The organism is Dehalococcoidia bacterium, assembly GCA_041653995.1.
GTDB lineage: Bacteria > Chloroflexota > Dehalococcoidia > GIF9 > UBA5629 > CAIMUM01.
This window is the reverse complement of sequence record JBAZEK010000005.1, coordinates 57,672-103,956: the sequence shown is the minus strand read 5'-3', so window position 1 is coordinate 103,956 and position 46,285 is coordinate 57,672. Positions and strand designations below refer to the sequence as shown.

37 protein-coding genes (1 of these 37 running past the window's edge) are annotated in these 46,285 nt (G+C 54.5%); 9 read left to right on the top strand and 28 right to left on the bottom strand.

The genetic code is table 11. From position 1 onward, the window contains the following. The 8 genes from WC359_12255 to WC359_12220 all read right to left on the bottom strand — a co-directional run. On the bottom strand, nt 1-1,799 hold a 1,799-nt coding region (locus WC359_12255), incomplete at its 3' end, for a C1 family peptidase (protein MFA5401210.1). Between the two features lie 50 nt (nt 1,800-1,849). Further along, a complete protein-coding gene (locus tag WC359_12250; GenBank protein ID MFA5401209.1) occupies nt 1,850-2,140 on the bottom strand; it encodes a hypothetical protein in 291 nt (96 codons plus the stop codon). Between the two features lie 339 nt (nt 2,141-2,479). Then, nucleotides 2,480-8,368, bottom strand: a complete 5,889-nt coding sequence (locus WC359_12245) for a right-handed parallel beta-helix repeat-containing protein (GenBank protein MFA5401208.1) — start codon at nt 8,366-8,368, stop codon at nt 2,480-2,482. A gap of 181 nt (nt 8,369-8,549) precedes the next feature. Then, entirely contained in the window at nt 8,550-9,239 is a 690-nt protein-coding gene (locus WC359_12240) for a response regulator transcription factor (GenBank protein ID MFA5401207.1), read from the bottom strand. A 690-nt stretch (nt 9,240-9,929) separates the two neighbouring features. After that, nucleotides 9,930-10,622 carry a response regulator transcription factor gene (locus WC359_12235; protein MFA5401206.1) on the bottom strand — a complete coding sequence of 231 codons (693 nt, stop codon included), beginning with the start codon at nt 10,620-10,622 and terminating at the stop codon, nt 9,930-9,932. Between the two features lie 60 nt (nt 10,623-10,682). Continuing rightward, complete coding sequence (locus WC359_12230) at nt 10,683-13,613, bottom strand: PAS domain S-box protein (protein ID MFA5401205.1); 2,931 nt, start codon at nt 13,611-13,613, stop codon at nt 10,683-10,685. Nucleotides 13,614-13,954: 341 nt separating this feature from the next. Continuing rightward, nucleotides 13,955-14,239: a hypothetical protein gene (locus WC359_12225; GenBank protein ID MFA5401204.1), complete on the bottom strand. Its 285-nt coding sequence runs from the start codon at nt 14,237-14,239 to the stop codon at nt 13,955-13,957. 50 nt (nt 14,240-14,289) lie between these two features. Next, complete coding sequence (locus tag WC359_12220) at nt 14,290-14,580, bottom strand: hypothetical protein (protein ID MFA5401203.1); 291 nt, start codon at nt 14,578-14,580, stop codon at nt 14,290-14,292. A 341-nt stretch (nt 14,581-14,921) separates the two neighbouring features. On the opposite strand from WC359_12220, the gene WC359_12215 reads away from it, so the two are divergent. The 6 genes from WC359_12215 (at nt 14,922) to WC359_12190 (ending at nt 19,713) form a co-directional block, all read left to right on the top strand. Then, a complete protein-coding gene (locus WC359_12215; protein MFA5401202.1) occupies nt 14,922-15,206 on the top strand; it encodes a helix-turn-helix domain-containing protein in 285 nt (94 codons plus the stop codon). Between the two features lie 6 nt (nt 15,207-15,212). Beyond that, nucleotides 15,213-16,640 (top strand): phage portal protein, encoded by a 1,428-nt coding sequence (locus WC359_12210; GenBank protein MFA5401201.1) that lies wholly within the window; start codon nt 15,213-15,215, stop codon nt 16,638-16,640. Between the two features lie 115 nt (nt 16,641-16,755). After that, nucleotides 16,756-17,163, top strand: coding sequence for a hypothetical protein (locus tag WC359_12205; GenBank protein MFA5401200.1), 408 nt, complete (start codon nt 16,756-16,758; stop codon nt 17,161-17,163). 9 nt (nt 17,164-17,172) lie between these two features. Next, entirely contained in the window at nt 17,173-18,096 is a 924-nt protein-coding gene (locus WC359_12200; protein MFA5401199.1) for a major capsid protein, read from the top strand. A gap of 19 nt (nt 18,097-18,115) precedes the next feature. Then, the gene (locus WC359_12195; GenBank protein MFA5401198.1) at nt 18,116-18,721 is read left to right on the top strand and encodes a hypothetical protein; all 606 of its coding nucleotides are present in this window, start codon (nt 18,116-18,118) and stop codon (nt 18,719-18,721) included. Nucleotides 18,722-18,864: 143 nt separating this feature from the next. Then, nucleotides 18,865-19,713 carry a hypothetical protein gene (locus tag WC359_12190; GenBank protein MFA5401197.1) on the top strand — a complete coding sequence of 283 codons (849 nt, stop codon included), beginning with the start codon at nt 18,865-18,867 and terminating at the stop codon, nt 19,711-19,713. Nucleotides 19,714-19,789: 76 nt separating this feature from the next. Here the strand turns inward: WC359_12190 and WC359_12185 are convergent, their stop codons facing one another. The 8 genes from WC359_12185 to WC359_12150 form a co-directional block, all read right to left on the bottom strand. After that, nucleotides 19,790-21,661, bottom strand: coding sequence for a hypothetical protein (locus tag WC359_12185; GenBank protein ID MFA5401196.1), 1,872 nt, complete (start codon nt 21,659-21,661; stop codon nt 19,790-19,792). A 43-nt stretch (nt 21,662-21,704) separates the two neighbouring features. After that, a complete protein-coding gene (locus tag WC359_12180) occupies nt 21,705-22,094 on the bottom strand; it encodes a hypothetical protein (GenBank protein MFA5401195.1) in 390 nt (129 codons plus the stop codon). Then, a complete protein-coding gene (locus WC359_12175; GenBank protein ID MFA5401194.1) occupies nt 22,091-23,218 on the bottom strand; it encodes a DegT/DnrJ/EryC1/StrS family aminotransferase in 1,128 nt (375 codons plus the stop codon). The genes WC359_12180 and WC359_12175 overlap by 4 nt, the downstream gene beginning before the upstream one ends. 136 nt (nt 23,219-23,354) lie before the next feature. After that, nucleotides 23,355-24,545, bottom strand: coding sequence for a hypothetical protein (locus WC359_12170; GenBank protein MFA5401193.1), 1,191 nt, complete (start codon nt 24,543-24,545; stop codon nt 23,355-23,357). A gap of 30 nt (nt 24,546-24,575) precedes the next feature. Continuing rightward, nucleotides 24,576-25,466: a class I SAM-dependent methyltransferase gene (locus WC359_12165; GenBank protein ID MFA5401192.1), complete on the bottom strand. Its 891-nt coding sequence runs from the start codon at nt 25,464-25,466 to the stop codon at nt 24,576-24,578. Between the two features lie 11 nt (nt 25,467-25,477). Next, nucleotides 25,478-26,491 (bottom strand): GDP-mannose 4,6-dehydratase, encoded by a 1,014-nt coding sequence (locus WC359_12160; GenBank protein ID MFA5401191.1) that lies wholly within the window; start codon nt 26,489-26,491, stop codon nt 25,478-25,480. A gap of 80 nt (nt 26,492-26,571) precedes the next feature. Further along, nucleotides 26,572-27,294 (bottom strand): GNAT family N-acetyltransferase, encoded by a 723-nt coding sequence (locus tag WC359_12155; GenBank protein MFA5401190.1) that lies wholly within the window; start codon nt 27,292-27,294, stop codon nt 26,572-26,574. A gap of 41 nt (nt 27,295-27,335) precedes the next feature. Continuing rightward, the gene (locus tag WC359_12150) at nt 27,336-28,298 is read right to left on the bottom strand and encodes a glycosyltransferase family 2 protein (protein MFA5401189.1); all 963 of its coding nucleotides are present in this window, start codon (nt 28,296-28,298) and stop codon (nt 27,336-27,338) included. A gap of 251 nt (nt 28,299-28,549) precedes the next feature. On the opposite strand from WC359_12150, the gene WC359_12145 reads away from it, so the two are divergent. From WC359_12145 to WC359_12135, 3 genes are all read left to right on the top strand, one after another. Next, the gene (locus WC359_12145) at nt 28,550-30,319 is read left to right on the top strand and encodes a hypothetical protein (GenBank protein MFA5401188.1); all 1,770 of its coding nucleotides are present in this window, start codon (nt 28,550-28,552) and stop codon (nt 30,317-30,319) included. Nucleotides 30,320-30,461: 142 nt separating this feature from the next. Continuing rightward, nucleotides 30,462-31,817, top strand: coding sequence for a DUF2341 domain-containing protein (locus WC359_12140; protein ID MFA5401187.1), 1,356 nt, complete (start codon nt 30,462-30,464; stop codon nt 31,815-31,817). A gap of 122 nt (nt 31,818-31,939) precedes the next feature. After that, the gene (locus WC359_12135; GenBank protein MFA5401186.1) at nt 31,940-32,407 is read left to right on the top strand and encodes a protealysin inhibitor emfourin; all 468 of its coding nucleotides are present in this window, start codon (nt 31,940-31,942) and stop codon (nt 32,405-32,407) included. On the opposite strand, the gene wecB is transcribed toward WC359_12135, so the two are convergent. From wecB to WC359_12075, 12 genes are all read right to left on the bottom strand, one after another. Further along, entirely contained in the window at nt 32,391-33,542 is a 1,152-nt protein-coding gene (gene wecB / locus WC359_12130; protein MFA5401185.1) for a UDP-N-acetylglucosamine 2-epimerase (non-hydrolyzing), read from the bottom strand. The two genes, WC359_12135 and wecB, sit on opposite strands and share 17 nt — an antisense overlap. Next, nucleotides 33,539-33,760 (bottom strand): type II toxin-antitoxin system HicA family toxin, encoded by a 222-nt coding sequence (locus WC359_12125; protein ID MFA5401184.1) that lies wholly within the window; start codon nt 33,758-33,760, stop codon nt 33,539-33,541. Before WC359_12125 ends, wecB begins: the two co-directional genes overlap by 4 nt. Next, complete coding sequence (locus WC359_12120; protein ID MFA5401183.1) at nt 33,757-33,981, bottom strand: type II toxin-antitoxin system HicB family antitoxin; 225 nt, start codon at nt 33,979-33,981, stop codon at nt 33,757-33,759. Before WC359_12120 ends, WC359_12125 begins: the two co-directional genes overlap by 4 nt. Before the next feature lie 7 nt (nt 33,982-33,988). Continuing rightward, complete coding sequence (locus tag WC359_12115; GenBank protein ID MFA5401182.1) at nt 33,989-34,171, bottom strand: hypothetical protein; 183 nt, start codon at nt 34,169-34,171, stop codon at nt 33,989-33,991. 79 nt (nt 34,172-34,250) lie between these two features. Next, nucleotides 34,251-35,360, bottom strand: a complete 1,110-nt coding sequence (locus WC359_12110; GenBank protein MFA5401181.1) for a DegT/DnrJ/EryC1/StrS family aminotransferase — start codon at nt 35,358-35,360, stop codon at nt 34,251-34,253. Then, nucleotides 35,357-36,955, bottom strand: coding sequence for a Gfo/Idh/MocA family oxidoreductase (locus WC359_12105; protein ID MFA5401180.1), 1,599 nt, complete (start codon nt 36,953-36,955; stop codon nt 35,357-35,359). The genes WC359_12110 and WC359_12105 overlap by 4 nt, the downstream gene beginning before the upstream one ends. Next, a complete protein-coding gene (locus tag WC359_12100) occupies nt 36,956-38,260 on the bottom strand; it encodes a nucleotide sugar dehydrogenase (GenBank protein ID MFA5401179.1) in 1,305 nt (434 codons plus the stop codon). 462 nt (nt 38,261-38,722) lie between these two features. Then, the gene (locus tag WC359_12095) at nt 38,723-40,723 is read right to left on the bottom strand and encodes a hypothetical protein (protein MFA5401178.1); all 2,001 of its coding nucleotides are present in this window, start codon (nt 40,721-40,723) and stop codon (nt 38,723-38,725) included. 174 nt (nt 40,724-40,897) lie between these two features. Beyond that, nucleotides 40,898-41,863: a CARDB domain-containing protein gene (locus tag WC359_12090; GenBank protein MFA5401177.1), complete on the bottom strand. Its 966-nt coding sequence runs from the start codon at nt 41,861-41,863 to the stop codon at nt 40,898-40,900. Nucleotides 41,864-42,053: 190 nt separating this feature from the next. Further along, the gene (locus WC359_12085) at nt 42,054-43,655 is read right to left on the bottom strand and encodes a CARDB domain-containing protein (GenBank protein MFA5401176.1); all 1,602 of its coding nucleotides are present in this window, start codon (nt 43,653-43,655) and stop codon (nt 42,054-42,056) included. A 64-nt stretch (nt 43,656-43,719) separates the two neighbouring features. Beyond that, complete coding sequence (locus WC359_12080; GenBank protein MFA5401175.1) at nt 43,720-44,736, bottom strand: CARDB domain-containing protein; 1,017 nt, start codon at nt 44,734-44,736, stop codon at nt 43,720-43,722. Nucleotides 44,737-45,013: 277 nt separating this feature from the next. Then, nucleotides 45,014-46,285, bottom strand: the final stretch of a protein-coding gene (locus WC359_12075; GenBank protein MFA5401174.1) for a hypothetical protein. It continues 2,511 nt past the right edge of the window; 1,272 of the gene's 3,783 nt are visible here — the last part of the coding sequence; its start codon lies beyond the right edge, outside the window; its stop codon occupies nt 45,014-45,016.

Genomic DNA, 46,285 nt, shown 5'->3' with positions numbered 1-46,285 from the left:
CAGGAGAAGGTGATGGAGGTGCTGGAAACAGTGGCGCCGTTGGCCGGGGAGGACATGGCGGGGGATATGGAGATCACTGTGCCTGTGCCGTTAGTGAAGCTCCAGGGAGTGATGTTCCAGGGTCCCCAGCCGATGGCGTTGCCGGCCCTGGTCCTCCAGTAGTAGACGGTGCCGTCGTTGGGGAAGTTGTTCATAGTGAATGAGGTGGCGGTGGTTCCATTGTATCTATATAGGGTGGAGAAATCGGGCTGTGTGCTGACCTGCACCTGGTATTTGGTGGCGCCGGATACCGTACTCCAGGAGAAGTTGACGGTGGTGCTGTAAACACCGGCGCCGTTGGATGGGGAAGTCATGGCGGGAGGTGTTGTGGGAGCTGAAGGGGAGGCTGAGGATATTCCGTTAGTGAAGCTCCATGGAGTGATGTTCCAGGGTCCCCAGCCGATGGCGTTGCCGGCCCTGGTCCTCCAGTAATAGACGGTGCCGTCATTGGGGAAGTTGTTCATAGTGAATGAGGTGGCGGTGGTTCCATTGTATCTGTATAGGGTGGAGAAATCGGGCAGTGTGCTGACCTGCAACTGGTATTTGGTGGCGCCGGATACCGTACTCCAGAAGAAGTTGACGGTGGAGCTGTAAACACCGGCGCCGTTGGTGGGGGAAGTCATGGTGGGTGCTGTGGTGATAGGGCTGAGTATGAAGGTCGGTTCGATCGTCCACCACCTTGTACTGTAGCCGTAGTTGGTTATTGAGCAATCGTAGTCGTAATACATGGGCACCCTGAACAGTCCGTTGGGCCGTCCCGCGGCCGTGCCCCAGCTATTTAGCATTACCCAGTAGTCGTTGGCGGTGCCCTCCGGTGTATCGTCATAGCCCACGCAGAGCACGGCATGGCCGAGTGTGTGTTGATAAAAGTAAGAACCAGTGCATGAATAGCCGTTACGCCAGAGGTATGATTCGGGCTCGTCATACCAGAAGTCGAAAAACTGGTCCCAGTCGTCGTCGTTGGCCAGTGTGAAGCCGAAGTAGATGGCCTTGTTCTGGTCCAGCACGTTCTTGATGTTCGCTATGGCGGTAGCCTGGTTTACGCCATCCTCCACAGAATATGTTTTTATACGATACGCAGTAACCGAGGAGATGGGATAGTTGGGACTTGTGGAGATCGAGCCGGCCGGCATGGCCGTGCTGCCGTAGCACGTACTGCTGCCGTCCACATAATCCGCATTGTTGTTCGACCACGGGATAGCCTTCTTCAATGTGTCGTTGTAATGAGAGGCGAAATAAGAGGCATTGCCGCCGCAGCAGGCCCAGGGATAGCTCCCTCCATTGTATGTCGAGGTGAAATATTGCACGGAGAGCTTATTATTTTCGATACCGAGTTGGTTCCTCAGTGCTACCTCCAGGCATCCCGTTCCTGCCCAGACCCAGCAGCTCCCGCAGCCTAAGCCCTGGTCGCGCTGAGTGGGATCGTATGATAATAACGGCAATAAATTTCGGGTGGCGCCCTCTGTATATCCGTCCGACAGCGATTTCACACCGGCTATCGGCACGGTTTTAGCCAGGGGCGCCGTCTCAATCAGCCGGTTCTCCGCCTCTATCTGCTCCGGTGTATAGCGGATCAGGCCATGGCGGCGGAGGGAGTTACTGGGGTGGTCAAAAATCTGGCCGCCGGTGCCGCAGGTTTCACACTTTGCCGTATCCGCGCTTGCCTGCTTGACCGTGATGTCTGGCGAAAAGACCGTCAGCATACAGACAAGAAAAACGAGCAGGCAGTGACCGAAGATAATTCCGGCCCGTGGTTTCATCGTATGACTCCCGCATGGATCATAAAAATCATCCTGTACAGTGAACTGCGCTAATTTAGCTTTGTGTAGCTCTCCTCCGATATCTGACCGTTCTTGCTGTCGCCGATCCACACGATCTTGCCGTTATCGTAGTCGGCCTTTATACCCCATGCGTAGTTGGGCACTATCGCGTGCCCGATGCTGATGACCCATCCTCCTCCTGAATAAGTGACTCCGGTGTAGCCTTCGATATCCTTGCCCGTGCTACCGGTCAGGGCGAATTTAATGTCATCAGATAAAAATGCAGATGCGTCGGGATGGTTGGCTTTGATATAAGAGATGGTACTGTCAAGAATTTCCATGGTTACCTGATCTCCTTGGGTCGCAGGTGCGGCTGCAGTGCAGGATATGCCTACTGTAATTAATAACAGGACAGCTAAAGATAACAGCTTTTTCAATCAGGCACCACCTTGCAGTTACTGCGTAAATTGATTTTACATCCATGTAGCGGTGATGTCTAATGACGTCAGATAGCGGCATACAGGTACTTTAGTACCGGTGATAAGGGTGGGATTATATTGTAAGAAGCGTAGCCACGAAGCAATCGCAATAAATAGCATCATCGAAGGTGCGCCAGTAAGCTTACTGGCGCACCTTCGGCTCCCGTCTTTGGCTGACAGCTATGACAGGGTACGTCGATATCAAAGCCCGTTGATAAAGCTGCGGGAGGCGCTCCAATCTCCCCACCCCGAGTTATTATAGGATGCGGCCCTCCAGTAGTAGGTCGTGCCGTTAGCGGGGAAGTCTTTATAATCAATGGTTGTAGCTGCACGGGTGTAGTTGTAATGGAACAGCGTAGAAAAAGTCGGGCTGGTACTGACCTGGATGGCATAGTTAGTGACACTAGGATCAGGGGAGGCATTCCACCGGAAAGTGACGGATGATCCGGATACTGTGGCGCCATCGACTGGAGCTTGGAGAACAGGGGCAATCGGCCCGGAGTTGTTGATAAAGCTGCGGGAGGCACTCCAATCTCCCCATCCCGCGTCATTATAGGATGCGGCCCTCCAGTAGTAGGTTGTGCCGTTAGCGGGGAAGTCTTTGTACTTAATGGTTGTAGCTCCGCGGGTGTAGTTGTAACGGAACAGCGTAGAAAAAGTGGGGTTCGTGCTGATCTGGATGGCGTAGTTAGTGACACCAGCGACGGCATTCCACTGGAAAGTGACGGATGAACCGGATACTATGGCGCCATCGGCTGGGGCTTGGAGAGCAGGGGCAACCGGCGTAATGCCGCCGGGGTTGTTGATAAAGCTGCGGGAGGCGCTCCAATCTCCCCACCCCGAGTCATTATAGGATGCGGCCCTCCAGTAGTAGGTCGTGCCGTTAGCGGGGAAGTCTTTGTACTTAATGGTTGTCGCTCCACGGGTATAGTTGTAATGGAACAGCGTAGAGAAAGTGGGGCTCGTGCTGACCTGTATGGCATTGTTAGTGACACCAGGGGTGGCATTCCACTGGAAAGTGACGGATGAACCGGATACTGTGGCGCCATCGGTCGGGGCAGTCAACACTGGCGCCGGCGGGCCGGCGGGACTATTGGTAAAGCTGCGGATAGTACTCCATGGGGCATCGCCGCAGGTAAGTTTTGCCTGTACTTTCCAGTAATAGGTGCTGCCGGTGTTGGGGAAATCATTGAATGACTGTGAAGCAGGTCCTCCTGTGAGTTGGTCGTGGACGATACCAGATTCCACGTTAGGATCTGTGGCGACCACGATTTGGTAATCGGTGGCCCCGGGTACGGGATTCCACAGGAAGTTCACCGTGTTTCCTCCGACATTATCGCCATCGGCAGGTGAGACGAGGGTGGTCCTGCCGCTGGAGACGAAGATTGAAAGACGTTGTATTGCGATCTGCCCGGCTGATTCTACCTGGACGGTGAAGTTGTAGGTGCCGGCCATGGAAGGCGCGCCGGAGATCAGGCCGTCGGCATCAAGGTTAAGCCCACCTGGAAGGATTCCGGAATTGCGTGTCCAGGCGTATGTCCCGTCGCCGCCGGTGGCTTCCAGTTGTTGCAAGTAGTCGACGCAAAAATTTCCGTCAGGCAGCGTGGTGGTAACTATGTTCAGGCCGCTGGTCCATACCTTGATGGACAGTGGTTGGGTAGCAGTCCGCGAGCTATCTGCTGCCTGAGCGGTGAAACCAAAGTCACCGCCGACAGTCGGCGTGCCGGATATTTCACCGGTATTTGCATTGAGATTAAGACCGTCCGGCAGTGCCCCGGCAGTCACAGACCATGTAACTGGCCCTTCGTTGCCGGCCGCTGCCAGGGTTTGCGAGTAGGCGTCGCCGGTATCAACGTCCGGCAGTGAAGTTGTGGTTATGACGAGCTGTGGGGTGATAGTCAAATTGTAGTCTCTTGTTTTTTGCTGGCTGCCGTCATTGACCCGCGCGCGGAAATTGAATTCACCGTCGGCAGTCGGATTTCCTGAGACGAGGCCGTTGCCATCGAGAGTTAGGCCGCTCGGCAGGTCTCCGCTGATCTTTTGCCAGGTGTATGTGCCGGTACCGCCGGCTGCTTCAAGTTGCTTGTTATAGGCGACACCCGCTTCGCCCGGATCCAGCGGCGAGACGGTTACGATGGAAAGCGCTCCCGACTTGACGTTCATAGTGAATTCTTTTCTTATTCCCTGGTCAACATCACGCGCCTGGACTTCAAAGGTGTAGAGGCCGGCGGCCGCCGGCGTGCCGGAAACGACGCCGCCCGTGCTGACGGTAAGCCAGGCAGGCAAGTTGTAGTAGTTGTACCATGAATAGGGTGCGGTTCCCCCTGTGGCTGCCAGCGTCTGCGAGTAAGGTATGCCGGTGCCGCCGTTCGGCAGTGGTGACGTGGTATCGATATTCAACCCGGGTACGGGGATCTGACCGGTGTATGTGGCCGCTAACCATGGCATGGCGGTTGCGGGATTGCCGTTATCGTTGATAGATGAGCCGCTGCCGTGATAACCGGCTCCGTCGGGTCCACTGGCATCACCCCACCAGTTATATGTCAGGTCATGTGGCCCGGCATGGTGCAGGATAACCGAACCGTAATCATGAGCGAGTAAATTGTTATTGTGTGCAGTGATCGGGTTAGATGTCTCGATGCCCCGCATGTTATTGAGTAGTGTATTTCCAGTGATATTATTAATGGCTTCAAACAGCTCGATTCCACTGTAGGCATTGTCATGAATATTGTTATTTATTATCTGGAGCCCCGCACTACCGGTCTCCACTACGATACCTTTATTCATGCCGTATATTTCATTGCCCTCAAGGACGGCATCCGTGTTGCCACCGCGAACAATGATCGCGTTTGAACCCGGTCCGTTATAAATTGTGTTGTTCTTGATCAGCTTGGCGCCTGAGACACTGCCCAGGTTAACGGCATCGAATGTCGCGCCGTTGATAGTGTTACCCTCGATATTGACACTTGTGGGCCCCCAGAATTCGAGTGGCCGGACCGAATTAGTCAGTGTGTTGTTATTTATGACAAGGTCTCCATTGTTATAGGCGCATATGCCTCCGAAGTCCTGGCCGGATATTGTGTTGTTTAATATGTTGGTGGTGCCGGTGCAGCCCGGAGGCCCGTCAAACTGTACGCCGCGCTTGCCGCCGGTGATGCTGTTGTATTGGATTGTATTGCTGCCGGCGTTGACATCAGCCTGAACGTATATTACGTATCCGTTGCCTGTGCCGCTGGTAGCCATGTTGATTGTATTGCCGTCAGCGGGTGCTGCTCCGCCAACCGTATTTCCAGTGCTGTTGTTTACGAGACTGATGGCCGTGTCCTCTGTCCCTGCGGCTGTTCCGTTGATGGTATTGCCGGATATCAGGCAGTTGTTGGAACTGTCTATGGTCATGTGCCTCGCTATGGTATGTGTCAACGTGTTACTGCTGACTGTAGTCCCGGTTGATTCATGTACGTCTATGCCGTAGAAGCAGTTTTCTACCAGATTGTTATTGATAACGGCATCATTGGAAGTATATACGAGTATTCCGACCGCGGCCCAGGGGCCGGAGCGCGTGTGGCCGGTCACTGTATTACCTGTCACCGTGCCGGTTGCGCCATCTCTGAGGGAGATGCCGTTCAAAGGAATTGCAGAGCCGGTCAGGACGTTGTTGCTTATAGTTACCAGGGGGTCGTCCAGCGCGCCGGCATCGCCGTTTGCACTGATGGCATCGCGGGTATAGTCGGTCAGGGTATTGCTATCTATCGTCAGTTGGGAATCGCCATATACCTTGATGCCGAAGCACTCGTAATCCGGCGTCGACGGGAATCCCTCTATAGCGCACGAGTAAAGGCCGGCTGTGCCGGGGCTGCCCTTGACGTCCCTGAAAAATACTCCCGCAAAGGCAGTGGTGCCTGCGGTCTTGTTCTGATTATTGGCGTCGATGGTGAAGCCTTCGATATGCGCATCTATGGTGCCGCTGCCCGGGTACGCTGCCACGACGTAGTCCCAGGTCCAGGTTCCCTGTACGACCGATCCGGCCCTTGGCGCCGCGGGCGCCTTGATTACCGTTGTTGCACTGCCCGCGCCGATGATGCTGAGTGACTTCTGTATCAACACCTGTTCGGTATACGTCCCCGCTGCGGCGTTGAGGGTGCCGCCTTCAGTTGTCCCGGCTATGGCGTCGGCAAAGTTGGAGTAGTAATTTGTGCCGTTGGATATCGGGCCGGTGAATGTTGCGCCCCCGGCGCTGCTCAGCCACGGGACGAAACCAACATAGTCGCTGACGGGATTGCCTTGGGAGCCGATATTAAACACATTTTTAGCATGTGCCGGACCGTTGATGGTGCCCCACCAGTTATTGACGGCATCAATTGAGATATTATCATCGTCTGTATAGTCGGCATTATCCTGATAAACAACACCGTATGAGGTATTTCCGCTTATATTGTTATGGTTAATGCTATTGCCGCTCGATATCAGAGGTGCAGGATATGCATATTCTACATGTCCGCTCCTTATCAGCACCCCGTTATTGCTGCCGGTAATGGTATTGCCAGTTATGGTATTATCCGGGCTGGCCATAAGTTGGATACCTTCTGCTGTATTGCCGGTGATAGTATTTCCGGTAACGGTATTTGTTCCTGATTTCCACAGGTAAATACCGTCATTACCGTTATTATTAATAGCATTACTGGTAATGGTATTGGTATGACAATTCCACCCAAGATAAACACCATCTTGAGCATTTCCTGAGCAAGTATTTCCGCTTATCGTATTCCCGGTAGAGAATATACTGCCGGTTGGGGGGGTAGCTCCCCTGACGGCGTCCAGTACGATACCGTAACCATAGTCAGTACCTGTGAACAACTTCGTATTACTGGAATTATTATCTTGAATGGTATTGTCGGAAGATCCGAGCAACGCTATCCCCGCAACGAAGTTATTATCCAGTGTATTGTTGGTTACCATATTATTATTCGCCGTTTGTAGACCGATACCGGCGCTGGCATTATTACTTATGATATTGTTGTCTATGGTGCATCCGGTAACACCTTGAAGAATCATGCCGGCATTCTCAAGAGGATTATTGCCTGAACCCTGAACTGTAAATCCGGAAAAATTTACATTATTTGCGACTATAGTTACAACAATCCCTGAACCGTCACCATTGATGACAGTTGTGGCCTTATTAGCGCCAAATAGTGAGATTGATTTATTTATCGATATGTTTTCATTATATGTCCCCGCCGCCACGTTCACCGTACCGCCGGCGTCCACCCCGTTGACACCCGTTTGAATGGTGGCGAACGCGTTATGTCCGATAATGCCCGTGCCGCCTCCGGGAAGCTCCACGTATTCGCCGGCGGACTTGCCTGCCCAGGTGCTGTCCACATATACCGTAGCTTTGGTCAGGCAGGTTAGTGAAACCTCTTTATAAGCCGCCTGCACAACATTCCAGGCGAAGGTGGGATAGGTGGCTATCAGGACACCGCCGACTCCTGTGCTGTAGGAGGCGTCCGCCTTGATGATCTGCCAGTGGTCGGGTTCCGGAGTGCCGGTTGTCCAAACCTTGCCGTAAAGGTTATTCCCCGCCACGACAAATTTAAGCTGAAAATCGGCCGGATCGAAGGTCGTTGCCTCTATATAATCTTGTACCAGTTCATTATATGTGCCGTTGACCAGCTTACCGAACCAGAAATGCGAGCCATCCGAGCTGGCGCCCAGCACGTAACCGCTCATGGTGACTGTATTTGCGCGAGCCATCAGGTAAGCCAGGAAGTTGTCCCCAGCCTCCATGCGTTGTATGCGGGCTTGCATTACGTAATCGGTGCCACTGGCACTTACATAGCTTGCAAGGAATTTTGCCGAACCGTCGTTGCTTTCAGTATGAAGTTCGTAGCGATTATTCTGAAATAAATAGGTGCTGCTGTCGCCGCCGTCTACAGGCGTCCAGGTCTGTTGCGCACCACCGGTAAAATCGTCGCTCCAACCGGCGCATCCGTTTGCCGAGGCCACCGAGCCTGGCGGTATTACGAAGCCCAGTATCGGTAAGACCAGCGCCAACAATAATACTACTGAGAAATATTTGCTCTGAACATTCATGTGAACCTCCTTAATATGGCAACCTCCGCATGCATCGTGTTACGAGCACGCTAACCTCGCAATCATAGACGATGGGTGCTAAAAAAGAGCTTAAAGGCTATGCGAATTATCTAAAATAATTCTAAAAAGCAATGCGGATATGATGGAATGTAACCAAAAGGAAAGAGGATATGTTACTCATTCAGTTGGCGCAAAACCGGTAACCTACGCCCGGCACTGTTTGAATGAATACAGGGTTGGATATATCCTGCTCTATTTTCTTGCGCAGCCGATTGATGATGACGTGCGTGTACTGATTGTTATCCTGATATGCACTTCCCCAGACATCACTGAGGATCATGTTGTGAGTAAGTACCTTACCCGCGTTTATGGTCAGTAGTTTGAGGGTTCTGTATTCGATTTCTGTTAGTTTTATCGATTTTCCGTTCCTTTGCAGTTGCATAGAATTGAAATCCAGTTCGAGTTCACGGCATTTGAACCTGGAAGAATTCATCTGTATATGATTGGTCTCAGTTCGTCGTAACAATGCTCTCACCCTCGCAAGCAGTTCATTCAAACCAAAAGGCTTTAAGATATAGTCGTCGGCGCCGTTGTCAAGGCAGAGCACTTTATCGCTTTCGTCACAGCGGGCGCTGATAACAAGTATCGGTACACTGCACCAATCCCTGATCCTGCCCAGTACCTCGAAGCCGTTTATTCCGGGGAGGTTAAGGTCAAGCAGAATGAGATTGGGAACTCTTAATTCCGCCTGTTTGAGCGCTCCCGGCCCGTCGACCGCGGTGCGAACCTCGTATCCCCTTGCAGCGAGGTTTATCCGCAGGAATTTAAGCATGGCAACGTCATCTTCGACAATCAGAATATATTTACGCATGCTTCTCCTGCCTGATAAAATGGGGCTAACACCACTTTCTATCTGCCAGGATATAAGCTATGCGATACCGGCTAAAAAAAGGATAAAAATAAGGCCTAAATAGCTAAAATTTTACTAAAATATGTGGTATCGCTATGCGTCAGCGCAGGATGTGTGTGCACTCGACGCTAAAATTATTCATGTAGCTAACTTGGTTGACCATGTTATGCATGACCAATCCCGCATTTTACAATAGTATGTGCGCCATTTTCTATTGAGTTAAATACAATTTGTATGTTTGAATAAAACTGAGGATTTTATGTTAGATTCATATAGATTCAAATGCCCCAAAGATAATTGGTACATGTTCTGTGACGGGTTTATATGTGATTTGATTTCAAAAGAATGGAGAGAATACAGCGATTATCTACAAAGGATAGAGAATGAGAAATTATACTCCACCCCTGACCATATCCCGCTCTATTCAGGGCATCTGGTATGTAATCAGTGGTTGGCCTGAGTGCGAAGTCTAATTTATACCCCATATCTGAACTCGTTCCGGTCAATACATCATCTTCTAAGTCTGTACATAAAGTTAGGGTTATATATTTACGTTTCACCAGACCATCCTCCCAAACGATGATTTTTAGTATAGCAGTTGTGTCAAGGGCGATGGTCTTAAGGGAATGTGGTAAAAGACCTGTGTGTTAGTTAGTAGCTTTGAAAGCGGTAGCCAACGCCCGGCACTGTTTGAATGAATGTGGGGTTGGCCATATCAGGCTCTATTTTTTTTCGCAGGCGGTTGATGATTACATGGAGGTACTCTCTGGAGCCAATATACTCGGGGCCCCAGACTTTTCCCAGCAGCATATTCTGGGTCAGCACCCTGTCGGCATTTTTCACCAATTCACGAAGCGTATTATATTCTGTGGGTGTCAAATCGATCTCATTGCCTGATACGATTACCCTGTGATAGGCGAAATTAAATATAAAACTGCCGCTGACGAACGTTGGATGGTCGATACCGTTATCGGTCGTTTTACTACGGCGGAATATAGCCCTTATCCTTGCCAGCAGTTCTTCGATGCCGAATGGCTTGGTCAGGTAATCATCAGCGCCCAGATCCAGACAGGTCACCTTGTCGCTTTCATCACCTCGAGCGCTGATCACGAGTATGGGAACATTTGTCCATTCGCGGAGCTTTTTACAGACTTCCAATCCGTTCATGCGGGGAAGGTTTATATCCAGCAATACCAGTTCCGGTAAATCTTTTTCTATTTCCTCCAGTGCTTTTACGCCGTCCATTGCGGTATTAGTATTATAGCCGCGGGCAACCAGGTTGGCGCGCAGGAATTTGAGCAGGGCAGGATCATCTTCAACTATGAGTATCTTTGGCTCGCCCATTCTCAATTTACCAGATGATTTATAATGTTTCTCTCTCCGTTATAGAGATAGTCAAAGCAGTCATACTATACTTATCAGTGGAATGCTGAAACTGAATTTTGATCCTTTCCTGTGTTGGCTCTCAATCCAGATTTTACCTCCATGCTCTTCGACAATGCCTTTGCAGATAGCCAAACCCAGCCCCATCCCGCTCTTTTTTTCAGTTAAGGCAGATTTTTCCCGGAAGAAATTATCGAACAATAATGGCTGTGAGTTGGTTGATATGCCGGGGCCTTTATCGGTAACCGAAATGATAAGGTTGTTATCAACGATGGAGGCGCTGATTACTATAGGGCTGCCCTGTGGGGAATATTTGGTCGCGTTGTCCACCAGGTTGGTAATAACCTGGCCGAGGCGCAAACAGTCAGCGAAGATTACGGGAAGGTCTGAGGGGATTATTAGTTTAAGGCTGTGATCATGGGTAAGGGTCAGCAGCGCGGTTTTTATTTCACTTACAATGTCTTCAATATGGCAGTATTGCCTGTTAAGCTTGAAAATTCCCATTTCCAGTTGTGATAAGTCCATCAACGCGTTGATAAAACGTGTGAGCCTGTCGATCTCCCGGTCCATAGTCTGCAGAAAATCCTGCTTCTCCTCCTCGGTCCATGTTACGTCCGATGCCAGCATCGTGGAGGAAAAGCCCTTGAGGGTAGCCAGCGGTGTGCGCATTTCATGAGAAACATGCGATAGGAAAAGCATGCGCAGGCGCTCAAGTTTTTTTCTCTGCGTGATATCGCGGCTTATGCCGAGGTATCCTTTGAACCGATTTTGACTGTCATAGAGGGGGATGGCGCGAGTCCCTATAAAAACCAGGTGTCCATCCTTAGCCTTCACGCTTTCTTCAGAAGAGCCGAAAGGCGGATAATCAGTACCAGGCTTATCGATTAAGTCCTTACTTTTTCTCGCAGGTTCTTCAGCTATGAATTCAGACGGACGCCTGCCCAGCATCTCCTGTACACTGTACCCCAACAACTCGTTTACTCTGGGATTTACGTAGGAAAATCTTGCCCTTTCGTCTGTTTCCCATATCCAATCGGGCGACATCTCAGCCATATCCCTGAATTTCATCTCTGATTCTAGCAGTTTTCTCTCCAGCATCTTCCGCTCCGTGATATCGCGGGCTGTGGTCATCGTAGCCGGTTGTCCATGGTAATCAATTAGAGATGCGGATAGCTCGACGTCTTTAATCGAACCGTCCTTGCACTGTATTTGTACTTCGTAGATATTCGGCAATTTCTGGCCGGATAGCCGTTGGTAGTAGCGACTTGTTACAATGTCTTGGTATTGCGGCGTTAACAGTCGGCGGAATGGCATTCCCAGCAAATCTGCAGCCGGGTAGCCGCTGGTATTCGCAAAGGAACGGTTGACGAATTGGAATACAGTATTTTGCACGATGGCTACTCCGTCGTTAGCTTCGTTTACCACAGTTGCGTACTTAGCTTCTGATTCCCGCAGCTGTTTCTCCAGCGCTTTCCTCTGCGTCATATCGCGGGCAACCGTCATAGTAGCCGGACGGCCACCGTAATTAATAAGAGCCGCGGAGATCTCGATTTCTTTAATCGTGCCGTCCTTGCACAGTATTTGTACTTCGTAGATATTCGGCAGTTTCTGGCCGGATAGCCGTTGGTAGTAGCGACTTGTTGCAATGTCCTGGTATTGCGGCGTTAATAACTGGCGGAACGGCATTCCCATCGCCTCCGCAGCCGAATAGCCCGTAATATCTTCAAAGGCCCGGTTGACAAGCTGGAACACGGAATCCTGCACGATACCTACCCCATCATTAGCTTCATGGACCAGGGTTGCATATTTCTCTTCCGACTCCCGCAGCTTTTGCTCCATAGCCTTCCGCTCCGTGATATCGCGGCCTATCGCCATGACGGCGGGCTTGCCGTGCAGATGAACAAGTGATGTGGATATCTCCGTATCTTTAATCGTGCCGTCTTTGCACTGAATTTGCACTTCATAAGTGGGCGGTGGTTCCTTGCCGGCCATCCGTTCCCGGTAACGTTCTCCCACAACGTCCCTGTATTCCGGAGCTATAAAATTGAGGAGCGGCATTCCGATAGCCTCTGCAGGAGCGTAACCTGAGATTTTCTCAAATATCTTATTTGCAAACTGGAATACACCGTCCTGCACGATGGCTACGCCATCGGATGCCTCGTTCACCAGTGTGCCATATTTCTCTTCCGATTCCAGCAATCGCTCGATCTCTTTGACATGGGTAACTGCGCCTCCTATGCTGTTGGCTACCGTTTCCAGGATAGGGCGTATGGCTGCGGGTATCTCGATCACATTATGAAATCCCAGATTCAGGCAGGCAACGACCTGGTTTCTGTGCATAGCGGGTATTGCAGCCCCTGCCCTGATGTTTTGCCCAAGCAGTTTCCAGTCCATGACAGGGTATCGATCTTCATGCAGCGAATAGACGGGTACTCCGCTCATCACAATTTTGGCATACCGCGATTGTTTACTATAGCAAGAAATGGCTGCAGCAGATTCGGCGCCGAATTCCTTGTGAATTGCCAGGTTGAGATGACCTGATACCGGGTCTAACAGGTATATGCCGCCGCAATCTGCTTCGGAAATGCTCAGGGCGGCTTCGAGGATTAAATTAAGGATATCATGCAGGTTGTAATTACTGGCACAAGTTTTAAAAAGGTCGCGTACGATGATTGCTGCTTTCTCTGCTCGTTTTCGCTCAGTTATATCTTCGAACAAAGCAATGAACTGCCCTTGCGCGGGGATAAAAGCATTGATTTTGAGATATTTACTGGTCAGGCTGTGGTAGAACTCGAATTGCAAGGGTTTTCCTGCCTGAGCAACCTTGCCGCAAATGTCGATCCATCGGCCTTCAGTGTCGGGGAATATCTGTTCGATAATTTTCCTGGTTATCTTTGCCCGTGGTTGTATGCCGAGTAAGCTGTGGATGGCCCCGTTTGTTTCCAGAGGCAAGAAATCTGCAGGTTTTCCCTTATCGTCACAGATGATCCGGCCAAGCACATAGCCTGTTGTCAGTTGTTCAATAACATTTGAATATAATCCGGAATTTTGCTTGACGGGCTTCCTTCTGGGGATTCGAATTTTGCCGTCCTGTTTCTTTTGAGAGATACTCTTCGTCCTCATGAGCCGGCCGAGCTAAATGGCTATCCCAAACACATGGCATAAAACGTATCGATTGCGAATATGTTAACACGGGGAGTTACATAATTCAATAAATGCGCATAATATGAACAACTGATCAACTAGTGGCTGATATCGCTGTGTATTGACAGTCGCCTGCCCACTATAAATCCTCAGGGCCCGTTGACAAAGCTGCGCACAGCTGAAGATGTGCCCCAGCCGCAGGCATTGCCCGGCACTGCCTTCCAGTAGATGGTGGAGCCGTCATTGGGGAATCCGCCAACACCCTTGGCGGTTATATTGCCAACGATGCCGTTATAGTAACTGGTGCCGGTCTCGCATTTCAGTGTGTCCGCGTTGGCCTGCTTTGCCGGTAAGCCTGTTGAAAGGGCGATTAAAAGAATGGCCGGCAATATGAGAAGGCAGTGACCGAAGATAATTCCGGCCCGTGGTTTCATCGTATGACTCCCGCATGGATCATAAAAATCATCCTGTACAGTGAACTACGCTAATTTAACTTTGTGTAGCTCTCCTCAGATATCTGACCGTTCTTGCTGTCGCCGATCCACACGATCTTGCCGTTATCGTAGTCTGCCTTTATGCCCCAGGCATAGTTGGGCACTATCGCGTGCCCGATGCTGATGGTCCATCCTCCTCCTGAATAAATGACTCCGGTGTAGCCTTCGATATCTTTACCAGTGCTGCTGCTGAGGGTAAAGGAGATATCGGCAGGCATAAATACGGCCGCATCGGGATGGTTGGCTTTGATGAAAGTAATGGCATTGTTCAAGATTTCCATAGTCACCTCATCTCCCGGGGTTGCCGGTGCTGGCTCAGCGCACGCTAAGCCCGACAGGCCGGCGCCCACAATGCCTGTCACCGTTACTAAAAGGATGCACGAATATTTTATCCTGTTCAACCGGTTGCGCTCCTTTTTGCAGTTACGAGTTGATTTTACAGCCGCAGCATCGACTTGTCTAATGATGCCGGATATGGCGGAGGTGGGACTTTAGTACGGTTTTATTCGGGCGCAGCTAAAGCAAAGCCCCTGCAGGGGAAAAACGAAATATGTGGCGCACACCGAAAGCGACAATATTCGGTTGCGAGTGATCGTATGCATACAATACTATCTATTTCAATATGCGCGATGTACCTGTACTACCGGGCGAGTATTCAAACTGGAAGGATACCGGTTGCGAACTTCATTCTCTCTGCCTGGAATGCCCCTTTCCGCGGTGTCTGGAGGAGAAGCCGCGGGGGAAGCAGCGGGCTCGCCTTAAGCTGAGGGCTCTGGCGATGAGGAAGATGCGGCGCAACGGCAACGGCGTGCGTGATGTGGCAAGGGCCTTCGGCGTCAGTGTGCGCACCGTGCAGCGCGAAATGAAGAGACGGAGGGCGCTGTTCAAGCTGGCCCTTATGCGATAGCGATCAATGACAACGGAACTGGATATCAAAAGCCTGGACCAGATGGACCGCGCGCGGCTGGCCGCCTACAGGTCCAACCTCGATTTCTATAACGGCACGCAATGGTCGGAGCGCTCACGCTTCCGCCAGCTCGTCTTCAACTATGCAAGGATAGCAGTGGACAAGATCACCAGCTATATGATGAACGAGTTGAATTTCGCCTGCGAACCTGCTGCGGGCGGGTTTGAAAACCCGCCCCTACAGAAAAATGTAGGGGCGGACCTTCATCTCCGCCCGAAAGAAGCGGATATCGCCAAACGTGCCGAGGAGCTCATCTACTCGGTCTACGACCGCAACAACTGCGCCGAGCTGGACTATACCACCGAGATCGACGCGGCCATACTGGGCGACGGCTGCTACAAGGTCACCTGGGACGCCGCCGAGAAACGCATCCGCATCACCGCGCCGGACGTTAACGGCGTCTTCGCCTGGTGGCAGGGGGACGATATCACTCGCCTCTACCGCGCCGCCTCACGCTACCAGCTTTCCTCCGACGAGGCTGCCATGCTTTATAAACAGAATATCAATAAGAAAACTGTTTCTATCACCGAGGTCTGGGACGTTAAGTCGTTCACACTCTACCTGGACGACCGCGTCATCGAACGCAAGCCCAATCCTTATGGTTTTATCCCGTTTATCATCTTCCCCAACCTGCGCCAACCCAAGCAGTTCTGGGGCATCTCCGATATACCCGCCCTGCGCGAGCCCCAGCGCGAGCTTAACCGCGCCCTCACGCAGCTTTCCCGCATCCTCGAGGTCTCGGGCAACCCCATTGCCGTCCTGGAAGGAGTCGATCAGTCCGAGAATATACAGGTGGCGCCCGGCGCCGTGTGGAACGTCCCGCCGGACGCGCGCGCCTATTTGCTCGACCTGCTGCAGGGTGGCGGCATAAGGCTGCATATCGACTATATCGACCTGGTCTACCGCACCATGCACGACCTGTCGGAGTCGCCGCGCGCTTCGTACGGCGGAATCGAACGCGATCTTTCAGGCATCGCGCTGGAAGTCGAGCTGCAGTCTCTGCTGCAGAAGGTGCGGCGCAAACGGCTCATCCGCACCAACGTCTACCGCAGGCGCAACGAGATGGTTCTGGCGCTGCATAAAAAGTTCGCGCGACAGGACCTTACCGGCGTCAGCCAGCGCATCCTGTGGGGACAGGTGCTGCCGCAGGACCGCGAACGCGAGGCCCGGAACGAGCAGATCATGGTGCAGTCGGGCATCCACTCCAGGCGCACCGCCATGGATAACCTGTCCGTACGCGACCCCGAGGCCGAGTTCGAAAAATGGATGGCCGAACGCAGACGTATTCTGGAAATGAACAGCGAGTTCAAGGCGCAGACCACCTACGGCAGAGCGAGAGAGAGAAGCACAGCCGCAGAGTCGGATGCACTTTAATAAAACACGTCACAAATAGCTTGTCATTGCGAGGCCGAAGGCCGTGGCAATCTTGTGCAGGTGCAATCACACAAGATAGCTGCGCTGATGCTCGCAATGATCACGGAGGAGTAAATTGAAAGAAGAGATCAATGCACAACCTATCGATACCGATACACCCGAAGACACAGCTAAGCTGGCAGGCATGGAGACCGCCCTGGGCGAAGCGACGAAATCGCTGGAAGCTAAGACGGGGGAGTGCGAGCAGCTCAAGGCCGCGCTGGACGACGCCGTGAGAGCCTATCGCAAGCTGGCGGTCGGCGCCAGCCCGCTCTATTCGGACGACATCATCAGCGGAAGTTCGATCGATGAGATCGATTCTTCCATCAAAAAGGTCAACGGCCTGGTCAAAAAGATGAGGTCGTCCCTCGAGGCCGAATTGAAGGAACTGACCATACCGGCCGGCGCTCCCGAAAGGTCCGCCCCCGATACGTCCGGCCTGTCACCCAGGGAGAAAATCAAACAGGGCCTGGACAGGAAATAAAGGAGAATTATGGCAACGTTACTAACCGAAGCCGCAAAACTTTCCAACGACGTCCTCTACCAGGGCGTCATCGAGACCATCGTCAAGGACAGCCCCCTGCTGCAGCTTCTGCCCTGGATCGAGATACAGGGCAATGCCCTGACCTATAACCGCGAGCTGACCCTGCCCTCGGCCGAGTGGCACGCCGTCAACGACGACTGGATCACCAGCCCCGCCGTTACCTTCACCCAGAAGACGGCCACCCTGGCCATACTGGGCCAGAACGCCGATGTGGACAACTATATCCGCCAGACCCGCTCCAATATACAGGATGTCGAGTCCGCCATCATCGAGCTCACCGCCAAGGCCATACGCCACGAGCTGGAGGACAAGCTCATCTATGGAGACAATACGGGCAGCCCCAACCAGTTCGACGGACTGGTCAAACTGATCAATACCGGCTCTGCCGGCGAACAGCTCATCGCCGCCGGCGCCACGGGCGCCACGCTCACCCTCTCCATGATCGACCAGCTCATCGACGCCGTCAAGGGCGGCAAACCCGACCTGTTGATGATGAGCCGTCGCTCCCGCCGCAAGATCATGGCCCTGGCCAGGGCGGCGGGCAACAACCTCGAGGTGGGCAAAGGCGCGCTGGGCGAATTCGTGCAGTACTACAACGGAATACCCATCGCCATTAACGACTTCATCAAAGATACGCATACCCTCGCCGGCAGCCTCGAGACCGCCTTCACCGGCGATACCTGCTCCACCATCTATTCGCTCTCCTTCGGCGAGGACGGACTCTGCGGGCTGACCGACCGCGGCGGATTGCAGGTCGTAAGGATAGGCGAGATGGAGACCAAGGACGCCTCACGCACGCGCATCAAGTGGTACGTCAGCCTGGCCCTCTTCTCAAATATCAAGGCCGCCGCCCTGATCGGGGTGAAAGACTGAGATTGAGATTGGGGGATAGATGACCACGTTGACTGAAATGCGGGCGGACGTACGCCGTGATCTCAAGGACGAGGTTGCCGCCGGCTATCGTTGGAGCGACGACGAGATCGACCGCGCCATCGAAAAGGCCGTGCTGGTCTACTCCAGCTATTGCCCTCTCATGCAGCTCGACGCCACCATCCATACCGTGGACCAGGGCAACACGGTCAGCCTGGCCACGCTCACGGAGCGCATCGACGTCGTCAAAGTCGAGCATCCCATCGATAATCAGCCTTATCCGTCCCGGCGCTTCAAAGTATGGGGCGACCTGCTCACTTTTCAGGACGGCTATACGGGCGACGGCGGGGTATGCAATATCTACTGGTTGAAAAAGCATACCCTGGGCGCCTTTTCTACCATACCGGCTGCGCATGACCACATCATCGCCGTGGGCGCTGTGGCTTTCGCCGTCAGCTCGCAGGCCCAGTACCAGGTCAACCTGGCCAATACCGGAGGCCGGACTGTGAACAAAGACTACGGCGCCTGGGCCAGGGCAGCCTTCGAAGCTTTTTACCGGCTGCTTCAAAATGCCCGGTCCTATTCGCCCGGGAAACTGGTCACAGGCGAACTCACTGTAGAAGCGTAATTAAAGGTCATTGCGAGGAGCACAGCGACGAAGCAATCCTGTACGTGATTGCGAGATCACAAGATTGCCGCGCCCTTCGGGCTCGCAATGACATGGGAAAAAAGGCCCGCAATGACGGGATAAAGAAAATTAAGGAGGAAAAAATGGAAACAACTCCGTTGGACGGTTACAAGAAGATCATCGTGGCTATTCTTTCGCTGGCGGCCGGGTCTCTCGGCCTTTTCATCACCGACCCGGCCAAAGCTCAGACGGTCGGCCAGTTCCTGATCGATGTGCTCAGCCCGGTCGCCATCACCCTGGTCGGCGTCATTTATACCATCGTGCAGGGCCAGATCGACAAGGAAAAGGTCAGGACTGCGGCTACTACCACCGGCGCCTCCACCTCCGGCGAAGCGAATCAATCCCCAAAAGCATGTAGGGACGGGTCTTCAGACCCGTCCGCTTCAACACCACCGGCTATCCCGGCCGCTGCGCCCTGTATTCCGGCTGCGCCTGCGGATAACTACATTCCGCTCGACCTGGATTCAGCCGTGGGGTCCGCCGAGGAATCCTGCCGCATGGACGGTGTGGAAGTGACCCCCATCAGCCGCGCTTTCTACTTCTATCCCATCGTCACCCGCTTCGACCTGCGCGAGGTGCCCCGCGAGAAGCGCGTGGACGAGGCCAAACGCCTGGTCGATAGGGCTCTTGAATTATTTAGCGAGGCCTTCAAATTCCAGACGAAGCTCGCCAGGCCCCCCACACCGGCCGAGGCCGTCAATTACCACGCATTCATGCTCAAGCTGAAAAAGGACTATGAGAAGGCCAATAACCTCACCTGCTCCGATAAGACCTTCGAGGAGCTGCGCAACCTCATATCCTATTTCAACGACCTTTACACCGCCCGGGACGGCCTGGCCCAGCTCAGCGGCAAAACCGTGGACTGGTCCATCTACGGCAGCGGCGCCTTCACCCCCACCCAGGTCGGCTGGGACTACGTCAAACTCTCGTAAATGTAGGGGCGGGCTTTTAAGCCCGCCCGCAAAACCCGTATCAATGTATGGGCGGAACTGAAGGTCCGCCCATACATTAATCTATCGGCGCCATAATCTGGAAGCCGTCGATTGTATCGATGACCTGATAATGCTCCCTGATGAAGGCGTCAATGGGATCTGAGTCATCCCGCTTTAACGGTTTTTGAACCACCGGCCAGAGCAGCTCGTGCGTTGAATATTGCGCCCGGACCACCAGTTCGGGCAAACGCTCTCGCCCGATCATGTCGGCAAGGATGGAAGACTTTACCGTTCCAGGCAGAAAATCGGAAATCCAGGTTGTATTTGTCGAAGGCGGGCGGTCGGTCAGAAAATACAGCATCGGCAGGTTTTCATATGCCAGTATCCTGTCGCCGGGTGAGGAGTTGTGCTCAACGGCGGCAACCAGCCCGTCTAAAATCCGGGCACGTTCCGCTGTTGTGCGTATACCCTGCAATTTGGCCGAAGACGCCTGGCTGTCAAGGCGTCCGATATAATCATCCCTGTAAGGGAAACACGCCGCCGCAATCCCGCAGTAAACATAGACCAGGGCCACGATGATAAATAACGCCCTTATCAGCCATCTGCAACCTTTCCCCGGCTTATGTGTCCGAGTGCCGATCCAGGACCATGACAGGCAGAAGGCCATGGACACGGGAAGCCATGCTATGGCTCTCACCGATCCTGAGGCGGGGTAATTGGCCGTTCCCAGTATCATCAGGACGGTAATGAACAGTGCCGCTGCGGCAAGCCTGTAAACCGGCTGCCCTCCGTTGTTTTTTTCATTGCCTCTTGCATCGATGAAGCGCCGGACAGCCGCCGCGAATACGATGCTGAACGCCAGGGCAATCAGAATATAGGAGTATCGCCACGTTCTGCGGCTGAAAGGATTCGTAAGCAGCCCGTATATATCGCCGCGCAGCCATAACACTTCCTGGCGCAGTGTATCGAAATAAAATATTAGGGATACAAGACAAAGAGCAGCAACTACAATCAGTACGCCGGCGCCGGTCACGGGATACTTCCGCAGCGCCGCCAACGCCGTCCGGTAATTAATAAATAATATCACGACCGACAGCAGTAAAGCGGGCAGCAGCAGGTAAAGCAAAGAGTAGGCGAGATATCTGGCCATTTCTCTTAACGAGTGGCCCGCGATGCCCGTTGTCTGCGTCAGCGAAGATAAAAAATAACCGCAGAGATCGAAGGCATATAGTGACAGGAAGAAGCAGAGCAGGCCTGCGAGGAAGGCTGCCATGAAGGCGATTGCGGCCTTTATCCCGCCGGGGGGTCTCGCCCCGCACAGGGCGTCATAGCACAACGTTACCAGCGGGAAAAGGAGAACAGGCAGCAAAGAAATCCGGCACAACGCGGACAGGAGCGCCGCTATCCCCGCTCCTGCGGCGAGCAGCACCTGCTTCTTGCCGCCCGATTCGCAGGCCGCCAGCCATAGCCAGACGGCTATCAGCAGCCCCAGCACGGGCATCTGGTTGTAACCGAGTACCTTGATGGCGCCACCCGACACGAAAATCAGGCTCACGCCCGCGGCTGCAAAGCTGGGTATTGGCTTGAAATAGCGCAGCAATATGCCGGCCGTGGCCAGCGCGCACAGGAGCATGAAAACGGCCCATACCACGCGCAGACCGAGCAGTCCGCAACCAGGGAAAATATAAAAAACCAGCGACGCAAACCAGAAAGAGAGGCCGAATGCAGCGTTGGAATCCATGAATGGAAGGTCTCCCTGCGAAAAGCGCCATGCTTCAGAGCAGTAGAGGCCCTCATCGGTCACATCGGCACCCGCCGGCAGAAAAAAAACGCACCAGCCTGCCCAGGCAAGAATAAGTATTAAAACACACCAGAGGATTCGGATATAATGCTTTTCCCCGGCGATGTGCGTGATTCCCGCTCTACTTTCGGTTGTAAGATCAATCATTGCAATGCTGATCTGCGTAATATCATCTTGGCCATTAACTAATCTAATTGTGGAATAACATAAATACACCCGCAACAACCAGTACCACACCCAGCCATCCAATGAGCGTCATATTATCCTTGAAGATCATGACGCCCAAAAGGGCCACGATTACATAGGATAGGCCCCCAATAATGGGATAGACTCGGCTGAGTTCCATTTTGGTTAGTACCAACCAGAATGCCAGTAAACCGATAAATACCGCGAAGACAGCCAGCCACGTATACAGGCTGGTTATCATCCTGATGAAGAACGGTATCAATTCGTTTACATTTTTGGGTGCCTGTCCGGCGGCCGTTACGGCCATTTTGACCATGACCAGAGCGGCGACATTGCCGATGATTGTAACTAAAATCAATATATGTGGCAGCATGTCATATCTGAGTAGATTCATGTGGTGGTTATCGCATTAACGGACTTGATAACATAATCGATTTCATCATCACGTAATTTCGGATAAAGCGGCAGCGTAATTGTGCTGTCCCCGATTTGCTCGGCCACAGGGCACATTCCTCTTTTGAAATTATACTTTTGGCGGTAATACTTCAGCAGGTGTATCGCCCGGTAATTGACTGCAACACCGATATCCTTATGCTGAAGCTTGTGCATAATTGAATCACGTTTTTCAGGGGCAACGAGTATTGTAAACAGGTGTCTGGCGCTCTTCGATCCCCGCAGTATTTTCAGGCAGGTTATTTCCGAATTATTCTTGAAGCCTTCTTCATATTTTCTACAGATTAGCTCGCGTCTCTTCAGTTTTTTTTCGATTCCCTCCATTTGGCCCAATAGCATTGCGGCCTGAATGTTGCTCATATTGTATTTCCAGCCGAGCATCTCCATATCCCAGTGTTCGTATTTCCTGGAATATCTGTCGGACGCCCCTTTGCTCATTCCATGCAGTCGCAGCTTTCTAATGATTTTAGCAATTCTACTATCGTTTATGTTGACCGCTCCGCCCTCGCCGGACGTTATGTTTTTCGTGGCGTAAAAGCTGAAGCATGCTGCGTTTCCGAGCGTCCCCGGGCGTATTCCATCCCGTACTCCTTCAATACAATGGGCCGCATCCTCTATGATGATTAAACCGTGCCTGTCTGCGATTTTCCTGATCTTTTTCATATCGCACATCTGGCCGTAAAGGTGCACCGGAATAACGGCCCTTGTCCTGGGTGTTATTGCTTCTTCAATCCGGTCGGCGTCTATATTACCGGTTTCAGATTCAACATCAACGAATACCGGGGTGGCGCCAGTATGCAGAACAGCATTGGCAGTTGCGATAAAAGTCATCGGCGTGGTAATGACTTCATCTCCGCTACCCACACCGTGTGCCAGTAACGATAAGTGTAATGCCGCTGTGCAACTGTTTAGGCCAACCGTGTATTTGCACCCAAGGTATCGAGAGAATGTGTTTTCAAATTCCTCCACCACCTTGCCATGTGTTAGAAAAAGGGAATTCAATACCTTTGACACGTTGTCAATATCTTTTCGGCTAATGTTGTGACGGTAAAATTCTACTTTCATATAAGGTGTCCCGTATCGTCATTTCCTGTAACGTTATCTCAAGATATTATATGCCGGTATTAATGACCCGGTATGCGTATATCTTCAACTATATAGCCGTGAGTGGCGCCAGTTGGCCCCGGTCAATTACATCTTCTCAGATAAAGGAGCCACAATTCATGAGCTTTATGAAATAACCTACTCCGGATGCGAGGTGCAGAAGAAAAATCACACCGGCTGCAACTACGCCGGTTCTCACTATGATGCCATTATGCCACATGTCGTCAATAGAACTGAGGAATTCTATCAGGCTGAAAACAAAAAGCGGGAGCAAAGACAGGCTGTATCCCCACATCCAATTATATGCAAAGGGCGAAGTGGTTTCCACTAAAAAAGCATATTGGGCAATTCCTATTAATGCCATTATCCAGGAGATGACCAGCCCATTATTTTTAAAAGCCTTCTTGGGATTCAGTAGCGTTATGATCAGAGGGAAGGCTGTTGCAAGCAATATGGATATAAAAATATTTCGAGTGACCGTGTTCCAAATATAGAAAGGTTTGATTTCAATTGCAGATTTGTACCCCACTTCAGGCGCTATAAACATATTATACGATTGCCAGATTAACACGGCGAGGGCGGGAAGTATGATCACTGCCATACAGGTATATAACTTAATATTTCTTGTGTGCGTCAGCACCAGTTGTATTGCAACAGCCGGTATAAAGACCAGTGCAAATGAGGGTTTCATAAGGACACTTACCATAAGTGCGGCGGCCAGCAGCCCCCCGTATTTCATGACCTCCCCCGATTTTGAATCCACAGCTTTAATCATTGCGAGGTAGAATATGATGCAAAGCAACATAAAAGGCTTTAAAGCGGTCAGGGTTACGCTGGTGATCATATTGGGATTTCCCTGGCCGAGGTACATGTTCATACTAAAGCTCGGAACATAAATAGCAATTACCAGAGACACGCATGCCGTCATCAACAGGATGAAGTTTTCCGAATACTTGTTTTTCAGGTAAGACGCCAGAATTTTATAAACGATGAATATGGTCAGGACCGTAAAGAGAGTGTGTACAACAATACCCGATTCTTGTAGTGTACGGCCTGTGAGCTTTGAAACACCAATAGACAAAGCGTGAAATCCGGGATGGGGCAGGAAATATTCACCGGTTGCCCATCTGTCTGCTAACTTCATATGCTCATTCAGATTCCCCATGTAGTTCTTTGGACAAATGAACATGCTTTTGTAAAAGAGGAAAAAATATGTTATCAATAGCACTCCGAAGAATGCCAGCTTTTTAAGAATGGACAAAACTTGCTTTGAATCAGTGTATTTCATTTTGTGCAATTAACTATAAAAGCCCATTTACTAGTCTCTTCGGACTACTGCAATTAGCGAAACTCCGAACGGCAAATCCATATTACGGATTAAATATTTCTCCAGTCTTAATAGTGCAAGGAATATATCGTTTATAACAGGAATAGTTTTATATTCCAGAGAACCATTTATCCCTTTATTTTTATTCTTATCAAAATTAAATATTCGACTGATCAGCCTGATGGAAGCCAGCAATGGAAAAAGGAAGAACATGAAAAATGTCACTCGCGATACTGAAAAACCACTGTGTTCCAGTTTTGCCATCAAGGCTTTTTTGGAGTAACGCCTTATATGATGCGATGTATCATCATGGCGGCTCCATAAAGACTGATAAGCCGGCACCGTTAAAATTAGATATCCTCCCGGTCTCAAAGCCCTGTGGATCTCACATAATGCTTTAACATCATCTTCGATGTGCTCAAGCACATCGAAAAGCCCGACGGCCTCATATTCCGCTTTAAAAGGCAGAGCAAGAACGTCTATTCGATACAGGGGTACTGAGCCGGATCTCTGCCTGCAGAATTTGAGCCCTTCCAGGAAAAGATCACACCCTTCCGCATTAATATTATTTTGCCTTAAAAACTCCAGGACATTGCCATTACCACATCCTATTTCAAGCATGCGGATTTTTTCCGGGCAGGTAATACTCCTCCTGATGACGTCCAGTATGATCTCTTTCCTCCCCACGTGCCAGAAATGCTTCTGTTCCATTTCGAAGAGAAATTTAAAAGCGGTTGTATTGAAGCTGTCCCCGCTCATATCCTGATCAATGAACGAGGGGAATCCATCAACCGTGAAATATTTACAGGCGCATTTATTACAAATATATGTTGCACCTTCGGCTAAGAGGATTTGCTTGCATTTCGGGCAATAATAATTCATGTTTACTGGCTTTAATGATATTCGATCCTGCCATCCCTTGTTTTAATGGGGACATGTCGCATCCACAGCTGTTTAACCCACCAATCGCGATTGTGCCTGTACCATTCGATGGTCCTGGCCAGGCCGTCATCGAATTCTACCGTCGGCTTCCAGCCGATTGTTTCGCTTGCTTTAGCCGTACTGGCAATATGCCGGATCACCTGTCCGGGTCGGTCACCGATATGAGTGATCAGGGATTTCGGTTTGTTCAGCTTTTCAATAATTAAAGCTGCGATCTTTTTAATGGACACGTCCTTTCCAGAACCGATATTGAACACCTGGCCCCTGACTTTATCAATGCTCGACTGCAGTACGTTATCAAGAGCGATACATAGATCGGTTACATATGTCCAGTCCCGCGTATTCGCGCCGGTGCCGTGAATGGTCAGCGGTTCGTCAAGCAGGGCGCTGGTAATAAATCGAGGGATGGCTTTCTCCAGGTGCTGGTTCGGCCCGTACATATTGAAAGGACGGATTATAATTGCAGGTATGTTGTAAGTTGACCAGTAAGAATATACCAGCCTGTCGGCTCCGGCCTTGGCAGCGGCATAGGGGCTGGGTGGGTTGAGGGGATGATCCTCTGTCATAGGGCTTGATAGGGCGGTCCCGTAGACTTCGGAAGTTGAGATATGGATAAACCGTTCGATCGAATCCTGGTATTTGAGTACGGCATTGGTGATTACCTGAGTGCCCAGTACATCTGTTTCAAAAAATACGGTGTTATCGAATATTGACCTGGCCACATGGGACTCGGCCGCAAAATGCACAACAGTATCCGCCTTTGAAACGAGCTCGCCGACCAGTTCCCCATTCCTGATGTTCCCGTACCAGAACGAAAAGCGCTTATCATTCTTGATATTTTGGGGGATGTTTTCTATATTTCCGGCGTAAGTCAGAGCATCAAGCACTATAATATGGCAGCCGGTGTAATTATCAAATATATATTTAACAAAATTGCTGCCGATAAAACCGGCGCCGCCTGTGATTAAGATTGTCTTAATATTAACTCCTCCTGCGTGTCCAAGCTTGTTTATAGGCGTAATCCGGCTTCGTAAGTATTCTCCTATTATATCCAGAGATGGAATGTGTAATAGGACCTGTCAATATTACCCCCAATGCTTGCCCACGCCTTCTGTACAAAAATATTAGTAATTTGAGTTGGTGTCTCAATCTTGCTGCATCCCTGCTCCTTCACCCAGCGCGATGCATGAACTACAGCATCTGTATATACCCCTTTCCCCCTCGCAGTTGGATTGACAGCAGTTAGAATAACATCACCTGTATTACCGTCATCCTTAATTTTAATTATAAGGAAGGCCACTACTATTTTGTCTATCTCTGATACTAATATGTGATTAGCCAGCTTCTTATCATTGAAAGCGTTGACTGCCCATCGCTCATAAAGCTCACGGCATTTTCGCCTTTCAAGTTTGTCATCCGAGTGATAGTGGGATATATATCCTGTAAAAGATGCCTCCGCGATCTGTCTCACAATTTCCTTGTCCTTACCGGTTGCCGCTCTTGCCCTGTATTTCGTCTCAGGTATTTTATATTTGGTGAGGTCTATTGAGTAATATACGAGAGTATCCATCAATTGGAATTTTCTTCGTTCAAGCTCGTGTATCCATCCAAATGCATGAGTAGGGCATCTGCTTATTAACAACTTTACACCCCGCATCCTGGCCGCTCGTATGCCTTTTTCAATATTCGATTTTTCCAGGGTGGGCGACAATTTGGCAATTGTAAAGCCAAAATGTTTTGTATCCCACTCAGATATCTGTATGCTCAAGCGCTGAATTCCTGTTGTTTTAGTTTTCGGGGCAACTAATATTATTCACAGCCCTTTTTTTCTCTGATAATGTAATCAGGTCTTTTCTTAGTTTGAATGTTCATCCTACCAATATATTCACCGATAATGCCCAGGCATAGTAATTGAACGCCTGCGAAGATCGTTATCAGGATTATCGTCGTAGTGAACCCGGGCACGGTGAATCTATATACGAAAAAGCATATAAAATAGACGATCGCCATCAACAGGCCGATTATGCCAAAAACTGTGCCAAGCAGCATAGCAATCCGGAGTGGAACGTCTGTAAAGGAAATCACCATATCAAGCCAGAGACTGATTAGCTTCAATGGTGTGTATTTGGTTTTCCCGCTCAATCTCTCATCGTGTGCTACTTCCACTGTCCCGACCCTGTAGCCCATCCAACAGAGTAATGCATCAAGAAACTTGCTTGTCTCGTTCAACAACTTAAGATGATCGACAGTGTAAGACCTTAGTGCCCTGAAGCCACTCAGGCTCGTCGTTTCAACGGGTATTACCCTCGTGAGCACCCATTTGGCAAACTGCGAACCGGCCCGCCTGAAAAGATTGTGCTTGCGCTTCATGAATACCCCAAATACTATATCGTATCCCTCATTTAATTTATCGATAAGCTTGGGTATCTCCTCCGGTGGATTCTGCAGGTCAGCGTCTATCGTTATAACAGTCCGGCCCTTTGTGATCTTAAATCCGGCCAAAATTGCAGGATGCTGACCGAAATTACGAGTAAGTCTTATAATCTTGATATGGTTGTCCTTGCCGTGTAAATCGACAAGTAGCTGATATGAGTTGTCAGAACTGCCATCATCTACATAGATGATTTCGTAATCTTTGCCTAATCCCTGCATTACGCTGGTGAGGCGATTATGAAGCACAGGTATGTTGTCTTGTTCGTTCAATATAGGAATTACGATTGAGAATTCCATTGAATTACTATCAATATCACTGTTCATTTTATTCTCAGCCAACTACCCGGCATCTCCGGTCATTTTATTCTCTTGATTAGCAATTTGTAAACTCGGGCACTTATAACTGCATAACATAATAAGGCTGGTATAATGCGACCGGCTGATACATTGACATATATATTTGAACTTTTTTGAGAGCGACATTATGTCTTTGCCTCCATAGCATATACGAACTATCATTTTAGACATCATGCGTCAGGATTATGCCGGCCGAAAATATGTAGATTGGGCACAGGGTAGGTCATAAGGGTATGAGAACCCTTTCAGCAGACCTTATCGCCGAGCAACGTAAGCCAGCTCGTAATCCGCTGATCAAAGTAGATATCGCCGCCTTCGGCCACCCGGCCGCTGTGTCCGCTTCCGCCCTGCAGTGGTCTGATTTCACCTGGGAGCGCCTTACTTCCCCGACTGATTCCACGCCGGTCGGCCTGCACTCCGTGGCCATTCCCGCCGATGGCTCCCTCTGCCGCGTCAGGGCCGGCGCCACTATCTATTACCAGCGTGTCACCACTCCGTCCGCCGGCGATACATGGACGTCGTGGACTTCGTGGGGTGGTGGCCTGGCCAACTCCCCCGTCGCCATCGCCGCCGCAGGCACGGAGGTTATCGCTTTCAGTTCCGACGGTGTCTACCTCTACTATAAGAAGAGCACCGACAGCGGCGCTACATTCGGCGCATGGACCGCCATGAACAATACCCGCCCCTGTGAACGCGGCTGCGCTGCCGCCTTCAAGCCCAACGGTGACGTCGCCGTGGTGCATGCCACCGATTTCAACGATCCCACTTCGCTTTACATACAGAAGCGGGTATCGTGGACCTGGTCCACCGGCCTCGGGCAGATCTCCGGCGACCATGCCGTATCCGCCCTGGCCATGTACTACAACGGCGACTGGAATATACTCGCCCTGCTGCTGGACGGCTCCTACGTCCGCCTGGCCAGGGGAGTCTACGGCGATGGCGGCTCTTACGCAGCGGGTACCTGGTCCGGCTGGACCTTCATCAATTCCTATAAAGCCCGCGTCGACTTCAGCGCAGCCATGCATATGCGCCGGTTCCGCACCGGTCGTGCCGGCCGCTATGTACCCACCTACTACGAGCAGGTCAGCTCCATCATGCAGCAAAGGGCGGTCGATAACCTGGGCGTCGACGATCCCTATCTTACCTATCACGCTTCGCTGGGAGCCGTCTTCAGCTTCGCCAAAGACAACACTCCCTGGTTCTACCGTCTTAAGCCGGGCACTCTGTTCAAGGATTCCGACTGGTCCCGTGCCTGGCCGCTGGATGTCACCGCCACTTACGGCCTTGCCCTGGCCTGCGACGGCGCCTATCTTTACGCCGCAGCGCCCAACCAGGTCTGGCGTACCGCCATCCCCTCTTCCTGGGCCCCGCCGACTCCCGGAGCCGGTGCCGGAACGGATTACGCCGTCCCCGCTGCGGATATCATCGCCGTCAAAGAAACCGTCAAAGACCATGCCCCATCTTCACTGGAGGTGACACTGGATAATTCCCGATGCACATATAACAGCATCGGTGGCGGTGCGGCGTCGGCCGCGGGGAAATTGAAGCGTGGCGCACAGCTCACGCTTTCCATCGGCTACCGAGCCACCGCCGACCTTTATTCGGTTGCCGGCAAATACTCCGTCGAGCGTATCTCCTACGCCCGGGCTCCCGGCGTCAGCCGCCTGGTCGTCGGCTGCATCGATGCCTGGGGCCTGCTGCAGCGCTATTCTTTCAACCGCCCCGTGTTCTGGAACGAGTACACGGACACCTGCACCGTCTATGATTTGATCGAAAAGGTCGTGCAGGCCGTGGGCGGCAGCCTGTCTTACGTGTCACGCAGCGCCGGTATCACCGGCACCTATCCCCGCTTCGAGGTACACACAGGGGAGAACGCCGCCGTTGTTCTTCGCCAGCTCCTTGCCCTGGTGCCCGACGTGATTTATTTTGTCGGCCTCACCGGATATATCGTCTATCCCCAGGCTACGGATACCGCGTCCTATTATTTGAAGTTCCCGATGTAGCATACCATGTCATTGCGAGCGTAGCGAAGCAATCTGGTGTAGGGAAATAACGCTACACAGGATTGCCGCGTCGCCTGCGGCTCCTCGCAATGACGAAGAAGGAAGAGGCCTCGCAATGACATTATGGTTCAGGAGGTGAATAATGGCCTGGTTAACCGGCTGGTCCTATAGAAAGGCGATAGTCATCGCCCCTTCTGCCGATGGGGCCCAGTCCGATTATCAGTTGAAATTGCTGGTCGGCGAGAGCGCCGGCGCATCCGGTGAGCAGGTCGATTGCGCCGGGCACGTCCTCAGTTCCTTTGACGACCTGCGCTTCACCACCTCCGACGGCGTCACCCTCTGCCCTTACTGGATCGAGAGCGTCACGGGCACGACCCCCAACCGGCTGGCCACTATCTGGATAAAGATACCTTCGATCGCCGCGTCCCCGGCCGCCGCCACCATCTACATGTACTACGGTAATGCGGGAGCAAGCTCAGAGAGCAGCGGGACAGATACCTTTATTGCTTTTGACGACTTTGAGAGGGGCAGTGATGGAGACCCGGTAGGTGGTAGCTGGGGTACTGTTACTAACGTGGAAATAGATACGGCAATATACTGGCCCGGCGCTGGATCAACCCGGTCGGGACGGTGGGTGGGAGGGACTGCGCAAGCCCGGATAAATCGTGCAGCATCCTCCTCTATCGCCATACAGATGAGGATGATAAAAACCGATGCGGGTGCCCCGATTGTGTGGCATGGTGACGCCGGCAGTCGGATGTATGCTCTCTTTACAGGCACGGAGAACTGGATGTTTTATGACGGCTCGTACCACACGGTTGAAGCCTTGAGCCATAGCACATGGTATCTATTCGAGTACAGGAATTTTGACTACGATGCCAACACGTATGATATGGTGCGAGACGGTGTGGTTAAGCGGATAGCCGCGGCGCAAGAAGCCTCAGCCGCAGCGAACGGCATTATATGGATTTACAATTCGGCTGCTTCCGGTGACATAAATATTGATAATCTCATCGTCCGCAAATGGACCCCCAGCGAGCCCGCCTGGAGCAGCTTCGGAACTGAGGAATATCTACCTACGCCGCCCCCCGATTACCACGTCATCCTCTCGGGCGTTTACTCCGAAGAGGCCCCCGAAATCAACCGGGCCTTCGTGGTCGGCATGGACGCCGCGGGAGGGCAGGTGTCCGGCGCCGCCGTGGCCCAGGCCGAGGTCGACCTGGTCGGCGAGCGCACGGATGCCCACCACGACCCCGCCATCCCCACAGCCGCCGTGGCCGCAGCGGTGGCAGCCGCCATGCTGGCCAAATGCCGCCTTGACGGCCGCAGGGCGGAGATCGTCATTCCCCCGCACTGCGGATTGGAGCTGTGGGACGTGCTGGCGGTCATCGATACCGTCGCCAACCAGGATACTCTGTACCGCGTCAGCGGTTACCAGCTCGAATACGACACAGTCAAAGGCGCTTACTTCCACCGCCTGCAGCTGTGCGCCCTGTGATAATAATAGTCGTAATTGACATTGTGTGCGTAATGCTGATATATTGATCTAAGACGAATAATTACGGTAATCCTGGGTGGAGAAAGATTACGCCGAGTCATCGAGTATTCAGCGCAGGTTGCTTGTTATTACTGACGGCAGCCGTTATATTTGCGGGCTGCTCTCAGTCCGATAATACTACCTCCGCTGCTCCAATAACCACGCCGGACCGACCGGGCGATCCCTATATCGTTTATCAGCGCAGCGGAGGATTGAGCAATATGGGGGACACGCTCAGCATATACGAAGGCGGCGATTGCGAGCTGGTGGGGAAAAACGGCGACCTTCACAGGTGCCAGGTGCTGTCGCTTAAACTGGGTAAAATCGAGCAGGCCTTTGAGCAGGCCGGCTTCTTCGCCCTGCCGGAAGAATACCCGGGCAACTCGCAGGCGGACGTCATCAAATACTGTATAAATTATTCGGCGGAGGGCAAAAAGCACCGCGTGACGGTCTATTCCAACGCCATGCCCGACCCGCTGATACCTTTGATCAGGGAACTCGACCAGTGCATCATGCTCGTCTCGATAGCGGGCGTCATTTCGCAGCCTTAATCAGCACTGAGACTATTCTATCAGCCGTATGTCCATCCCAGAGGGGAATACGAGATTTAGATTCAGATTTAGATTTAGATTCAGATTTAGGGCGGGATTTGAGGATTTTAGCGGCCTCCCGCGCCAGTCCGGCGCAGTCGCTGCCCACCAGCCTGTTCCCGCCCGCTTCATGCGTGATGCGCCACACCAGATGGTCCATCACGGTCAGGCAGGGCACACCCAGCACCGCCGCCTCCACCTGCACACCGCCCGAATCGGTTATGATGAACCTCGCCCCCATCTCCAGCCTGAGCATGTCGCTGTAGCCCAGCGGCGTCGTGAGTATGATGCTGGACGCCGGCCTGTCCAGCCCGAATTCGAGCAGGTTCTTGAGCGTGCGCGGATGTGCAGGAAAGACCACCGGTATTTTGCGCGAAACCTCCTCTATCCTGGAGATTATTAATTTCAGCTTCTCCCGCTCGTCTACGTTGGCGGGACGGTGCAGCGTCAGCAGCGCGTACCCCCCGTCCTTCACGCCCAGCCTGTTCAAAACCTCCGAACGCCCGGCGCTCTCCCTGCCCATGACAAGGCTGTCCGCCATGATGTTGCCCACGCGGTGGATCCTGCCGGCGGGTACTCCCTCTTTTTTCAGCTCGGCGTCATCGTACTTCGAGGTCGTGAAAAGGTACTGCGAGATGTGGTCGGTCAGCCGGCGGTTTACCTCCTCCGGCATGCCCATGTCCCCCGTGCGCACCCCCGCCTCCACGTGCGCCACCGGTATGTGCAGCTTGACCGCCGCCAGCGCCGCCGCCAGCGTGGAGTTCACGTCCCCCACCACCACCACTAAATCCGGACTGGCCCTCAGCAGCACCTTCTCGAACTCCATCATTGCGCTGCCGGTCTGCCAGGCATGCGTGCCCGAGCCCACCCCCAGGTGTATATCGGGCCGCGTCAGATTCAGGTCCTCGAAAAAGACCTGCGACATCTGGTAGTCGTAATGCTGGCCGGTGTGCACCAGCATGTAATCGATCTTGGGATTAAGATTGAGATCAGGATTCAGGCGGGAGATATTCGCGTTGTGCCTGTCGAAGGCCCGTATCAACGGGGCGATCTTCATGAAGTTGGGACGCGCCGCGGCTACCAGTGTGATTCTCATATCAATTTAATGAACTCCTCAACCGATATCCCCGCCTGCCTCAGGATGGAAAGCAGGGTTTTAGGCGCCAGTTCGCGTCGGTGATAGGGAACCGTGACTCTGCAGCCGGTTGAACTGTGTTTCAAAATATAATGGCTGCCCCGGATGCGATGAATGATGAATCCCCTCCTGAGCAAGGCCTCCACAGCCTGCTTGCCGCCGGTCCGCGGCAGTTTCAAGCAGTGACCTCTACGAATGCCTCCTCTGTCTTTTCGCCCGTTGGAATGGGCTCACCATCGGCTATGAGGCTCTCTATATATAGCTCAATTGCCTCCTTGATGTTCGCCAGAGCTTCCCCTCTGGAATCGCCTTCACTGATACAACCCGGCAGCAGGGGTACTATCGCGGTATAACCACCAAGTTCATTTGGCTCCAGGATGACTTTAAACTTTCTCGTCATATGCTCTCTACCTGCCTGCTACCTCTTGATGCGCAGTCTCCTCGTGGGGATTCTTCATCCTGCGCTCTAACTCTTTTCTGAATTTGGTCCTTAGAACCAGGCCTGAATCGGGGTCACCAAAGAACTCGAGCATTTTTTGCTCTATCAGTTGTTCAAGGTCATCCAGCGTTAAATCCTTAATCATGCTCATCGTAGATCTGTTCCAGATTCTACCGGTCATTATAATGCATTTGTCCTGCCGTTGACAGAGATCAATCTGTAATCACCGTTTATTGCGAACTGCCGACGGCCTCCGCCACCTGTCTCACCTGCTCCTCCGTCATCTCCGGGTAGATGGGCAGTGACAGCACCTCGTCCTGCGCCTTCTCGCTCACGGGGAAATCGCCCTTCACGCCGCCCTGCGCGGCGTAGACCGCCTGCAGGTGCAGCGAGACGGGATAATAGACCATGCTGGATACTCCCTTTTCGCTCAGGCTCTTCTGCAATGCGCCGCGGTCCGTCCCGGCCTTCAGCCTGACGGTGTAGTAGTTGTAGCAGTGGCGGCTGCCCGTTTTCTCGTGCGGCGCCGTCACATACGGGATTTCTCCCAGATATTTCGCGTACAGCGCGGCCACGCGCCGCCGCTGCGCTATCCAATCGTCCAGACGCCTGAGCTTGACGCGCAATACGGCCGCCTGCAGCCCGTCCAGGCGGCTGTTGAAGCCGGGCACAAGGTGATAGTATTTCTGCTTCGCGCCGTGGTTGCGCAGCATCCTCAGGTTCTCCGCCACCCCAGCGTCATTGGTCACCACCATGCCGCCGTCGCCGTAGGCCCCCAGCACCTTGCTGGGGAAAAAGCTCAGGCAGCCGGCGTCGCCGATGGAGCCGACTTTGGCGCCTGAGTACGCGGCGCCCAGCGCCTGAGCACAGTCCTCGATCACCTTCAGGCCGCGCTTTTTCGCGATCTCCATGATAGGGTCCATGTCCGCCGGGTGCCCGTAAAGGTGCACCAACATGATGCAGCGCGTCCTGGGTGTGATCTTCGCCTCGATCAGCGAGGGATCGATGTTATATGTGACGGGGTCGATATCCGCGAAGACCGGAGCGGCGCCGCACTGCGTGATGGCCTCGGCCGTGGCGATGAAGGTGAAGGGTGTTGTGATTACCTCGTCGCCCGGCTTTATCCCGCAGGCCAGCAGCGCCAGCTGCAAAGCCTCGGTGCCGTTGGCCACGCCCACGGCATGGGACGTCCCGCAATAGCCGCCTATTTCACTCTCGAAGGCCTCCAGCTCGGGGCCGCCTATAAATTGCGCGTTCTCGATCACGCGCCGCACCGCCCCGTCGATCTCCTCCTTGAGCGAGGCGTACTGCGCCTTGAGGTCGACCATGGGTATGCTCATGCTGCTTCCTCCGTTACCTTCTCGCTGTCTTTCGCGCCCCGCTTTTTGTAGCGCCTGCCGCAGGACGGGCAGTCGGCCGACTGCGAACGGCCGAAATCGAGCTTGACGCCGCAGTTGCAGACCCAGCCGTTCTGACGCGCGGGATTGCCGTAATACATGGCGTGGTCGGGTACGTCTTTGGTGACCACGGCGCCCGCCCCGATGAAGGCGTAGCGGCCGATGGTGTTGCCGCACACGATGGTGGCGTTGGCCCCGATGGTCGCGCCGCGCCTGACCATCGTGGGACGGTACTCATGCTTGCGCGATACGTGGCTGCGCGGATTGAACACGTTGGTGAAGACGCAGGAGGGTCCGCAGAACACGTCGTCCTCCAGCACTACGCCCTCGTAGACCGAGACGTTGTTCTGCACCTTGACGTTGTCCCCCATGATTACGCCTTTGCCGATATATACGTTCTGCCCGATGTTGCAGCCTTTGCCTATCTTCACATCCGGCATCACGTGCGCGAAATGCCAGATTTTGGTGCCTTTGCCCACCTCAACCGGGCCCTCCACCAGGCTGGTCTCATGCGCGAAATAGTCCCCGTCTTCAGCCCCGCAGGCCACGGCGCGCCCGCCCTGCTCCAGCGACTGCTGGCAGTACGAGAGCACCTCCAGCACCTGCAGCCCATTGCGCCCGTCCACGCGCGGACGTCCGCGCGTCTCGATCGATTGAATGAAATCCCGACACTCGAGTTTGAGCGGCTCCTGCATCTCGACCTCCACCACGCGCGCCTGCTTCTGATGCGGCACCGGCCTGTGCTCTATCCACTCTATCTCGTGGTCGTAGATCAGCAGCTTGTCCTTCGGCTCGGTGTCGTTGAAGACGGCCATCTTTTTATCGCCCACCACCACCAGCCGCTGCTCTTTGTAGGGGTGCAGCCAGCTCACGAAGATGTGCGCCCTGATGCCGCTTTTAAAGCTGAAATTGGTCATGGTCACGTCGGCGATGTCGCGGTGCAGGTAGTAGCCGCCGTGCGCGGACACCTCCTGCGGCATGTCGCCGGCCAGCAGCAGCATCACGGAGATGTCGTGCGGCGCGAAGCTCCACAGCACGTTCTCCTCCGTGCGCAGCTTGCCCAGGTTCAGCCGGTTGGAATAGAGGTACTCGATCTTGCCCAGCTCGCCCGCGTCCACCATCTGCTTGAGCCTGAGCACCACGGGATGGTACTCCAGCAGGTGCCCCACCATCAGTATCCGCCCCAGTTTATCCGCCAGTTCCACCAGCTCCCGCCCCTGCTCTATTTTAAGCGCCAGCGGCTTCTCCACGAAGGCGTCCTTGCCCGCCTCCAGCGCGGCCCTGGCCATGGGATGGTGCAGCACGGCCGGCGCGGCGATCACCACGCCCTTGACCTCGTCGTCCTGCAGCACATGGCGGTAATCGCCGCAGACTTTTAAATACGGGTACTGCCCCTTGAACTTGCCCGTGACCGCGGGATCGGTGTCGCAGATGGTATGCAGCGCGCCCAGCTCGGCGAAGTTGCGCACCAGGTTCTTGCCCCAGTATCCGCTGCCCACTACGGCTATGTTGCGGGCGATTTTATCTGTGTCAGCCATTTATTCCCCCAGCCTGACGATATTTTTGCCGCGCATCTCGCGGGTGGCGCCGCGGGCGTCGAAAACCAGCCGCGCGTTGCCGGCTATTTTTACATAATCATAGGCGCTGTGGTCGGTGGCGATCACAACGCAGTCGTATTTCTTGAGCGAGCCGTAATCGAGCTTTACCGCGGCCTTCGCGCCGGAGGGCAATTGTATCTGCGGGACGTAGGGATCGTGATAGTCCACGCGGGCGCCCCTCTGCTGCAGTATGGCGATCAGCTTGACGCAGGGCGAGGCATGCACGTCCGCCACGTCTTTTTTATAGGCCGCCCCCAGGGCCAGTATCCTCGCTCCGCCCAGGCTGATGTCGCGGCTGTTGAGCGCCGCCGTGACCTGCGCGGCCACGTAGCCGGGCATGGACTCGTTGATGTCGGCGGCCAGCTCGATGAAACGCGTGTGGAAGTCGTACTCCAGCGCTTTGTCCGCCAGGTAGTAGGGGTCGAGCGGTATGCTGTGGCCGCCCGTGCCCGGCCCGGGGTAAAAGGGCATGTAGCCGAAGGGCTTGGAGGCCGCCGCCCGTATCACCTCCCATACGCTGATGCCCATCTTGTCGCAGAGCTGCGCCAGCTCGTTGACCAGCGCCACGTTTACGCTGCGGAATACGTTCTCGAAGACCTTGGTCATCTCCGCCACCTCGGCGGAGGATACGGGCTGAACGCTGTCGGCCACGCTGCCGTACAGCAGGCAGGCCAGCCGGGACGATCCGGCGTCGATGCCGCCCACTATCTTGGGTATGGACCGCATCTGGCGCGCGGCGCCGCCCGGGTCGGACCTGCCGGGTGAGAAGGCCAGGAAAAAGTCGCGCCCCGCCTTCAGCCCCGACCTCTCCAGCACGGGCAGCATCACCTCGCGCGTGGTGCCGGGGAAGGTGGTGCTCTCCAGCACGACCAGCTGCCCTTTCTTGAGATAGCGCGATACCTGCTCCGCCTCGTAGTTGATGTGCGAAAGGTCGGGCTTGCGCGTGCGCGTGAGCGGCGTGGGCACGCAAACGCACACCACGTCGGCCTGCTTCAGCTTCGAGTGGTCGGTGAAGGCCGTCAGTTTGCGGGAGCGCACCAGTTTGCCCAGCATCTTCTCGTCCACGCCCGCTTTATACGACCGCCCGCGGTTGACCAGGTCCACGCGCCTCTGCTGCAGGTCGATGCCCAGCACTTTGAACCCGGCGGACGCGAAGGCCGCCGCCAGCGGCAGGCCCACGTATCCCAACCCTATCACGGCCACGACCGCGGATTTGTCGCGTAATTTACCTTCGAGTTGAGCCATTTCAGACAGGCGTCCTTTTAGACAGACGCATGCGGTATTTTATACGCCTCGCATGTATTAGACAAGTTCGGCGAGAACATGTCATTGCGAGCGCCCCCGAAAATGTCATTGCGAGGAACGCAGTGACGAAGCAATCTTGTGCGTTATTGCGCGTACACCGGATTGCCACGTCGCATTCGGCTCCTCGCAATGACTGTTTGCTGTCCGGTCATTGCGAGCGACCCTGAACATGTCATTGCGCCCGTCAAAAATGTCATTGCGAGGAACGCAGTGACGAAGCAATCTTGTGCGTTATTGCGCGTACACCGGATTGCCGCGGCCTTCGGCCTCGCAATGACTGTTTGCTGTCCGGTCATTGCGAGCGACCCTGAACATGTCATTGCGAGGAACGCAGTGACGAAGCAATCTTGTGCGTGATTGCGCGTGCACCGGATTGCCGCGGCCTTCGGCCTCGCAATGACGCTATTCTTTTCGATACGCCAGGAAAAAGGCCGCCAGCACGCTCATGACCGCCAGCAGCAGCGCCAGAAGCGGCCAGGTGATATTGAAACGCAGCAGGAAGGCAGGCGTGGCGGCCAGGCGGCTGACGAAGTCGATATACATCCGCGCCATGGGCTCCAGCGACGGCCTGTGCACGCGCTCCATGGTATCGTCGTCGTCGAACAGCCACACGGGACCGCTGATCAGGCTGACCACGGGCAGGCCGGCGCGTCCGAAATGCTGCGCATCGGTGGGCACGCCCAGCGGCGTTCCGGTGGGGAAGACCAGCGTGCGCGTAAGCCCGGCATCGGCCACCGATGCGGCATACAGGCTGACCGTGACCGGGTTCTCCGTGATGAAAACGCCGCGCGGCTCGGCGCCGCCCGCCGGCTCGGCCGGCGGCACGTAGTCGTCCGAGATATGCTCGATGGCGATATCGTAAAGCGCCTGCTTCATGATGCCGTCCCTGTGTTTCTCGATGAATACATCGTTGGTCGCCCCGCCCACCATATGTCCCCCGGTGAAGAGGAAGATCATGGTGAAGGGCCTTTCGGATTCGGGGACCTGCGCGTAATAGCCGGCCAGCGCCAGCACCATGCCGACGCCGCTGCTGTCCTCCACACCGCTCCTCCAGGGCGAATCGTGGTGCGAGTGGAAAATAATGGCGTCCTCGCTGCGGCCGGGCAGCACCCCGTAAACGTTGGCGCTCTCGCCCGCGCCGGGGGCGGTCCTGGCATCCAGCTCTATTCTAACGGTGGTCTTTCCGGCGGCCACCTGCGCCTTGAGCTTGTCCCCCGCCTCCTCCATCAGGTACATGCCGGGTATGCTTCTCATCTCTCCGTCATAGGGGGCGTAGTAGGTGAATTTGCCCATCTCAGGGTAGCCGCGCAGTATGCCGATGATGCCGGCGGGATGCCGCGCCTCTGCCTGTTTGTAGAAGGATATGTATTTCATCATCCAGCCGATGGGATAGGGATGCCCCCAGCCTTTGAGTGCGTTTTCAGGCTCGTAGGCCATGTAGCTGAAGAGCTTCATCTGGTCCCAGCTCACATCGGTAGGCGGTATATCCACAAGGACTATTTTATTCTCGATATCCTGCCAGTCGGGTTTTGAGATATTGCCCAGGTAAACGACCTCGGCCTCGCTGCCGCCCCATTCGGCGGGACCGCTGTAGGGCACGTAGAAGGACTCGGGCTGCCAGGACGCCTCCGTGCCCGGCTGCACCGTCACGCCCCACTTCACAGGCTCCCAGTAGTCGAAATTGCACTTCTCGACATAGACCTGCTTGAAGCCTGACAGCTCCAGCATCATCCGCAGGTAGACGATGGCGGCCTGGTCGGCCTGCGAGCCCGGCCTGCGCTCGCCTATGGTATAGACGTCGCCGATCAGTTTCATGATGCGGTTTTGCGAGGGGACTGATGCTGGATCGGCGCTCTTGACGGGCGGGGTGGATGTGGCGATCACCGAGATGGGCGCCAGTATCAGCGAGATGACCAGCAGCAGGCCCAGGGCGCTCCAGGCCAGCGCAGGCCTGTCTTTCGGCCTGGCCGCACGGGGCCCCAATGCGTAGAGGATGACCCCGGCCGCCGCCGGTATCAGGCCCGCGACCAGGAAGGGCAGGGAATTGCCGGTGAACGCGGCCGGCATGGCCAGCAGGCGGACTATCACGCTCAGCCCGGCCAGCGCCGACAGCAGGTACTGCAGCAGGAACCATACGGCGAGGCTCAGCCAGACCGTTCCCAGCGTGCGCAGCCAGAACGGTTGGCGGGCGTTGATCCAGAGCGTCACCAGGAAGATGACCAGCGGCGGGAAGAGGAAGTACCACGTCATGAACAGGGCCAGCCCCAGGCCGGACTTGTCCAGCGCCAGCGCCGCCAGGAAGGGAAAAGCCGAGAAGAGGATGGATAGCCCCAGCGAGACGAGCAGGGAGACTATGAGGGGGCGGTTGGCTTTGAAAGGACAGCTCTTGGCTTCACACGTCATGTGATACTACCTCCTTGAAATTCTTTCGGTCATTGCGAGGAGCCGCAGGCGACGCGGCAATCCTGTATACACGCAATCACGCACAAGATTGCTTCGCTCCGCTCGCAATGACGAATTAATAAAAACCGGCAATGCCGAATTAATAAAATCCCGCCACTGAATCCCAACCTGTAATCAGAAAACCCTTACGCCGGGCAATACTCTGGTAAGGCATTTTCCTTCCGTGCCGGCCGGCCCGTTTTCGCCGCCGGCATCCACGCAAACAGTGGCCGCCATATCGGAAGAGTAGCCCCAGCTGTAAGCGCCGAAGACCAGCGTCCTGGTCTCGCCCGGCGCCATGGGGGGTATGTAACCTGTCGCCGCCACGTTCTTGCCCACATACAGCTCTGAGCTCGACGCCAGGGACTTTGCGTCACCCGTATTGCTCACCGTGTAATATACCATGCGCGCCTCGCGGAAAAGGTCGATCGCAGTCAGCGAAGCGTGTGTGGTCGGGAAGGGAAGCACGGTGACGCTGACGGACTTCATGGAGGACCCGCCGCTGTTGAGCGCGGTCAGCGTGTAGGTCGTGTCGGCCGCGGGGCTGACCAGCCTGCTGCCGCCGGCGCTGACGGCGCCGATGCCGGGCTGGATGACAACGCTGCTGGCGTCCCTCACGTTCCAGCTCAATGTCAGCGACTGACCGGCCGTGATGCTGTCGGGCACCGCCGAGAAGTTGCTGATCACGGGCAGGGCAACATCCGGTGACAGCCGCACGGTGAACCCGGCCGACGATACCTCCCGGCCGTCCAGGTAAAGCTTCACAATGTATTCGCCGGGAACCCAGCCGGTGACGGGCGCGTCGGCCGGAAATATGAGGTAGGGTCCGCCGGCTACGGCCAGAGTCTCCTCTTTAATCGTTTTCCACCCGTCGCTGCCGCCGTAAAGCCATGCGGCGCTGAGCTCCCCCGTGACGGGAAGGCCCGCCGTGCCCACCGAGCAGATGATGCGCGGCGTATCCACGCTGAAGACCGTGGCGCTGTTGAGCGGGCGACCGTCGGAGTCGACCAGCGTGGTGAAGACCGCGGCGGGACGCGCGGCACAGGCGGACAGGGATAGCAGCACAAGAGCAAGGACCAGCAGGCACTTAATCGTTTTCATCGCATTTAACCTTCCAGCATTATTAAGGGCGCTGTTTCCACCCCTCCATTGAGAGCCCTATTTTCACTTCGTCATTGCGAGGAGCCGCAGGCGACGCGGCAATCCTGCGTACTCGCAATCACACACAGGATTGCTTCGCTTCGCTCGCAATGACAGGTCACGCTCTAATGTACCGGTTTTGCCTGCAACTCTAGTCGCTGACCTGGATCAGCCTGGCTTCCTTCCAGATGGCGTAGTCTTTGGCGTAGCTGTTGCCGGCGTCCACCTGCAGCAGGAAGAACCCCAGAGCGCCCTGCTGGTCGCTCAGGTCCAGGTCCCAGTCCTCGAATTGCCCCGGCACAGTCATCTTCTTTTCACCCAGCCAGCGCAGCGTGTCGGTGGAGTCCAGGAAGCCGAGCTTGAAGGTGACCCCGTCGCTGCCCGTGGCGTAGTTGGAAAGCCCGACTCTCGCTTTAAAATGCAGCTTGGGCGGGACGAGTATGCGGTAGACCCTTGTCACGCCGTAGGGGTCCATATAGAAGATGCCCCATTTGCCGCGGATAAATCCCTGCGGCTTGGCCTCGGGCACCATCTCCAGCGAGCCGTCCGACATCTTGATGTGGGCGCCCTTACTGTCGCCCTCGGTCAGCCCCTCGGTATAATCGAGCCTGTCCCAGCTGTTGTAGTAGGTGGGCAGGTGCGCTATGGGCAGCAGGTCGTAGTTCCACAGGTTGCCCCAGATCTTGTATATGCAGTTGTTATTCTCATTGGTCTCGGTGGCCTGGTCTTTGGCGTCGGCGCACACCTTGACCGTGTGGTTCTGGATGCTGGGGTCATAGACAACGTCCACATCGGGGTTCCATGACCCCATCCCGCCCGTGTCCGCTCCGTACGGCCATTCGTAGCTGGAGAAGTTGAGCACCTTCTCCTGGCCGGGCTTCAATACGTCCACGAAGCTCTCCCCGCCCATGGGCGGGAACAGGTTGTCCACGTACAGGCGCGAATAGGTCTGGGGGGAATCGATCTTGCCCGCGTTCTTGATCCTGTAATATATCATCTTCCCTTCCAGCCAGGCTTGTAAAACGGTCAGGTCCGGCTGCCCGGCCAGCGGCGCGGTCACGTAGACCGTCGCCTCGCTCTTGGTGGCCCCGGCGTCGTTGGAGGCGGTCACCTGGTAGGTGGTGGTCACCATGGGCGTCACGCTGCGCGTTCCCACGGCCGGTATGGAGCCGATCTCAGGCTGCAGGCTGATGCGGGTGGCGTCGCTGATATCCCAGGTAAGCGTGACCGACTGACCCTGCGGCACCGTGGTGGGCGAAGCCGAGAATTTGTTGATGCGCGGCCAGCCCTTCTGCGCCGCCAGGTTTTCGACCTTGAAAGGCGTGCTGGTCACCTCCTGTCCGTTGGCCGTGACCGATACCGTATAGTCGCCCTGGGGGAAGCCGCCCGGCGGCGGGTTCATGGCAAAGGCCAGATAGCCCGTGCCCTGTCCGGTCTGTGTGTTGTTGTACATGGTGGTGTTGGCCAGGTTGGGGACCTCGCCGCCCAGGTAAGTGAGCTTGACCAGCACCTGCGTGTTGGCGGGCGCGTTATTCAACCTGACCGAGAGGTAGATCACCTCGGCATTGACCAGGAATGTGGTGGAGGCGTTGATCGGACGCCCGTCCCTGTCAACCGCGTTGGCCAGCGTGGCATCGCTGACCGCGGCCGAAGGGCCGTTCTGGTCGGCCACCCTGACCTTGACGCAGCCCGGCACAGCTATCAGTGTGACTATCAATAATAAAGCTGAAATAAAATAACGGTATCTGCTCATGGGAACCACCTCCGGTCAGCGTGATGCTGTAATGATAAGGGACGGCTATAAGGGTGTCAAGGAATCACCAGTTGAGCACCAGGCAGTTATTGGCCTTATCGTATTCGCTGATATTGTTATAATCGTCGGCGCAGACCCTGACCGGTATTTTATAGGTGCGCTGCGTGCCGTAGGTCCATTTCAATATAGGGAAGGCATAGCTCCTCTCCTGGCCCGGCGCCAGTATCTCCACCCTGCTCTGGTCCGCGGCCAGGCCGTTGACGTAAAGGCCTGTACGGGTTTCCCTGGCCTCGGCGCCGCCCACGTTCCTGATCTTGTAATAGGCCTTGTCCCCCGACACCCAGAAGTCCACCACGACCAGCTCCGGTTTGTCGGTGGTGAACGAGGTCACCTCCACGAATACCTTCTTGGTGGTCGTGCCCACGGAGTTGGTGGCGGTCAGCACATACTCCTGGCTGACGGCCGGGGAGACTATTTTGTTGCCCACGGACTGGACATTGCCCACCGCGCTGAGGTCCACCTTCGTTGCGGCGGTCGTGCTCCAGCTCAGCACCACGGCCTGGCCCCAGGTGATGGCCTCCGGCTCGGCCTTGAAAAAGGTGATGGTGGGCGCGGGCACGTCGGCCTTCTGCGGCGCCTTGATCTTGAAACGGGCGTTGGCGTACTCTTTGCCGTTGACAATTACTTTAATGATGTACTGGCCGGTCTCCCAGGCCCCTCCCGAGGGAGGCGGGTGGCCGAAGGAGAAATAACGGGTGCCCTTGAGCGTGATGGAATCATCGTACAGCGGCCGGTTGACCTCCCTGTTGTTGCCGTCCTTGAAAAACAGCCAGGCGGCGGTGACCAGCGTATCCTCAGGCGCATTGTTGATGCGGGCGGACAGATAGATGGTGGGGGTATCGGCGTTGAAGTCCTCCCTTGCCACGCCCATGGCCTGGCCCTGGGCGTCCACCACGGCCGCGGTGGTCACCTCCGAAAGCGACATGGCGGCCGGGTCCGCCGGGGCAACCACCTCGGGATTGACTTTGACACAGCCGGCTGCGACGATCAAAAGAACTGATAAGACAAACAATTTACGCATGAAACCACCCGCATTTTTTTATTCATCATATTTCAGGGGCAAGGCATTGTCAATGATGTTTTATTCTCCGGTCATTGAGAGCGCTATTTATTACGTTGTCATTGCGAGCCCCTTTTATACATTGTCATTGCGAGGAACGCAGTGACGAAGCAATCTTGTGCGTGATTGCGGCTATACAGGATTGCCACGGCCTTCGGCCTCGCAATGACCGGGGAAAAAGGAGGAGGGGCGGCTTGCGCCGCCCCTCCTTTGCTATCGAGTGCCTGTGTGGTGGTGATTACACCCTGCGGGTTTTGAAGATGAGGATGAGGGTGACGATCACGAGGATGGCGCCGATGGCGATGATGACCCAGACCCACAGCGGGGTTGCAGGCTCTGAAGGAGCAGGCGCCGGCGGTTCCGGAGCTGCTTCTGTCTGCATGCTGAAGGTGGCGGACCAATCACTCGGGATGTTCTGGCCGTTGACTTCCAGGGCCTTCACACGCCAGAAGTAATTGGTGCTGTAGTCCAGGGTGCCGTCGTATTCGTAACCGGTGGTGGTGGTGGTGGCGGTTACGACCAGGCTCTTGAACTCAGGATCCTTGGCGAGGTCGAACTGATACTTGGTCGCCTCTTTCCAGGGGCTCCATGAGAAGGAGGCCGGCTTTACTTTGCAGCCGAGGCAGCCGTTGTTGGGGGCCAGCAACTGTACGCCGTAGTACGGGGTGTTGACGATGAATCCCGCCTTGACGGTGAAGCTGCGAACCTCAGACCACGGGCTGGCAGCGAACTGCTGCGTGGCTGAACGTGCGGAGCGGACCCTCCAGTAGTAGATGGCGCCGGCTTCAGGCAGCGCACCCGGAGCTATCCAGGCGGCCGGTGAAGTCATGTTGGTGGCGTCCATCTGCATCAGGATCGATCCGGTCACGGTGGAGATGGCGCCTGCGTTGCTCACCGCAGGATTGACCCTCAGTGTGAACGCGGCGTCCTTGGCGATCTGGAGCTGGTACCAGGTTGACAGACAGAGCTGTTCCCAGGCCAGGTCCACCTGCTGGTTGCGGCCCGTTACCGGGTCGGCGCCCACCAGGTACTGATCAGCCGGGCTCTTCAGGATCGGGCCTTTCTTGGCCAGACAGTCGGTGTAAGCCCAGAGCATGCCGCGCCTGATAGTCGGCGCATAGCCGAATCCGGTGAGATCGAGTGCGGCGATGTACTGCGGGAAGTTCCACATGCGGCCGAGGAGCCTTGCGGCATTGTAGTTAACCCTCAGACCTGCAGCATAGAGCCAGTTGCCGCTCTCGTCATCGATGGCGTAGAGGGTGGTGTTGGTGTCGAGAGTGCAGCAGCCGCAGTATTTGAGCGAGGTCGGCTCGAGCGTGAACTTTACGCCGGCAGTGGTGATGGGCGCAAAGATGTCGAGACAATCCCAGCCGATGCCCGGCTTGGGCATGCCGTCGCGCGGCTTGAGTGTGCGGCAGACGGCGCTGTTGTCCATCAGGACCGAGGTAGTGATGTTGTCATGCGCGCTGTACAGCGCCGGCTGGGGATCGCCTGTCCAGGCCTGGACCAG

Excerpts from the sequence above, each read along its gene's own strand:
- WC359_12250 (MFA5401209.1), bottom strand. The coding sequence starts at position 2,140 with ATGGAAATTCTTGACAGTACCATCTCTTATATCAAAGCCAACCATCCC.
- WC359_12245 (MFA5401208.1), bottom strand. The coding sequence starts at position 8,368 with ATGAATGTTCAGAGCAAATATTTCTCAGTAGTATTATTGTTGGCGCTG.
- WC359_12240 (MFA5401207.1), bottom strand. The coding sequence starts at position 9,239 with ATGCGTAAATATATTCTGATTGTCGAAGATGACGTTGCCATGCTTAAA.
- WC359_12235 (MFA5401206.1), bottom strand. The coding sequence starts at position 10,622 with ATGGGCGAGCCAAAGATACTCATAGTTGAAGATGATCCTGCCCTGCTC.
- WC359_12225 (MFA5401204.1), bottom strand. The coding sequence starts at position 14,239 with ATGAAACCACGGGCCGGAATTATCTTCGGTCACTGCCTTCTCATATTG.
- WC359_12220 (MFA5401203.1), bottom strand. The coding sequence starts at position 14,580 with ATGGAAATCTTGAACAATGCCATTACTTTCATCAAAGCCAACCATCCC.
- WC359_12215 (MFA5401202.1), top strand. The coding sequence starts at position 14,922 with ATGCGCGATGTACCTGTACTACCGGGCGAGTATTCAAACTGGAAGGAT.
- WC359_12210 (MFA5401201.1), top strand. The coding sequence starts at position 15,213 with ATGACAACGGAACTGGATATCAAAAGCCTGGACCAGATGGACCGCGCG.
- WC359_12200 (MFA5401199.1), top strand. The coding sequence starts at position 17,173 with ATGGCAACGTTACTAACCGAAGCCGCAAAACTTTCCAACGACGTCCTC.
- WC359_12195 (MFA5401198.1), top strand. The coding sequence starts at position 18,116 with ATGACCACGTTGACTGAAATGCGGGCGGACGTACGCCGTGATCTCAAG.
- WC359_12190 (MFA5401197.1), top strand. The coding sequence starts at position 18,865 with ATGGAAACAACTCCGTTGGACGGTTACAAGAAGATCATCGTGGCTATT.
- WC359_12185 (MFA5401196.1), bottom strand. The coding sequence starts at position 21,661 with ATGATTGATCTTACAACCGAAAGTAGAGCGGGAATCACGCACATCGCC.
- WC359_12180 (MFA5401195.1), bottom strand. The coding sequence starts at position 22,094 with ATGAATCTACTCAGATATGACATGCTGCCACATATATTGATTTTAGTT.
- WC359_12175 (MFA5401194.1), bottom strand. The coding sequence starts at position 23,218 with ATGAAAGTAGAATTTTACCGTCACAACATTAGCCGAAAAGATATTGAC.
- WC359_12170 (MFA5401193.1), bottom strand. The coding sequence starts at position 24,545 with ATGAAATACACTGATTCAAAGCAAGTTTTGTCCATTCTTAAAAAGCTG.
- WC359_12165 (MFA5401192.1), bottom strand. The coding sequence starts at position 25,466 with ATGAATTATTATTGCCCGAAATGCAAGCAAATCCTCTTAGCCGAAGGT.
- WC359_12145 (MFA5401188.1), top strand. The coding sequence starts at position 28,550 with ATGAGAACCCTTTCAGCAGACCTTATCGCCGAGCAACGTAAGCCAGCT.
- WC359_12140 (MFA5401187.1), top strand. The coding sequence starts at position 30,462 with ATGGCCTGGTTAACCGGCTGGTCCTATAGAAAGGCGATAGTCATCGCC.
- wecB (MFA5401185.1), bottom strand. The coding sequence starts at position 33,542 with ATGAGAATCACACTGGTAGCCGCGGCGCGTCCCAACTTCATGAAGATC.
- WC359_12120 (MFA5401183.1), bottom strand. The coding sequence starts at position 33,981 with ATGACGAGAAAGTTTAAAGTCATCCTGGAGCCAAATGAACTTGGTGGT.
- WC359_12115 (MFA5401182.1), bottom strand. The coding sequence starts at position 34,171 with ATGAGCATGATTAAGGATTTAACGCTGGATGACCTTGAACAACTGATA.
- WC359_12110 (MFA5401181.1), bottom strand. The coding sequence starts at position 35,360 with ATGAGCATACCCATGGTCGACCTCAAGGCGCAGTACGCCTCGCTCAAG.
- WC359_12105 (MFA5401180.1), bottom strand. The coding sequence starts at position 36,955 with ATGGCTGACACAGATAAAATCGCCCGCAACATAGCCGTAGTGGGCAGC.
- WC359_12100 (MFA5401179.1), bottom strand. The coding sequence starts at position 38,260 with ATGGCTCAACTCGAAGGTAAATTACGCGACAAATCCGCGGTCGTGGCC.
- WC359_12095 (MFA5401178.1), bottom strand. The coding sequence starts at position 40,723 with ATGACGTGTGAAGCCAAGAGCTGTCCTTTCAAAGCCAACCGCCCCCTC.
- WC359_12090 (MFA5401177.1), bottom strand. The coding sequence starts at position 41,863 with ATGAAAACGATTAAGTGCCTGCTGGTCCTTGCTCTTGTGCTGCTATCC.
- WC359_12085 (MFA5401176.1), bottom strand. The coding sequence starts at position 43,655 with ATGAGCAGATACCGTTATTTTATTTCAGCTTTATTATTGATAGTCACA.
- WC359_12080 (MFA5401175.1), bottom strand. The coding sequence starts at position 44,736 with ATGCGTAAATTGTTTGTCTTATCAGTTCTTTTGATCGTCGCAGCCGGC.